Genomic DNA, 56,251 nt, shown 5'->3' on the forward strand with positions numbered 1-56,251 from the left:
CAGCTACCGATCCGCGGCGGCCGTCGCCGTTTCCGGGTCAGGCCGCGGCGCCGGGGAGCACCCCGCGCAGGACGTCGTCGAGTGTGGAGGCGGTGACGCCGAAGGTGGTGCGCAGCGCGGCGTCATCGGCGATGAATTCGCGGTGCGACATGTGCTTGGTCTCGAACAGTTCCGCCCAGAACGGGTCGTCCTTGGCCAGCGCGGTGATCTCGGCGTCGGACAGCACGGCCAGCTCGGGCTCGGGCGCACCGGCCAGTGCCGCGAGCCTGCTCGCGACCGCGCGCACGGTGGTGGTGATGACCGGCGCGTGCCAGGCGCGGCCCCACGCGCGGTCGTCGCGGGCCACGGCGACCAGGGCAGCCGCCGCGTCGTCGATGGCGGTGAACGAATGCGCCAGGTCCAGTTCCTGCGGCACCTTCGCCCGCGCGCCCGCCAGTACCGCGGGCTGCACCAGCAGGGAGAAGATCGACACCGCGCCCGCGCCGAGGAACTGCCCGGCGCGCACCTCGGTGACGCGCAACCGGCCCGCCTCGTGCGCGGCCAGTGCCTCGGTCCACATCCTGGCCCTGACCTCGCCCTTGCCGCCGGTGGCTGCCAGCGGGGTCGTCTCGGTGACGACGCTGTCGACGGGTCCGTAGCCGTAGAGGTTGCCCATCATCACCAGGTTCGCGCCGACGGCTTCGGTGGCTGTCAGGATCGAACCGAACAGTGGCGGAACGGTTTCCGGCCATGTGTGGTACGGCGGCATGGCCAGGTTGAAGACGGTCGCCGCCCCGGTGGCGTGCCCGATCAGGGCGTCGGTGTCGAGGGCGTCGAGCGCGACCAGGTCGACGCCGGAGTGTTCGGGGCCGAGTCCGCTGCGGCTGATCACCGTCACGTGGTCGCCGGACTCGGCCAGTGCCAGTGCGGTGGCGGACGCGGTGCCGCCGCGACCGATCACGACATGCTTGGTCATGCGAATTACCTTTCCCAGCAACATATTTCATGCTCCCTCCGGCGACCTCGCCGGGCACACAGGAAACAATGCCGCGCGGGCGGGGGCTAGACTAGTGGCCGGAATGCCAGCTATCCCAAGGATCAGGCCATGAAGACTGTTGCCGTCGTCGCCGTGCCGCCGGTGAAGTCGTTCGATCTGGCGATGCCGGGCTCGCTGATGGAGTCGGTGCTGGTCGACGGCGAACCCGCCTACCGGGTGCTCGTATGCACCGCCGACCCCGGTGTGGTGCTTGCCAATTCGGGTGGCTTCGATGTGGTGATCCCGCACGGGCTCGACGTGCTCGAGTCGGCCGACACCGTGATCGTGCCAAGCACCGGCAGCCGGACGGGCGCCGACCCGGTGATCCTGGCCGCCCTGCGCGCGGCGGTCGAGCGCGGCACCCTGGTCACCTCGATCTGCAGCGGCGCGTTCGTCCTGGCCCAGGCCGGACTGCTCGACGGGCGGACCGCGACCACGCACTGGGCGCTGGCCGACGAACTGGCACGTGCGCACCCGTCGGTCCGCGTGCGCACCGACGCGCTGTTCGTCGAGGACGGCCCGGTGACCACTTCGGCGGGCGCTGCCGCGGGAATCGACCTGTGCCTGCACCTGATTCGCGTGGACTACGGCGCCACCGTGGCCAACGAGGCGGCGCGGGCCGCCGTGGTCACCCCGGTGCGCCCCGGCGGGCAGGCCCAGTTCGTCGACACCGCACTACCGCCCGACGACGACCTGTCGCTCTCGGCCACCCGCAGCTGGGCGCTGGCCCGGCTCGACACTCCCCTGTCGCTGCGGGAACTCGCCGAGCACGCCAACACCAGCGTGCGCACGCTGACCCGGCGATTCCATGAGGAGACCGGGCTCAGCCCGCAGAAATGGCTGCTGCATCAGCGCATCCACCGGGCCAGGGAACTGCTGGAATCGACATCACTGCCGATCGATCAGGTCGCCAGGCACAGCGGCATCGGGTCGGCGGAATCGTTGCGCCAGCACATGATCCGTCAGCTGGGTGTTCCGCCGAGCGTTTACCGGGCGAACTTCACCACGGCCCGTTAGCCTGCGGGCCGGGATACGGCTGGAAGCCCGGCGGCAGGGCCGGGGCGAAGTAGGCCTTGGACTTGGGGTTCCACAGCAGGATCACCGCGGCCAGGCCGATGACGACGCCAACCACGGTGAAGGCCAGTGACTGCAGGTCGGCCTCGGGCGCGGCGAGCGTGCTGATCACGGCGACGACGGAGAACAACACATTGATGCCGAAGAACACCGTGCCGGTGACGCGGGCCCAGTTCTTGCCCGCACGGCAGGCGAAGGCCAGCCACACCCACAGCCCCGCCGTCACCAGTGAGGTGAGGATCCCGGCCGCGAGACCCGCGTACACGAGGATGTCGAGGTCGTCGCCACGGAACACGCCACCCGATGCTTCGAGCGCGTCCGAGCGGATCTGATCGATCGTGGTCAGCATGTAGGCGGCGCCGAGAACCGTGACCACCGCGCCGGTCAGCATCACGTAAAACGCCATCAGCACGTTCTGGGGCACGACCCGGGGACCGGCCTCGACCGGGACTCCAGGCGCCGCCGGATAAGGACTGCCGAGCGGGTTCGGCTGGGCGCCCGGATAGGCGCCCGCCTGCGGATAGGGCGACGCCCCGCCGGCCGGGCCTGGCATCGCCTGCGACGCCGCCGCATTCGAGTACGGCGCCCCAGCCGCACTCGGGTACGACGGCTGGGACGCGGCCGGATTCGGGTACGGCACTTCGCTCGCCTGCGGGTACGGCGGCTGGGGCGCGGCCGGATTCGCGTACGGCGGCTGGGGCACCACCGCATTCGGGTAGGGCACCGGCACTCCGGCCGCGTGCGGATACGGCGACTGGGGCGCGGCCGGATTCGCGTACGGAGCACCAGCCGCGTTCGGATACGGCGCAGGCCCCCCAGCGGCATTCGGATAGGTCGGTTGCGGCACCGTCGAGCCCGGGTTAGGCGGTGGCTGCGGAACCGCGTCGGGATATGACGTCAGCTCATCATCCTGCTGCCGCGGGATCTCGTGATCTGCGGACGAATCTGGCACGGTGTCTGCCCCCTCCATGTGAAGTCGGGCCAACTCTAGTCGCCGTGACCGAAACCGACCGGTCGACTATCCGAGCGTGCACCGGCCGGACAGCGCGAGCTCAGCGCACCTCGGCGCGCACCAGTTCCTGTGCGGCCGTGCGGTATCGGTCGGCGATCAGCCGGACCACCGCGGGATGCACACCGATCGGCTCGGCGACACCGTCGGCGCCCGCGTCGTGCAGACGCTGGTGGAACAGTCCGTGCGCGAGCAGGTACGAGGCGATGAAGACCCGCCCGGAGCCGGATTCCCGCAGGGACGCGACGACTTCGGGAACCCGCGGGGTACCGGTCGCGACATAGGCGATGCGCACCGGCGCACCGAGCTGTTCGGCCAGCATGCCCGCCGCGCGGCGGACGTCCTGGCGTGCCCGCGCGTCCGAGGAACCCGCGGCGGCGAAGACCACCGCGTCACCGGGCCGCCAGCCCGCGGCGCGCAACCGCACCGCCATGATCCTGGTCAGCGCCGGATCCGGGCCCATGGCCGCGGTGACCGCGACCGAGGGATGGCCGCTCTCTTCGACCTCACGCGGCACATCCTGATAGACGTGATAGCCCGAGGCGAGGAACGCGGGCACGACAACCGCCGGTCCGTCGAGATCGCGCAGTACCTCCGACGGCGACGGCCCGAGCACGTCGACGAACGCGGTGCGCAGGGCCGTATTGGGCGCTGCCCCTTGCGCTTCGGCGCCGGGCTCGGACACCGTGGCGCCGAGTTCGGCCGCCACCGCGTCGGCGAGCGCGGCGATCATCTCGACGCCACGCGCGCTGCGGGTGCCGTGCGCGACGAGCACCAGAGCCGGATCACCCGGCCGGGCGGTGCTCACCACACCCCGAGCGGTTGCGCGGGACGCGGCGAGCGGGCCGGCGTGCCGATGCCTGCCTGGTGCGGCGGCTGCACCGGCGGACGGGCCGGGGTGTCGGCGCAGTCGGCGGCGTCGAGCGCGAGCCGGTAGCCACGCTTGACCACGGTCTGGATCGCCTTGGGCGTGCCGAGACCGGCCCGCAGTCGCGCGATCGCGGTCTCCACCGCGTGGGTGTCGTCACCGCCGCCGGGCAGCGCCGACAGCAGGTCCTCGCGGGAGACGACCCGGCCGGGCTGACGGGCCAGCGAGCGCATCAACGCCATCGGCGCCGGCGCCAGCTGACGCACCTCACCGTCGACGACGACACAGCCACCACGCACGCTGATCAGATGACCGGCGGCGTAGATCCGGCTCGCCCGGCGCGGTAGTTCCTCGGCGACATGGCGGGCCAGCGCACCGAGGCGCGCGCGGCCGGGCATGGTGGTCGGCACGCCGAGTTCTTCCAGCGGCGCCGCGGTGATCGGGCCGACGCAGGCCGCGAGCACCCGCCCGCGCAGTGCGTGCAGCACCGACTCGAGCAGGCCGGTCTCCTTGGCGCGCATCAGCAGCGAGGCAACGGCGGGGGCGCTGGTGAAGGTGACGCAGTCGAGGCTGCCGGAGATGATCGACTCGATCATGGCGTCCATCGGGCCGCGATCGGCGGGCGGCTCCCAGCGGTACACCGGCACCGGGACCACGTCGGCGCCCGCGCAGCGCAGCACCTCGCAGAAGTCGGGAACCGGCTCCCACTCGGTGGTCGCGCCGTGCAGCTGCACGGCGATCCGCACGCCTTCGACGCCCTCGGCGAGCAGGTGATCGAGCACCTCGGCCGAGGACTCCGAGGCGGGCGACCATTCTTCGCGCAGTTCGGCGGCGCGGATCGCGCCCTTGGCCTTGGGGCCACGGGCCAGCATCCGGGTCGAGGCCAGCGTGTCACGCAGCACCTCGGCCAGACCCCAGCCCTCGGCCGCTTCCATCCAGCCGCGGAAACCGATGCCGGTGGTGGCGACGGTGATCTGCGGCGGATCGGCGATCAGCAGCTCGGTGACGCGTTCGAGCTCGGTGTCGTCGGCCAGCGGGATGATGCGGATGGCGGGGGCGGACACCACGTTCGCGCCCTTGCGGGTGAGCAGGGTGCCGAATTCCTCGGCGCGGCGGGCGGCGGTGACGCCGATGGTGAAGCCGGCAAGGCAGGGGCCACTGTCGGTGGGAGCAGTCATGAAATCAGCCGTCCGAGGATTCGAGGGCCGCGACCTGCACGGGCTCGTTGGATACCGCGACGACGCCACCGTCGAGCTGCACGGCGTAGACCGGGATGGACTGCGTCTCGTCGTCCAGACAGCGTCCGTCGATCAGCGAGAAAGCCTGCTTGAGCAGCGGCGACGCGACGACGGGGACACCGCCACGGTCACCGACGATGCCGCGCGACATCACCGCGGCCCGGCCGAACGGATCGATGTTGCCGACGGCGGCCAACGTGCCGTCCGTGAGCAGGAACAGCGCGGCCTGCCGGCCACCCTGGAGTAGGACAGCAACGCCGCGGCCCGGGATCAGGAAGTCGAGTCGGCATGCCTGGGTCCAGGTCGCCGTCTCCGTGGTGATGGTGGGTGTGTCGATAACGGTCATCGTCGGTTCCTCCTCCGAACGCCTTACCTATTGGTACAGGCGCCCTGTTTCCGCAGGGTTAAGCGCTTATTTCCCGGCTGCTGCTGTGTCCGAGGCAACACCAACCGGCATGCCGGGCAGGCCGAGAAGCACGGGAACCTTGCGCTCGCCGCTGTCGTCGAACGAGATGGTCGGGTCGGCTTCGTCAGGGGCATTGACGAAGGAGACGAAGCGCGAGAGCTTGTTCTCGTCCTCGAGCACGGCCGCCCACTCGTCCTTGTAGCCGTCGACATGCTTGGCCATCGCGGCTTCCAGGTCCTCGGCGATGCCGAGGCTGTCGTCGCAGACGACGGCCTTCAGGTAGTCCATGCCACCCTCGAGCGCTTCCTGCCACGGCGCGGTGCGCTGCAGGCGGTCGGCGGTGCGGATGTAGAACATCAGGTAGCGGTCGATGTACTTGATCAGCGTCTCGTCGTCCAGGTCGCCGGCCAGCAGTACCGCGTGCTTGGGGGTCAGACCGCCGTTGCCGCCGACGTAGAGGTTCCAGCCGTGCTCGGTGGCGATCACGCCGACGTCCTTGCCGCGGGCTTCGGCGCACTCACGGGCGCAGCCCGAGACGGCCAGCTTCAGCTTGTGCGGCGAGCGCAGGCCGCGGTAGCGCTTCTCCAGCAGCACGGCCATGCCGACCGAGTCCTGCTGGCCGTAGCGGCACCAGGTGGAACCGACGCAGCTCTTGACGGTGCGCAGCGACTTGCCGTACGCGTGGCCCGACTCCATGCCCGCGTCGACCAGGCGCTTCCAGATCAGCGGCAGCTGCTCCACGGTCGCGCCGAACAGGTCGATGCGCTGGCCACCGGTGACCTTGACGTAGAGGTCGAACTCCTTGGCGACCTCACCGATGACGATCAGCTGCTCGGCGGTGACCTCACCACCGGGCATCCGCGGCACCACCGAGTAGGTGCCGTTCTTCTGCATGTTGGCCAGGAAGTGGTCGTTGGTGTCTTGCAGGGCCGCCTGCTCGCCGTCGAGGATGTGGTCGCTCGAGGTCGAGGCCAGGATCGAGGCGACGGTCGGCTTGCAGATGTCGCAGCCGGTGCCCTTGCCGTGCTTGGCGATCAGCTCGGAGAAGGTGCGGATACCGGTGACAGCGACGACATCGAACAGCTCGGCGCGCGACTGCTCGAAGTGCTCGCAGAGCGCCTTGGACATCGCCACGCCGGACTGCTCGAGCAGCTTCTTGATCATCGGCACACAGCCACCGCAGGAGGTACCGGCGTTGGTGCAGCTCTTGATGCCGGGGATGTCGCAGGCGCCCTCGGCGATCGCGCCGCAGATCGCACCCTTGCTGACGTTGTTGCAGGAGCAGATCTGCGCGTCGTCGGGCAGCGCGTCGGCACCGAGTTCGGCGCCGGCCGGGGAGATCAGCGCGGCGGCGTCGGCGGGCAGCGGGCGACCGACCAGCGGGCGCAGGGCCGCGTACTGGCTGGCGTCACCGACCAGGATGCCGCCGAGCAGGGTCTGCGCGTCGTCGGAGACGACCAGCTTGGCGTAGGTGCCCTTGGCCGCGTCGTGCAGCACGACCTCGAGCGCGCCCTCGGTGGTGCCGTGCGCGTCACCGAAGGACGCCACGTCGACGCCCATCAGCTTCAGCTTGGTGGACATGTCGGCGCCGGGGAACTCCCCCGCGCCGCCGAGCAGGCGATCGGCGACGATCTCGGCGGTGGTGTAACCGGGGGCGACCAGGCCGTAGCAGACGCCCTCGACCGCGGCGCACTCACCGATCGCATAGACGCTGGGGTCCGAGGTCTGCAGGCTGAGGTCGGTCAGGATGCCGCCGCGGGCGCCGATCTCCAGGCCCGCCGCCTTGGCCAGCGCGTCGTGCGGGCGGATACCGGCCGAGAACACCACCAGCGAGGCGTGGATCTCGGACTCGTCCGACAGGTGCAGGGTGACGTTGTTCGCCCCCTCCTCCTCGATCGAGACGATCTTGGCGGTGCCGACGCCGGTGTGCACGTTGAGGCCGATGTCGGTGACCAGCTTCTCCAGGATCGCGCCACCACCGGCGTCGACCTGGGCGGGCATCAGGCGGTCGTTGTACTCGATGACGTGCGGGGTCATGCCCATCAGCCGCAGCGCGTTGGCGGCTTCCAGGCCGAGCAGACCACCACCGACGACGACGCCGTGCGCGCCGGGACCGGCCGCGTCGGCGGCGGCACGGATGCCGTCGAGGTCGTCGATGGTGCGGTAGACGAAGCACTCGGGCAGATCGTGGCCGGGCACCGGCGGGACGAACGGGTACGAGCCGGTGGCCATGACGAGCGCGTCGTAGGCGATGACGTCGCCGGTGGAGCTGGTGACGGTCTTGGCCGCGGTGTCGATGGACTCGCCGCGCTGGCCCAGCCGCAGGTCGACCAGGGCGTCGCCGTCGTAGGTGTTACCGGGCAGCGCCAGCTCCTCGGCCTTCCAGCTGCCGACGTAGTAGGACAGACCGACGCGGTCGTAGGCGGGCAGCTTCTCCTCGGAGAGGATGACGACCTGCCACTGACCGGCCTCGTCGCGCGAGCGCAGGGCCTCGACGAAACGGTGACCGACCATGCCGTGGCCGACCACGACCACTGTCTTGCGAGTGCTGTTCATGAGAGTGACCTCCTTGGTAGTGGTCGGGTAGTCAGCGAGCCGACGTATTGGCCGACGAAGCGTTGGTTTCGGCCTCGAGGACCAGGGACTCGGCCTCGACCACGACATCGGAGTCGGTAGGCACGGTGGACAGGCGGGGACGGCGCAGGAACACCGTCCAAGTGACGGCCGCGCAGACCACGTAGAAGGCGAGGAACACCCAGAACGCGGTGGTGGCCGAGGCGGTGCTCGCGTAGGAACTGCGCAGCACCATGTTGATGCCGACGCCACCCAGGGAGCCGATCGCGCCGACGAAGCCGATCAGGGCGCCTCCGGCGTTCTGCGACCACGCGGCCTGCTCGGTGCGCGAGACCGGCAGGCTCTTGGACTTGGCCTCGAACACCGACGGGATGATCTTGGTGACGGCGCCGTTGCCGAAACCGGAGAGCACGAACAGGGCGATGAAGCCGACGACCAGCAAGGCCATGGTGGCGCCGGAGGCGACCCCGTTGTTGCGGTCGGCCATCGTCGAGGCGGCGATCACGATCAGCGCGGCGGCCATCATGGCGCCGAAGGTGCCGAGCGCGACCCTGCTGCCACCGATCCGGTCGGCCATCTTGCCGCCGTACGGGCGGGCCAGCGAACCGAGCAGCGGGCCGATGAACGCGATCGAGGCGGCGTGCACGGCGGCCTGGGCGGCGGTGTCGCCACCAGCCTTGAAGCTGATCTGCAGGATCTGGCCGAAGGCGAAGCTGTAGCCGATGAACGAACCGAAGGTGCCGATGTAGAGGAAGGCGATCGCCCAGGACTGCGGCACCCGCAGGGCCTTGCCCATGTAGGACAGGTCGGCCTTCTGGTTGGTCAGGTTGTCCATGTACAGCGCCGCGCCGACCGCGGTGAGACCGACGAGGACCAGGTAGATCGCGCAGATGAGGTAGGCGTAGTCGCCGCCGAGGGTGACCAGCACCAGCAGGCCGAGCAGCTGGATCACCGGGACACCGATATTGCCGCCGCCCGCGTTCATGCCCAGCGCCCAGCCCTTGAGCCGCTGCGGGTAGAAGGCGTTGATGTTGGTCATCGACGAGGCGAAGTTGCCGCCACCGACACCGGCGAACGCGGCGACGACCAGGAAGGTCGTGTACGAGGTGCCCGGCTGGGTGACGAAGTACAGCGTCAGCAGCAGCGGGACCACCAGCAGCAGCGCGCTGAAGATCGTCCAGTTGCGACCGCCGAAGCGAGCGGTGGCCACGGTGTAGGGGATCCGCAGGAACCCGCCGACCAGCGTCGGCATGGCGACCAGGAAGAACTTGCCCGCCGGGTCGATGCCGAACTTGTCGGCGGGCATGAACAGCACCATCACCGACCAGATCGACCACACCGAGAACCCGATGTGTTCGGCGAACACCGACCAGATCAGGTTGCGCTTGGCAACATCCTTGCCGCCGGCCTCCCAGGCCGCGACATCTTCCGCATCCCAGTGCTCGATGTCGTGGTTACGCTTCAGCGTGCTCAAGTTGGGCCTCCCAAAAGTGCGATGGCCCAACGGTAGGAAATGGGTATTGCCGAAATGCTGCGGGAAATTGCGCCCGAATCAACGGTTTCTCACCGAGGCCCGGTCAGAGGGGTGAGATTGAGGCCTTTGTTTCCAGCATGTGACGCAGCGATTTCAACAGGTAAGGAACCTGCCAGAAATTGCCAGAAACCCCAGTGAGGTGTGACCTACACAGCATTACTCTCGACGCACACCCGCGCAACTCGAACGGTGAGATTCCGCGATCAATTCCAAGTGTCCTCGAGCATCCGCGGCTTGCAGGCCTGCCAGGCGCCCGCGAGCAGCACGCCCAGCGCAACGAGCAGCATGGCGAACGGGGCCGACCAGCCGCCGGTCCAGGTGTGCAGCATGCCGAACAGCAACGGGCCGGCGCAGGCGACGGCGTAACCGACGCCCTGGGTGAACCCGGACAGCGCGGCCGAGCCCCGGGGGGTGCGGGTGCGCAGGTTGATCAGGGTCAGCGCCATCGGGAAGGTGCTCGGGCCGAGGCCGAGCAGCACCACCCACAGCACCGGCACGCTCATGGGCGCGATCAGCAGACCGGCGAAGGCGATGACGAACAGCACCATGCAGCCGACGACGACGGGGAACGGATTGCGCATCCGCGAGACCACGGTCGGCGCGCCGAGCGCGGGGATCAGGCCCATCAGCGCGAACAGCCCGACCATGCTGCCGCCGAAACCGGCGCTCGCGCCCGCGTCGGACAGGATCTTGGGCAGCCAGGCGAACATCGCGTAGGTGGTCAGCGAGGTCATGCCGAACATCGCGGCCATCCCCCAGGCCACCGGCGAACGCCAGACTTTGCCTGCGGCCGTTGACGATTCGGCGGGCAGCGCGGTGACGTCGACCCGGTCGCGACCCTTGCGGTCACGCAGCACGAACAGCCACGGCACCGCGGCGGCGAAGCCGACCAGCGCCCACACACCCATCGAGATCCGCCACCCATGGTCCTGCGCCAGCGGCACCGCGACGAACGCGGGCACGACGGTGCTCAACTGCACCATCACGATGTAAAGGGAGCTGATCGCCGCCAGCTGATCGGCGAAATACCGCTTCACCAGCGGCGGGATCACGACATTGCCGATACCCATACCGAGCAGCACCACGCCGGAGAAGGCCAGCAGCTCGCCGGTCCCGGCGGCGAACACGCGGGTGAGCGACCCCGTCCCGGCCAGCAGCATCGCGATGAGCACCGTGCGCTCCAGCCCGAAACGGCGCACCAGCAGCGGCGTGACCAGCCCCGCGACAGCGAACATCGCGGTCGGCAGCATGCCGAACACGCCGACGATCGCGGTCCCGTACCCGATATCAGCGCCGATCTCCTCCGCCAGCGGACTGAACGCGGTCACCGCGGACCGCAACGTGAGCGCAGACATAACGATGGCCGCCAACACGAGCAGGCGGCCGCGAATCAGCGCCGACAGTCGACTACTGGTCTCCGGAGCACATGGGGAACTCGCCGGGGACGGGCTGACCTGGCCAACCGCATCCCGCCGGTCGCCCAGCACGGTCGACCCGGAGCTCGAGTCTGGCTTGAATTCGCGGAGAGGCGGCATCAGCAAATCATAGGATGACCCCATGATCGGTGCAATGATTTGTGAGCAGCGGTACCCTTGCTGACGTGCAACCCGTCCGGCGAACCAGCCTCATCGCCCAGGTCACCGAGCAGCTTCGGGCCGAAATCCGTTCCGGCCGTTGGCCTGTCGGTCAACGGATCCCGACCGAACCGGAGCTCACCGAGCTCACCGGGACCGGGCGCAATACCGTGCGCGAAGGCGTCCAGGCCCTCGTGCACGCGGGGATGCTCGAGCGGCGCCAGGGCTCGGGCACCTATGTGATCGCCACCTCCGAGGTGGGCGGCACCCTGGCCAAGTACTTCGCCGACGCCGAGGAGCGCGACATCCTCGAACTCCGCCAAGCCCTCGACACCACCGCCGCGGGCCTGGCCGCCCGCCGCCGCGACGACACCGACATCGCCAACCTGCGCCGTCTGCTCGCCGAACGCAGCAACCGCAACTGGTCCGAACCCGACCCGGTCGCCATCGCCGCCGACGTGGAACTGCACCGGGCGATCGTCGTCGCCAGCCACAACGCGGTGTATCTGGAGTTCTACGATTCGCTGCTGCCGATCATCGAGCACGTGATCCACGCGCGCACCGCCCGCTCCGACGACGCCTACGACACCGAGCACGCCGAGCTCGTGCAGGCCGTCATCGACGGCGACGCCGACAAGGCCATGCAGGCGACCCGCTGCTTCCTCGATTCGCTCATCGCGCAGTACCCGGATCGCTGATGTAACCAGGCAGTCACCAGCACGCGTTTTCGGCGGTGAGGCCGAGTTGGCTGGAACTTCACCTGAGGCCATTGCCACGCAACAACCGGCTTCTACCTTTATCTCGACCCCGCAAGAGGCGCATCGAACACCACGAAAGACGATGCGCCTCTATCGAGCCCGATCGAGAGGAAGCCGATGACCGCAATCGCCGCCACCGGCCAGGAGACGGAAGCCCCGTCCTTCGAATATCAGAAGAAGGGTCGCTGGCTGACCCAGTGGAACCCCGACAATCCGGAGTTCTGGGAAGCCGGCGGCAAGCAGACGGCCCGCAAGAACCTCTGGTTCTCGGTCTTCGCCGAGAACCTCGGCTTCAGCATCTGGGTGATCTGGGGCTCCATCGTCACCACCATGGGTTTGGCCGGCTTCGACTTTCTGGCCGGCCTGGGCAAGGGCAACCCGACCGCTGTCAGCAACGCCCTGCTGCTGACCTCCATCCCGACCCTGGTCGGCGCCGCCCTGCGCATCCCCTACACCTTCGCCGTCCCGAAATTCGGTGGTCGCGCCTTCACCGCGTTCAGCGCGGCGATGCTGTTCATCCCGACCCTCGGCATCCTGTACTTCGTCAACCAGCCGAGCACGCCCATGTGGGTGTTCCTCGTGCTGGCCTCGCTGGCCGGTGTCGGTGGCGGTAACTTCTCGTCGTCGATGGCCAACATCTCGTTCTTCTTCCCGGAGGGCAAGAAGGGCGCCGCACTGGGCCTCAACGCCGCGGGCGGCAACCTCGGTGTCGCGCAGACCCAGCTGATCGTGCCGCTGCTGATCACCTTCGGCACCCACCTGATGGCCAAGGACGCGGGCGGCTACCGCTTCGGTATCACCCTCGCCGTGCTGTTCTGGCTGCCGTTCATCGTCGTCGCCACCGTGGGCGCGCTGTACTTCATGGATTCCATCGCCGAGGCGAAGTCCGACGGCAAGTCCTACAAGCTGGCCCTGACCAACCGGCACACCTGGATCATGGCCTTCCTCTACATCGGCACCTTCGGCTCGTTCATCGGCTTCTCCTTCGCCTTCCCGACGCTGATCAAGGCCACCTTCCCCGACCTGGCCAAGATCGGCTGGATCACCACCCTCGGTAACCTCGCCTTCCTCGGCGCGCTGGTCGGTTCGTTCAGCCGTCCGTTCGGCGGCTGGGTCTCCGACAAGATCGGCGGCGGCGCCAAGATCACCGTCTACGTCTTCGGCGGCATGTCGATCTCGGTCGCGTTCATCGTCCTCGCGGTGGACCTGAAGAGCTTCCCGCTCTACCTGGCCGCCTTCCTGGCACTGTTCGTCCTGGCAGGCATCGGCAACGGCTCCACCTACCGGATGATCCCGTCGATCTTCAACGCCACCGCCAAGAAGTACGCCTCCGAGCACGGCATCGACATCGCCGAGGCCGCCATCTCGGCCAAGCGCCAGGCAGGCGCCGCCATCGGCGTCATCGGCGCCGTCGGTGCGGCGGGCGGCTTCGTCGTCCAGCAGGCGCTGCGCCTGTCCAACGTCCACCTGAAGACCATGGCCCCCGCCTTCTGGGCCTACGCCGTCGTGTTCCTGGTGATGGCCGCGGTCACCTGGTGGTGCTACCTGCGCACCAGCTTCGCCGCCGACCGGGCGCCCTCGCTGGCCTACGCCAGCGTCTGATCCACCCAGCGAAACCCCGAAAGCCACGTTCGGCTCCCCTCACCGAACGTGGCTTTCGGCTGTGTGGCACCACTTTTCGGCCTTGGTTGTGGCCGCGATCACCGATCTGTTTGGCTGGCCGTCTCGGCGCGCTATCAGGGCCGGGGCTCGCGGAGTCGCTACGACTACGCCGAACACGACCGGCGCGCCGACGCTTGATCGCGGATCACCCGCGGAAATGGCTGCGGGTCAACGCGTCGAGTGTCGCCACCGCGACCCGGTCGCGCAGCTGACCGATCCCGGAATTCCACTGCACGGTGAATCCGGGATCGGCTTCCAGGCCCGTCCACAGGCCGCGCAACGGTGCTGGTGTGAAGGCACCGGGCATCCATAGGTGCGCTAGGTGTTCCAGCAGCGGGGAGAGAATCTGAGCCGGCGAGCTGCGTGAGAACTCGGCGCTCTCAGCTTCGTCGATGATCTCGGTGAGCACCGTCAGCAGCCAGTCGTGCATGGCCAGGTCCTCGCAAAAACTCTGCACCCCAGCCAGTTCCGCCTCGTCGCCGACCACCACCGAGGCCAGTCGCGTCTCGTCGTCGAGCAGGACGAATGACATGCTCGGCACCTGCCCGCGGTCCACCCGCGCGGCCCACCGCAACCGCGACGCGCTGGTGTGGATGGGCGGCTTCTGATTCAGCATCGGATCGGCGCGTACCCGCATGTGCAACCGGGCCGCGATCCCGCCAGGGTCCAGCGTGGCCGTCGTCGCGTCACTGGGACCGAGGAAGCCGTCGACCAACTGAGGGCCGATGTCCGGTGGGATCCGGGTGATGATCTCGACAATGCCGATCCGGCCCAGGTAGTGGCTCCAACTGCGCCGCCGCGCACCCTCCCCCGCGGTGACGGTGGCCGTCGCCGAGCTCTGCAGGATCCGCCCGCCCCGCACGACCGCGTGGGCCGCGACCGTTCCGACCGCCCGCACCCGGGTGCGGACCGGGGTGGCGAGCCTGCAGTCGACGCCTTCAGAAGTCACCGGGGACTGTGCCCAGCTGACCGGCCGTTCCCGCGACTGCACGCGTCTGCCCCGAACGAGAGTCAGCAATTCCGCGGCCGACCTACGGTTCAAAGCCGCCGACTCCGGGAGCAGCCCGGTGCGCACTTCACCGAGAAGCGCCAGCGGTCCACTGGGTTGGATTGGTGCAGCGTTGCCCGTATGTGCTGGTATCGGCATCGGATCAGTGACCACTGAGGAAGAAGTAGGAGAGCCGGTCGGTGACGTCGTCGGTCCCTGCGATCCCCTGTTCGCGCGCGTGCCCGGCGATGAGCCGGACGACATCGGGGTCGGGCCGCGTGTGGTCGAGAATCATCCGCACCGCGTGCTCGATGCCCACGTACCGTTGCGGCAGCAGCGACAGTGAGCGGAACGCGGCGAACGGCGCCGCCCGCTCCCGCAGCCGGATGACGCTCGGGAAGTCCGCCCAGCGCGCGGGCCATTCGTGCCCCGGCTGCCAGTACTCGGCGTCGACCACGGCCTTGCCCTCGTAGCGGAGCATGCCCAGGCGCAGCAATTGCCAGACCGCGGCCAGGAACGGAGCCGACCAGAGCACCTCGTGGCCCGTGCCACGATCGCGCCACATCTCGACGTCGAGGAAGATGTTGTGATTGCGCGCGGCGAACTCCACCGGCGGCCGGTAGTCGACCTCCATGGCCTGGCCCGGCTCGTGATCGCTGGACCGCTCGCCGTTGCACAGCCAACCGGACTCCGCCGTCGGCGGCCTGCGCCCGGTACTGCCCGGCGCCGGTTCGGCCACGATCGAGTCGGCGACCATCTGCGCCAGCGGAATCCGCGGCTCGTCGTGCCGACGGCGCAGATACCGGCTGCACCCGGCCTGGCTGGCCAGGTAGTCGATCCGGACGCCGCTCTCCTCGGCGATGCGCAGCAGGGTCGGCACGACCTGGCGCGGATCGGTATCGGGCTGGAAGTAGTCGTCGAGCAGGAAGCAGGTACTCGCCCGCACCCGTGAGGCGCCGCCGGCGGCCTCGGCGAAGTCTTGCCGGGCGATCGCGGTGAACGCATCGAGCAGCCGTGCCACACGCCGGAATTGGGCGGCGATCGGCGCTTCGCCGTTGAGCAGGTCCGCCATGTAGAAGTGCCCGACCTCGACGGACACATGCGACAGCGGTACATCCTCGACACGCACTGACGCCGTCGACTCGGCGTATACGGCGCCACCCACGACCGCAGGCCCCTATCAATCCGGCTGGAACCGTGGCGATTCCAGCGATACCCGATCGGATTTTACACCTGCACCACGCGGAATCTACTGCGCCACCGATCGGGACCAACGATCACCGCCCCTTCCCCGAGACGGGCCTTCACTGTTGTGCTGTGGACCGAGGTAGACGTGAAACGTATTACGGCACAACCGATGACAATGCCGCAATCAAGTCGGCATACTGGCGTTGCCTGGCTGGATCGAGGGGATATCGATGAGAATACGACCGCGGCAACAGCTTCTGGATCTCTGGCGAGCACACCTGCAAACCTCGTTCCGCGCAGGCGAGTGGGTCTGGGGCGGGCGCGACGGCCGGAATTCGGTCAGCGATGCCGAACAGCTGATGTGCCTGCTGTACCCGTCGAGCGAGTTGGCGAATTTCGGCGTCGACCCGGACAGTATCGCGACCGCCGACGACGTAGCCGCGGTCGTTGCGGTGCTGGGCGACGACATCCGAGTCGGCGCCGCCCTGGTAACCAAGATCGAGGAGTTCTTCGACACCTACACCGACGCTGACGGCGAGCCGACATTCGCTGGTGGCAGCTACTTTCGCGACGCGGGCTTCGGGGCACCCACCGACGCGCAGCGGGCGCTCGAGGTCGTCGACTCGTACTCGATGTCACTGAGTTTGTGTATCGCCGCACTGCGAGTGCTTCGGCGTCTCGAGCAGTATCTGGGCAAGGACGTGCGCCGCGAGGCCGAGGAACTCAGCGAACGCGTCACGGCACTGAAGCCTCGGGTCAGCGACCGCCTCACCTCTGCGATGATCGGCTTGGCCCGCAGCTTCGTGATGCACACGCCGCCGTTCACCTCCTCCGCCGGGCAGCAAGTCCTGAACCTGGTCAACCAGACCGGTGCCCCGGCCAAGGACGTCATCGCAGACTTCTCCGCCGCACTCGGCGACCTTCGCTCACGGGCGCTGGCCGATGTGCGCAGCGGCCACACGAAGGATGTCGAGCTACGCGATGACAAACGGGCGTTCGAATGCGGCTGGACGTGGGGAATCGGCTCGGGGATCGACTACGAGTCCGACTCCGACATCACAGCCCGGATCGCCACCCAGCCCGGATACGCGATCAACCAGCCGTACCTCTATTTCACTCTTGTCGCCCTCGACGGCATCAAAGACCTTCATTCCCAACGAACCTCGGAACCAGACCTCTTCCAGCCGCACCAGGCCGAGCTGGTGGATTCGCTGAAGCGCCGCGGCGACTTGGCGCAGCGGTACTGGTCGACGATCGCACGCTTCGGCACCGGGCGCTGGCCGCTCGAGGACCTGCCGTGGCGCACCTCCGACGGCAAACAGTCCTATTACTACAGCCTGGCCGTGACGTCGTTCCTCATCCAGGACCTGCTGGAAAATCGGTCGACGACAGATCTGGGGCGCACGGTCGAGGTGCTGCGCAGGCTAGCCGATCATGGGAACGTCACCAGCCGGCCAGTACCGGACCACGCGGCGGAACTGTTGCACCATCCAGGACTCACATTGACGCTCAGGGGATCCGAGGATCTCCATGCGGGTCCGCTGATCGGCTACTACGTCAGCGACTTCACCACCCTGCTGCTCAAGCGCAGCCTGTTGGCCGCTCAGCTGGCGCGCGACGTGGAAACCCGCGAGCAGCTCCTCAGCTTTGCCAGGTCGGCGTACAAGCACATGCAAGACAGAGCGATAACCAGCGGACGTGCCAAGGATCTCTGGGACAACCTGGGCACCGATGGCGACACCGCCGCGCCGTCCTGGTTCCTCACCGAACGCATGATGGAGTGCTTGGTCGTCGCGCACACCATGTACTCCCAGCCCCCGCTGTCTTCGCGCGAACTGGAAAAGTCGGCGCAGGGCAAGATCAGCGAGGCCGACCACCTCCTCAATCAGGAAATGCTGCAGGTCGGCGACTCGGTGAACTCGCCGCGCTTCAAGGACCTGAAAGAGATAGAACAGTCGCTCAACCGGGCCCGCGAACTCATGAACAAACGTCCGCACACCGCCGAAGCGCTGGCCACCGATGCACTGCGACGGCTCGACGTGCTCGCCTTCGCGCGGGAGGACGCCACCCGATGAGAGCCACCGACCTCGATCCGATCCTGGTCTTCGCGACCTCGGACAAGGGCGGGACGGGGCGCTCGGTCACCAGCTGCAATATCGCCTACCGGCTGTGGATGAGTGGATTGGACGTCGCGTATGTGGACTTCGATTTCGGCTCGCCTACAGCTGGTGCCCTCTTCGAGATCAGCGGGGCCGAACGCGGAGTCACCGAGGGTAGCGGCCTGCATTCGTATCTGAGCGGGGCCATCAATGAGCCTGTACGCCTGAACGTAGTCCGCGAAACCGATCGCACCGAGCTCCGCCGCGACGCCCCCCGGGGGAGGAGCCTGGTCTTGCTGCCCGGGGAAATCGGTGGCGGCGAATTCGGTTATGACGATGTCAGTGTCGTGCGCGCAGCTACCCTTCTCGGGCAGCTGATGACCGAATTCGACGTGGTGATAGTCGATCTCAGCGCCGGACGCTCAGCCGCCCTGGATATCGCGTTGGGCGCGACCGCATCCGCTGTGTTGAGCAACCGCAAGCGGCGCTGGCTGGTATTTCACCGGTGGACGCGTCAGCATGTCTTGGCGGCAAGCGGTCTGGTGCACGGACCACACGGGATACTCGCGACCGCTGCTGCACGGGGCCACAACAAAGCCGCTTTCCAGGCTTCGATGCGCTGTGTACGAACGGCGGTCGCCGAGTCGGATTCGACCCGGGCGGTGGACTCAGCACAGGACACTTGGGTGAAGGTGCAGGCCGAAGCGCTGCAAAAACTAGCCAACAAGGAAGAAATCGGCGCCGCGATGCTACTGGGACAGACTCCGATCGAGCCCATGCTGCAGTGGCGTGAACAGATCATCCTCGACAACGATGTCGGAGCCAGGCTCGCCAATCCCTCGACCGTCGACGCGTACACCAAACTTGCTCGGCACCTTACCGATCCGGCGATCTGGGATTCGAGCAGATGAGTTCACCAATCTATCGGGAGGCCTCGGAGGAAACCGAGGTCACGCCGCTACCCATGGCCCACCTGTCCATCGAGGTCTGCCACTTCCGGCACGAAGAGATCCTCTATGACACCGACATGGTTCGCTCGCAATTCCGACGTGCCGTCCCACTGGTCGCAGCGTTCATCGAATCGGCCCGAATCGAGTTCGGACCGGAGACACGGGTGAGCACCTGTTATCTCACGGACGACTATTTCCAACCCCGCTTCGAGCCGGGCAAGGTGCTCGACCGACTCCTGGGCGCCGCCGCCGAGGCCGGTCTCACCATCGACTACCTGGCCCGCGAATCCAGCTGCCACGAAGCTCCGATGTTCGCCGGTGGGGTCGCCGTCGGCGCGCCGACCCCTGTCGCGGAGATGGTCTCGGCACGGCTCATCGCCCAGCCGGAAGCGGAGGGGGTCACCACCGGAGGACGCCCACCGACGGACGAACTCGGCTGGCTGTGCAACGGCCGCCGGGAGCAAAACGCCACCTCGCGCCAGGCCATGCGGCCGCAACCGTATCGACCGCCGCAGGAGTACGGCCGCGGTGAACACTCGATCTTCCTCGATGTGGAGTTATGGCACGACCGGGACGGGGCGCGGCGGTGGTCGTGCCCGTTCCTGGCCGCCGTGTGGCAACTCCTGAGACTGGGGATGCTGCGCTACCGCGGTGCGCCGGTGGTCGACCCACAACTGTGGCCCGCCGACCAGGAATGGCCCGAGGACTGGAAGGACCTGCCGCCGGTACTGCGACTCAACCCCGACGCGGCGCCCTTCACTGCCTACCGGACGCTGTCGATGCTGCCCAAGCGCTACCTGCTGATCGAGTCGGCTGTGCGGGTCATCCTCGATCACCTCGCTCCCGATTCCGATGTCACCGCCCTGGTCGCCGCCCAGGGCAGCGACGACCAGGTGCCGGTTCCCGCCAGGGTCGTCGAACGCGTCGGCCATCTGCTGCTGGACGGGTCCTGATCGTGGCAGACACGAACGCGGACACCCGCTCGCCTGCTCCTCGTCACACCGCGCCACGCCCGCCTACCCCGCTGGTAGCCCTTGGCGAGATCCGCACATGCCTGCTACCGCATTCGCTGACCCTCGACGGTCCGGCCACCGACGAGGTGCTGTCGACGGTGGCCGGCGCTGCCGTCATCCGCCGTGAACGACCGGGGCCGCTCGCCTTTTCACCGCGGCGCGCAACCGGCGTCGACTGTCATCTGGGCTGGGGTGCGACGGCTCGCTCGACTGCGCGTGCCGTCGGAACCGTATCCTCGACCGTGGTTCTGGTGGGTGGGCGCATCGCGCAGCTGTCCTCGCACACCACCGTGGTGCGGGCTCAGCAGAAGAAGCGCATGCCATGGTCGCACTACATCACTCGAATCGGGGTCACCGAGGTCATCGGCGATCTGCCCGATCACGCTGTCGCCGACAAGGAGCTGGCGGCAGGCTATTTCGCCCCGCGCGACAGCAACACATTGGACCTCGGCTCCATCAGCGCCCTCCATCTCGACGGCCTGCGGTCATCGCCGCTCCTGGATCAGAAACCGCCCCTCCGGGCACCGACGACGCGCCTGCGGTGGAGCGCCGTCATCGGTGGCAGTGCCGGGCCGGCGGTATCGCTACGCGTGGAGGACGACCTCACCAGGACCCTGCGAGTCACGGTGAAGCAGTCGACAGATCTTCCCGATGCCCTGCGGTTTTGTCAGGATGTGGCCGCCCACGACTGGCTCCTCACGGTGATCGACGCGCGAGTGCGCTCGGCCGAGGGGTTCGACGAAGGCCGCCAGGTCGACATCCTCGCTCCGGTGCACGAGCATCTGGCCCACCTGTGGATGCCGGGCGCTCAGGTCCCCGCCTCGATGCGAACCCTGTGGCGGGACCTCCAGACAGCAGCTGGGTACGCCAAGCAGTGGGACGCTCGCGTCGCCCAGATACAACGCCGAATCGATATTGCGACCTACTACGCCGTACGCGCTTATGGCTCGACCCGGAACGGTAGTGAAGGACAGCCATCGCAGAGCGACCGCGTCAGCAGAGCTGTCCGGGATAGCGCCGAGCACTACGCGAAAACTCTGGACTCGTCCGAGATCGCCGGAGCAGACAGCCTGAACGACCTCGACACACGCGTAGAGGCGCTCCTCGGAAGCTATCATCGCGAGCTGCTCACTCATGAACGGCAAAGCAACAAACTGAGATTCGGCACGCTATACGAAGAAGTACCGAACGTCAGCCCCAACGACGAGGAGTGGGTTGGCCTTACGCCACTGTTCGCCGGACTGATTGCCGCCGAGGTCGAGTTACGCGGTCCGGTGCGGCTGAGTCCGACTCAAAATATTCTGCTCGCAGCTCAATTCGAAGTGCTCGCCGCCGAATCGACCCGCCGTAGGTTGCCCGCACACGCGATTCGGGCCTGGGATGGAGCCATGGAGCTGTACCGCCGCGCCCGGAATTCCGAAGCCGAGGACCGGTGTGGGCTCGCGCTGGCCCGTGCCCACCGCCGCACTCTCGCACCTGGCCTGCAGCGCGGCGCGAGCAGGGTCGCCGACCTGCTCTGTGGCTACGGCTACCGGCCGTTTCGGCTACTCGGCTGGGTTGTCCTGCAAATCGCCCTCTGCACAGCCGTTGCGCTGCTGTTGGCGGGAACCAAGCCCTGGAGCGAAGCAGCCTACCTGGGCATACTCACTTTTCTGAATCCGCTCGATCCGAACAATGTCGCGGGGATGGATCCGGGAGCGCGAGTCCTGTTCGCGGTGGAGGCATGGCTCGGTGTCGTCTCGATGTCGGTGTTCTTCGCGCTACTGGTCCGTCGATGGTTTCGGCTGTAGTCACCTCATCATCCGGGACTTCAGCGCCAACTCGGCCGAATCTTTTCCGGAACAGTCGTCGCCGTCGTCGACGAGGTGCATGTCGTCGAGTCGGTGCATCTTGCGGGCCAGCACGTCGCGCGGATGGCCTTTACCGAAGTATTGATCTTCGCCCTCGCGCCGCACGAAACCGAAGGCGCGGAAAAGCCGGTAGGCGGTAGCGTTCTTCGGGTCGACGGTCAAACGGATCTCGTCGGCATCCCCCATGCGCCGGCACGCCGCAATGCTGTGCAAGAGCAACCCATGTCCGTACCCGCGGCCGCGTCGATCGGGCGAGACCGCCAGGCTGAGCAGCCAGGCCGTCCCAGGTTCGCCCATGAGTGTCAGCGCGTATCCCACCACCTCCTCGTCGCCGCCGTTCGGCTCGACGGCGACGACACTGCGGGATCTGCCCACGTCCACGATCAGCTGACGGAGGGCGGTGAACGAGTAGCGGTCGTCCGGAAAGGCCGCGCCGTCGATCAAATGAACGTCAGGCAGATCAGCGTGCGTCGGCGCTCGATATTGCACAGTATCCGCGGTGGTGATCATCTGCTCCCTTGCGATTGCGCACAAGAACACGTATAAGGTCAAGCTTAGCCGCCCGGGCCTGGTCCCTCACATCGAAATCGAGCGAAGTGTACTCAGCATCTCCGCCCTGGATCGGTAGCTGTGGTTACGTGCGTCGCGCCATTTTGTTGTTGCGGGCGTCGGCGGCGACAACGCCGGAAGGCACGCACAGCTCACCACTGGCTATACCCCGTCGGACTTCACACCCGCACCCACGTTGCGGGATCCCACAGCTTTCGCGCCAGTTCCTCGAACGCATCGACTGTGGCGCGATTGGCGATGCCTGCGTTCACATCCGCGTCGAGCACGATCTGCTCCCGCCACTGGAGCACCGGTTCGACCGGGGTCTCCCCCAGCAGCGCGCCCATGCCGAGCCGATACTCGGCCGCGAGCGAGCGCAGGGTGTCGTTCTGCTTGAGCAGCCACGCTGCCTGGGGTCCGCTGCCGGCCGTGTGCTCGCCGGTGACACACGGAACCGCCGTGCGCACGAAGCGGATCCGGGCCGACAGATCATCGGCGGCGTAGCCGAGGTCGACACCGATCTTCAGCAAGCCGTTGGGCCCGTGCACCAGGCCCTGCGCGGCCATCAGATGCGAACGAGTCCAGCGGTGATAGACCAGCCAGTGCACCTCCTTGCCCGGCATATCCCGCGGGCGGGTCGCTTCCAGCGCGATCTGCATGGCCGCCGAGCGGCCCGCGCTCAGGTCGACGATCACCACCTTGAAGGTGCTGTCCAGGTCGAGTAGCAGCTCGCGGCAGCGGCGTACCACCTGCGCGTCGATGACCGGCATGGCCTCGCCGCCGCCCGCGTCACCTGGCAGCAGGACCAGTTTGCCGCTACGAGACCGCTGACTGCGCAAGGCATTCCGATTCGTGGCGGCTAGCACGTCGAGGCGCTGCGGCAGGCTGTTGTAGCCACGCAGATACGAGTGCAGACCGTTGCCGTTCAGAGTGCCTCGTTCGACCGCGCCGATCTCGAATACCGCGCCCGCGCCCGGTGAGCCGAAGTCGAAGTCGAGATATGCCGTGCTGATGCCGCGTAACCCCAGCCGGTAGGCCAGGTTGCAGCTGGTCACCGACCGTCCGGTGCCGCCCTTGTCCGAGGTGGCGAAAACGATCATGCCCTCAGATGCTCCGCATCGCGTCGAGACGAGCGTAGGAGAGCCGGTCGAGTTCGATCAGGGCTGCCGAGGCCAGCGTGAACGCCGTTCCCGGTTGCAGATCCACCACGTCGCGCGCCCTGGCCAGCTGCTGCTCGACGCCGTCGAGCGCGATGCGGTTGGCCGAGGTGTCCTCGACGCCGACATCGAGCATCTCCCGGTTCAGCAGGTGCTCAGCCTCGTTGAGCAGTTCGACCGCGCGCACGACCATGGCGGGCGAGCGCAACGGCGCCTCCCGGTAGGTCCGGTCGGCGGTGACCAGACATTCGATGACGCGTTTGGTCATGTACCACGAGGGCAGGGTCTGCCCGGCCTTCACCGCGGCGCCGAAGGCCGCACCGGGGTCGTCCCACAGGCCCGCGGCGTCACCGTCGGTGATCATGCGCAGGTCGAGATGGTCCATCACCTGCTTGGCCAGTTCCATCAGCCGGTCGCGCGCGATGATGTCGCCCGACACGCGCGCCGCCTGCAGACTGCGCTTCAGCAGGACCGGCGCGAAATCGGAGACGATCCACTCCAGCAGGGGGCCGCCGTCCTCGACGAGTTCGCTGCCGCGCAGGGCTATCCGGACGCCGGGGTGATGCAGGGCGACCGACGGGTCGTCCCTGGTGGGTCTGCGGATGATGCGGCCGCGGCGGGCCAGTTCGTCGAAGATGCCGATCGCGCGGGTCAGGTCGTCGTCGGAGGCGGTGCGGGTCACCAGTTCCCGGATCAGCACCGCGGAGACGATCAGCGAGAAGTAGTCGGACTCCTCGCCGTCGGAGGTGCGCCACGGGATGTCCTCCAGCGGCCAGGTGCCGCTGCCGAACCGGGCGATCGTGGCCCAGTAGCGCTGGGTGATCTCCCAGCGGACGCGCAGCGCCTCGGCCAGGCGGTATTGGGTGTCGTCGAGCAGGTCGAGCTCTCGGGTGCGCGGGGAGAGCACGTCGTCGATGGCGTCGAGCGCGGTGATGGTGAAGTACAGGGAGGGTCTGGGGTCGGCGTAGCCGATGCCGGAGCCGATCGCCGTCGGCACGACGTCCACCGGGCCAGCGCCCTGCACGACGCCCCAGCTCCAGCCGCACTCGAACAGCAAATCCTCGTCGTCGATTTCGGATTCCGGTGCCCGGCCCAGCGTGACGTCGTCGCGCAAGCGGGCGCGGACGCGCTCAAGACTGCGCGAGACCGCGTGCACGACCATCTTCTCCGGCTGGCCCGACTGGTTGAGCATGCCGAGCATCGCCTTACCTGAGGGCGAGCGCGGGGAGGCCGTGCTGACCACGAAACTCCGCACCAGGCCGGTCATCGCGGCCGTCAGCCGGGTGCTCAGGCCGGTATTCAGTTCGGCGATCCTGGCGCTGATGTCGGTGCGCCGCTCGGTGTGCGCCCAGCGGTCGAACACGCGCGCGAAGCCAAGCGCCGCGATGCACAGCCTGACCGACAGCGCGTAGCCGTCCACCACTTCGAGCGTGTGCTGGGCGGGTGTCGGCTCGGTGTCGCCGGTGGCGCGCAGGTAGCTGCCGGCGTCGAAGCGGGGCAGGCCGTCGGGATCGGTGTTGCGGGCCAGGTACTCCTCGACCAGGCCGAGCACCGTGATCCCGATGCCGGCCTGTCCGCCGAACGCTTCGAGGACGACCCTGACGTCGTCGGACATCGCCTCGGGGCGGTCCAGCGCGAAGCTCTCGATCTCGGTGGCCGGATACAGCAGGCACAGCAGCTGTTCGGAATCACTGATCGAATTGGCGCCGAGGACTCCGTCCCAATGCCATTTCTCGTCCCGGTAGCAGGCCGAGAGCATGGCTCTCCAAATATCCAGAATCTGTTGTCTGGGCTGGATTCTCACCCGCAGCAATCCTCACCGCTCATGACGGGCCGCACGGGTCCCCCGGTCCGGCGCAGGACACATGGCGGCGATGCTCGATGAAGATAGCACGGGATATCCCAGGAAACGTTGGGTCTCAACGGATTTGACATCACATCAGACCCATCGGTCACTATCGGCGCAATTCGCTTACAACGCCAACCGAACCATGTCCGCCGTGCGGGCCAGACCCGGAAAGGCCTCCGGGGTGGAACGCGGGTGCAGCGCGTGCACGGCCAGGCGGAATATCAACGCGCGCAACAACATCTGCGGCCATTCCGGCAGACTGGACCAGCGGTCCAGGAGTCCGTCGTCGCCGCCGCCCCAGGCCAGCGCGTCGATGACGACAACGCCGGCGGCCCAGATGGCGGGGCGCCAGTAGGGGGTGATGTCGGTGAGGCCGGGGGTGTGCGCGCCTGCGAACAGGACGGTGCCGAAGAGGTCGCCGTGGACGAGCTGGTCGGGGCTGCGGACCGGCTTGCGCAGGGTCGAGAGCTGGCCGATCAGTTCCAGGCTGCGCTGGGCGTCGGGGGTCGTGGAGATCGGGACGCCGCCGGTGCGCAGGCTGCGCAGTGGTACCGCTTCCCAGGCGGCGCGGTCGGCGGCGACGAACACGTCGACGTCGACCCAGGGCGCGACCGGGGGCTGGACCAGGAAACGGGGGCGGTCCAATTGCGCCGTCGCCTTGTGCAACCGCAGCGACACCGACACCACCTCGTCGTAGCGCGCTTCCGGCGCGCCGTCGACGTAGGTGTCGGCGCGCCAGCCCGAGACCACATACCGGCCGTCGGTGGCCCGCACCGGGCGCGCCACCCGCAGGCCGTCGACCGCGAGCGTCTCGCGTATCTTCGCCGACCACGCGGCCCGCGCGTGATCGGCCACCGGACTCAGCACCACGTCACCCATTCGCCAGCCACCGTCCCAGTCGCCGAGGCAGACCGGTGTCACTTCGCGAAGTCCGAATGTGGCGCGCACATGCTCGGGAGGTTCGACTGAGGTCACGGCCGTACCGTAACCCCGCCGCGGCGCCGCAACCCCGAAGGCACGCTGGCACACTCCACTTTGCGACCTCGCCGCAACCTTGGGCGAGGTCGGCAACAGTGCAGCTACCCGATCAGTAGACCGGCAGCGACGGATCGACCTGCTTGGCCCAGGCGACGACACCGCCCTGCAGGTGCGTGGCGTCGGCGAAACCGGCGCGCTTGAGCGCGGCCAGCGCCTCGGCCGAGCGGATACCTGTCTTGCAGTGCAGCACGATCGGCTTGTTCTGCGGCAGTTCGGCCAGCGCCTCGCCGGAGAGGATGCGGTCCTTGGGGATCAGCGTCGCGCCCTTGATGTGGACGATGTCCCACTCGACCGGCTCACGGACGTCGATCAGTTCGACCTTGTCCGCGTCGAGCAGATCCTTCAGCTCGGCGGCGGTGATCGTCGACCCGGCCGCGGCGGCCATGCCCTCCTCCGACACCACACCGCAGAACGCCTCGTAGTCGATCAGTTCGGTGATCGGCTGACGCTCGGGATCGCGGCGCAGCTTGATGGTGCGGTAGTTCATGTCCAGTGCGTCGTAGACCATCAGACGGCCGAGCAGCGTCTCACCGATGCCGGTGATCAGCTTGATCGCCTCGGTCACCATCACCGAACCGATCGACGCGCACAGCACGCCGAGCACGCCGCCCTCGGCGCAGGACGGGACCATACCCGGCGGCGGGGCCTCCGGGTACAGGTCGCGGTAGTTGATGCCGCGGCCGTCGGGGGCGTCCTCCCAGAACACCGAGACCTGGCCCTCGAAGCGGTAGATCGAGCCCCACACGTAGGGCTTGCCCGCGAGGACGGCGGCGTCGTTGACGAGGTAGCGGGTCGCGAAATTGTCGGTGCCGTCGACGATCAGGTCGTACTCACGGAACAGTTCGACGGCGTTGTCCGGCTCCAGCCGGATCTTGTGCAGCCGCACGTCGATCCCGGAGTTGATCTCCAGGACGGAATCGCGGGCGCTGTCGGCCTTGGGGCGGCCGATGTCGGACTCGCCGTGGATGACCTGGCGCTGCAGGTTCGACATGTCGACCTCGTCGAACTCGACGATGCCGAGCGTGCCGACACCGGCCGCGGCCAGATACAGCAGGGCGGGCGAACCCAGCCCGCCCGCGCCGATCACGAGCACCTTGGCGTTCTTCAACCGCTTCTGACCGTCGACGCCCAGATCGGGGATGATCAGGTGCCTGCTGTAGCGAGCGACCTCGTCCTTGGTCAGTTCCGCGGCCGGCTCGACGAGCGGCGGCAGGGACCCGTTGAATGACACGTCAGAGCTCCTGTGTTTATCGGCGGTATTCCTGGTACATGCAACGTGGGAAGCCGCGCTGTTCTTCCCACCCATGGTCCCGCATGGGCCACCGCACTATCCGCGCGGGTACGGCCAGGGGTTGAAGCGGCAGGTCTTGCCGTCGGCGGGCACCACACCGTCCGGATCGAGCAACGCGATGTCGTTGTTCTTGGTGCCGAAGGTCTGCTGCATCATGATCGGCGCGAGCCCGCCGTCGGTCTCGCACGGCTGATGCCCGTGGTAGCCGATGGCGTGACCGACCTCGTGGTTGATCTGGTACTGCCGGTAGGAGCCGATGTCGCCGTCGAAGGCGAGCGCGCCACGCACCCAGCGCACCTCGGAGAGCACGACGCGGTCGATGTCGGCGTTGTAGCAGGACGAGTCGATCGGGATCTCGAATCCGCAGGCGGCGCGGGTGCTCTCACGCGACGTGAGCGAGAGGCGGAAATCGGGTTCGCCGGTGTCGATGCGCTGGAAGCCGAAGCGGGGGTCGTGGGTCCAGCTCTTCGGGTTGGCCAGGGTCGTCTCGACCATCTTGGCCACGGCGACGTCACCGCCGAACGGTGCGGTGTCGATGCCGTCCTCCACCTCGACGGTGTAGCGGAAGACGCGTTCGGTGCCGGTGCCGACCTGGGCGCTGGTGCCCGGCACCACATGCCAGGTGCCCGCCGCGCGGTCGACGTAGTCGCCGCCCTCCGGCAGCGCGCCGAGCGGCAGGTCGGGCGGGAACTTCCCGTCGCCGGGTGGTGCGCCGATGATGCCGGACTGGGCCACCTTGGGGCTGAGCGCGCCGAAACCGGGATCGTTCGCGGCGGGCATCGGGTTCGCGCGCAGGGCGTCGACGACCACCAGCACGGTGACGGCCAGCAACACCGGCAGCGCGTAGGCCCGCCAGCCGTAGCGGCGGACGAACCGGCCGATCGCGCTCTGCTTCTTCGCGTCGCGCTGCGGGCTGCGCGGCCTGCCGTTGTCGGTGTCGGCGGGGTTCCAGTGGGCGCGCAACGGCTGCCGGGATCGGTCGGCGGGCTGATACAGCCCGAGCGGGTCGTAGACCTGCAGTTCTCGCCCTTCTGGCGCCGACGTCACAGAACCGGACTCGGTGGGTTGCGTGGGGCGAGCGACATCGCGCCCGCCGCCGGATGGTCGTTCCGGTCGGTCGGTCACCCCACCAGATTCTCACAGTGCGCAACCCCGCCCTCGCGGCGGCCGCAGCAGATCGCACGGTTACGGCCCGGCGAACCCTGAGGCCTGGTACTACATTTCCAGGGCGAAACTTCATGGGAACACCGTGCGGGTATCGTTCGTGGGATACCGGACCGAACACCCCTGGGCCGGGGTAATCGACAAAGAGAGCCGAGATGACAGACCTCGTGGACCGCATGACCTCGCGCCGATCGGTGCCGGAAACGGTCCCGGCCAAGCGCGGCACCCGGCTGCCCCGTGACGAGCGGCGCCAGCAGCTGCTCCTCGCGGCCAGCGAAGTGTTCGTGCAGCGCGGCTACCACGCCGCGGGCATGGACGAGATCTCCCAGGTGGCAGGCGTCAGCAAGCCGGTGCTCTACCAGCACTTCGCGAGCAAGCTGGAGCTGTACCTGGCGGTGCTGCAGAACTATGTCGACATCCTGGTGTCGAGCGTGCGCCAGGCGCTGCGCTCCACCACCGACAACAAGCAGCGTGTGCGCGCCGCCGTCAACGCCTACTTCGATTTCGTCGACAACGAGATGCAGGGCTTCCGCCTCGTCTTCGAATCCGACCTGACCAGCGAGCCGCAGGTGCAGCGCCGGGTCGAGCAGGCCACCGAGGCCTGCGTCGACGCGGTCTTCGACCTCGTCGCCCACGACTCCGGCCTCGATCCCTACCGCGCCCGCATCCTGGCCGTCGGCCTGGTCGGCGCGAGCCAGTTCACCGCCCGCTACTGGCTCGAGGCCGACCGCCCGATCCCCAAGGACGAAGCGGTCGACACCACCGTCGCCCTCGCCTGGGGCGGCCTCAAGCACGTCCCGCTGCACCCCATCGGCTGACAGACCACAGGAAAAGCCCCGCACCGGATGCCGGTGCGGGGCTTTTCGCTGTCAGGACTCAGACCGTGGCGAAGCCGACGCGGCCGGTGGCGGTCGAGCCGATCTCCACGTAGGCCACCTTGGCCGCCTGGATCAGGAACTTGCGGCCCTTCTCATCGGTCAGCGAGACGACGCCACTCGCGCCGCCCAGCGCCTCGGTCACCAGCGCCTCGATCTCCTCAGGGCTCTGCGCGCTGTTGATCACGAGCTCACGCGGGCTATCCGAAATACCGATCTTGACCTCCACGGCCAACCTCCGAACGTAAGAGTCCTGTGTTGTCGCCTCCAGGCTAGTCGAGCGGGAACACCGCCGTCCCCGTGCCCAGCTGCGCTGTGAGCGAACGCCTCAGGCGGGCTCGACCAGCTCGATGTCGAGCTCGATCTTGACGGCATCCGACAGCATGCCCGGCATGGGGACACCGACGCCGAAGTCGGTGCGCTTGATGGTGCCGGTCGCGGAGAAACCGGCGTGGCGGGTGCCGTCCATGTAGTCGGCGACCCCACCCCATTCGACGTCGAGCGTCACCGGCTTGGTGACGGTACCGAGGGTGGCCTCGCCGGTGACGGTGAACGACTCGGCGACCCGGACCGACCCGGTGGCACGGAAGCTCAGGGTCGGGCGGTTGGCGACGTCGAGGAAATCGGCATTGCGGACGTGGGCGTCACGGTCGGCGTTGCCGGTGTCGAAGGAGTCGAGGTCGATGGTGGCGCCGATGGTCGCGGCGCCGGTCTCGTCGACGACGAATTCGGTCTCGAAGCGGGTGAAACCGCCGCGGACCTTGGCGATGCCCAGGTGGCGCACGGTGAAGGCGACCGTGGAGTGGCTGGCGTCGAGCGCCCAGGATCCGGTCTTGAGCTGCTGGGTCTGTGTCGAGGAAGTCATGACTCCACCCTGACCGGACCGTGGTCCGCTAGCCAGACCGCGGTTATCCTGGACCCGGCAGGGCGTGGCTGCGGGAACCAGGACCGGGCACTATCGAGACATGGCAGGCGAAGACATGGCAGATCGACCGGGTGCCCGTTCGGCATTCGCGGAGCTTCTCGTCGCCCGCCGCGCCGAGCTTCGTCCCGAGGACGTCGGCCTGCCCGGCGGCGGCAGGCGCCGCACTCCCGGCCTGCGCCGCGAGGAGGTCGCGGTACTCGCCGGTGTCAGCGCCGACTATCTGGCCAGGCTCGAACAGGGCCGCGACACCAATCCGTCGATGGCGGTGGTCGACGCGCTCGCCACCGCGCTGCGGTTCAACGACACCGAACGCGCCCACTTCGGCTGGCTGGCCTTGACCACGAGCAGCGAATCCCGTTGCCCGAGTACGGCTTTCGATCCGGTCCTGGATCAGGTGCCCGCCGCGTTGCGCAGCGTCATCGACGCGCTCGCGCCGACGCCCGCGTTCGCGCTCGGCCCGCGCGCCAATGTGCTGGCCTGGAACTCCGCGTGGGAAGACCTGGTCGGCCCGCTCGGCCTGCTCGACGACCCGGATCAGGTCAACCTGGCCGTCTGGACCTTCCGTCATCCACTGGCCCGCACCACGGTCACCGACTGGGCCCAGTTCGCCGATCACCTCGCCGACCAGCTCGCCAGGACCCGGCTGCGCAGACCCGACGACGAACGCATCGCGTCGATCATCGCGTTCTTGTGCACCGAACCGGAATTCGCCCGTCGCTGGCAACCACACCGCCTGGCCGAGGACATCCCCAGCCTCCTCGGCTTCGAACACCCGAGCCGGGGCACGCTCACGTTCACCGTGCAGACCCTGTCCGCCGATCGCGATCAGCAGGTCGTGATCTGGCTACCGCGCCAGGCTGCCGCCCGCGCACCGGAACTGCGCCTGGTGCCGGGCCGCGTGGTCGGCGGGTAATTTACAAGCCGAGTTCGGCCATGCGGGCGGCGTGACGCTGCTGCATGCGGTCGAACAGGGTCGCGATGCCGTTGAGGTCGCCGGTCGCGGCGAGGACCAGTTCGGCCAGCTCGTCACGCTGGGCCATCACGTACTGCGCCTGGGTGATCGCCTCGCCGAGGAGCCTGCGGCCCCACAGGGTGAGCCGGTCGCGCTCGGAGCGGCTGGCCGCCACCGCGCTGCGGACCTCGTCGACCACGAACTGCGAATGGTCCGTCTCGGCGAGCACATCGCGCACGACATCGGCGACCTCGGCGGGAAGCACGCCGACGATCTCGGAGTAGAAGTCGGCGGCCAGACCGTCGCCGACATAGAACTTCACCATCGACTCGAGCCAGGTCGAGGGGTCGGTGGAGGCATGGTAGGAGTCCAGCGCGCCCTGGTATTGCGCCATCGACATCTCGGGATCGGCGCCCCGCGCGGACAGGGCGGCCTCGAGGGTCTCGAAGTGCGCCAGCTCGGCGGCGGCCATCTTGGCGACCGCCACCCGGCCGCGCAGCGACGGCGCCAGCTTGGCCTCTTCGGCAAGTCGATAGAACGCGGAGATCTCACCGTAGGCGACGACGGCGAACAGCTCGGTCACCCCCGGGTGATCCGCGGCGAGCGGTTCGGTCGAGACAACATCCGGCGCGGCAGAGGTCTGTGCTCCCATGGGTATCAACCTTAGTCCCGATCGATGATCAGTCGCGCTCCGCCAGGAACTTGTCGAGGTAGGTCCATGTCGTGTCGCGCGCGTCCGGCCCGGCGAGGATGCCGAGATGGCTGCCGGGGGCGATCTCGTAGGTGACCGACGGGGAGCCGGTGAGGGTGCGCAGGCCCGCCTCGACGGCGGCCTTCGGCGTGATCACGTCGGCGGTGCCGCCGACCAGCAGCACCGGCACCCGCACGTCGGCGAGTTCGACGGTGCGGTCACGCAGCTGGAGCCTGCCCTGTCCGATGTCGTTGGCCAGAATGAACCGGCCCCAGATCTGGCCGTAGAAGCGGCCGGGGTAACCGGGCATCGCGGACTGGAACCGGTCGATGGATTCCATCTTGGCCAGCGTCTCGGTGCGCGCGATATTGCTCGCGAGGAACATCGGCCGCGCCAGTTCCCGCTCGAAGGCGGCGAGCCGGTAGCCGATCTTGACCAGCGGCGCGGGGATGCCGCCCGCGGCCCGCACCAGCGCGGTGGTGGCCTGGCCGCCGGTGAGGCTCGCGACCGCGCGCAGCTGCGGCATGCCGAGCATCTTGTTGTAGTCCAGCGGCGAGCCGACGCCGGTCACCGAGCGGATCGGCAGTTCCGGGTTGGCTGCCGCGGTGAGCAAGGAGAACACGCCGCCGATCGACCAGCCGACCAGGTCGACGGGCGCGCCGCCGCGATCGGCGCTGGTGCGCAGGATCGCCTCCGGCAGGATGTCGGTGACCCAGTCCTCGAAGCCCATCCGGCGATCGGCGAAGGAGATGTCGCCGTAGTCGACGAGGTAGGTCGAACGGCCGGTCGAGACCAGGTGCCGCGCCAGGCTCTGGTCGGGACGCAGGTCGAAGCAGGTCGCGGGCGCGGCCAGCGGCGGCACCAGCAGCACCGCGGAATCCGTTGTGGTGGAAGCGGATTCGGATTCGTAGCGACGCAGCAAGCGATGCGGCTCGTCCCACAGCACGGTCGAGGGGGCCGGGTTCGGCGGTTCGATGCCCGCGCCGAAGCTCAGCGCCCACGCGTTGCGCGCGGCGGTGGTGACGGTGTCGGTGATGCTCACGACAAGAATGTCTCACACCCGGTACCGGCGGTACCAAGTGAGTTCTGTTACACGCGACAGACACGCGCGAAATCAGGGCCGTCGAATTGTGCTGTGCCACACGGCCGGACCACGGGAATGTGCTGCCGAACAGGTATTCGTGGCGATGTGCGCCGCGCCGAAATTCGGGTTGCGAACAATATCACGCTACAATCACCGTGGACAACGCTAGTTTCCTCGCCCCGGCAGACCCTGCGGGCGCGACTCTCCCGCTCTCGCGGGCGCTGCGCTCCACCGGCGTTCAGCGCGGGCGGACGGCGGCGATGTCCACGGAAAATGTGCGCGCACCGAATCCGCATCACCGATGTGCCGCGCCGATGACGCGATAGCGATCGGTGCAGGCCCGGTGAATATCACAGGCGGATATGTGGTCGTCGCGGGCCGACCGGCCCGCCCCACCTCGTGCGTGCGAGATGCAATGACGAGGAAGGCACGAACCCTGAGCAAGATCACTGTCGAACAGGAACCCGGTTTGACCGACACCCTCCTGACGGCCGAACTGGACAACACCCATATCCCGCCGAGTTTCGCCGAATTGGGCGTGCGCGAAGAAATCGTGCGCGCGCTCGGCGAGATCGGGATCGAACGCACCTTCGCGATTCAGGAACTGACCCTGCCGCTGGCACTGGCAGGCGAGGATCTCATCGGTCAGGCCCGCACCGGCATGGGCAAGACCTTCGGTTTCGGCGTGCCGCTGCTGCACCGCATCGCCACCGCCGACACCGGAACCACCCCGCTCGACGGCACCCCGCGCGCGCTGGTCATCGTGCCGACGCGAGAGCTGTGCATCCAGGTCACCAAGGACCTGGAGAACGCGAGCAAGTACCTGACCAATCACCAGGGTTCGCTGAAGGTCGCCGCCATCTACGGTGGCCGCCCCTACGACACCCAGATCGCCGCGCTGCGCGACGGCGTCGATGTGGTCGTCGGCACCCCCGGCCGTCTTCTCGACCTGGCCAACCAGAACCACCTGATCCTCGGCAAGATCGGCGTGCTGGTCCTGGACGAGGCCGACGAGATGCTCGACCTCGGCTTCCTGCCCGATATCGAGCGCATCCTGTCGATGGTCCCCGACGCGCGGCAGACGATGCTGTTCTCGGCGACCATGCCCGGTCCGATCATCACCCTGGCCCGCACCTTCCTGAGCCGCCCGACCCACATCAGGGCCGAGGAGCCCAGCGATTCGGCGGTGCACGATCGCACCGCGCAGTTCGTCTACCGCGCGCACGCGCTGGACAAGAGCGAGCTGGTCGCCCGCGTGCTGCAGGCCGAGAGCCGGGGCGCCACGATGATCTTCACCCGCACCAAGCGGACCGCGCAGAAGGTGGCCGACGACCTGGCCGAGCGCGGTTTCGCGGTCGGCGCCGTGCACGGCGACCTCGGCCAGATCGCCCGCGAGAAGGCGCTGACCAAGTTCCGCAAGGGCACCATCGACGTGCTCGTCGCCACCGATGTCGCCGCGCGCGGTATCGACATCGACGACGTCACCCACGTCATCAACTACCAGTGCCCCGAGGACGAGAAGACCTACGTGCACCGGATCGGCCGCACCGGCCGCGCCGGGCGCACCGGCGTCGCGATCACCCTGATCGACTGGGACGAGCTGCACCGCTGGGCCTCCATCGACAAGGCGCTCGGCCTCGGCATCCCCGATCCGGCCGAGACCTACTCGCGCTCGCCGCACCTGTACTCCGATCTCGGCATCCCGGAGGGCATCACCGGCGTCGTCCGCAAGCCGAAGCCGGTGCGCGAGGAAGGCGATGTGGTCGAGGAGCGCGCCGAGCGTCCCAAGTCGACCCGCAGCCGTCGCCGCACCCGTGGTGGCAAGGCCGACAGCGCCGCGGGCACCGAATCGGGCACGACCGAAGCGGGCGCCGAGGACGCGGTCCAGGCCGAGGACACCACCGAGGGCGACAAGCCGGCTCGCCGCAGGCGCCGTCGCCGCAAGCCCGCCGAGTCGGGCGAGGCAGGCGAGGCGACCGCGACCGAGTCCGCAACCGAATCGGCACCGGCGGATCCGGCACCGGCCGCGGCGGACGACACGTCCGCGGAGGCGAAGCCCGCCCGCCGTCGCCGTCGGCGCAAGCCCGCCGATGCCGCGGCCACCGACAGCCCGGTGACGGTCGACGCTTAGTCGGCCACAACCCGGCACTGCGTACACTCCTTCTCGTGCTCGCACCCGAACGGCGGACGCGCGCCGATATCTTTGCCGCAGTAGCGATCGCCGTCACCCTCGTGGTGGCGGCGATCGTGGTGTGGGCGCGGGCCGATGTCACCGGGACCGATTCGGTCACCGCGTCCTCGCCCGCGCCGACGGTGACCGCGGCGACGCAGCTGCCCGCCACGCTCAGCGAGCTGTGGCATGCGGCCGACGGGGCGAGCAGCCGGGCGCTCACGTCCGGCAATGTCGCGGTGACCGGCGACGACGGCACCGTCAGCGGCCGGGATCCGGTCACCGGCAAGCAGCTGTGGTGGTATCGCCGCGATATGCCGCTGTGCGCGGTGGAATCCCAGTTCGGCGCCGTGATCGCCACCTACCGCGATCAGCGCGGGTGCAGCCAGACCACGATGCTCGAAGCCGATACCGGGGAGCGCAGGGTCGCCCGCAGCAGCTACATGGACGACGAGATCCGGGTCTCCGGCGACGGCACCTACCTGCTCGCCCTCGGCTCCGACCGGCTGGAGATGTGGCGTTCCGACTTGGTGCGCACCCTCGAATACGGCTACGTCGACGCCCCGGTCAACCCGAACACCCAGCCGCGCACCTGGTGCACGCTGTACTCGGCCGCGTCGAGTTCGTCCCGGCTGGCGGTGCTCGAGCGCTGCCCGTCCGACCCGTCCGCCCGGCTGACCGTGCTCAACCCCGCGCCCAAGGAGTCGACCAATCCCGAGGAGCACGGCTCGCGCGTGCTCACCGCGCCGGGCGCCGACTCCCCCGAGGTCCGCGTGATCGCGGTGTCGGACACCAAGATCGCGGTCTACTACCCGCCCACCCCGGCCACCGCCACCGGCCTCGGCCAACCGGCCAGGATCGCCGTGCACGACGGCACCGGCAACGAGATCGCGGTGCATCAGCTGACCGCGCCGTGGAACGAGCGCACCACGACGGTGACCCGGCTCGGTTCGGCGATCTACGTCTTCACCGGCGACAGCCTGATCGCGTTGAGCGCGGGCTCATTGCAGCCGGTGTGGACGGTCCGTGACGCGCTGGGCACCCCCGCGCTGATGGCGGGCAGGCTGCTCGTCCCGGTTGCCGACGGCCTGCTCGCGGTGGATACCGCCAACGGCGGGACCATCGCCCGGATTCCGCTCCAGCGCAGCGACTACGACGGCGGCACCATCTCCACCGCGGTCCTCGGCCCGACGGTGTTCGAGCGCCGGGGCGGCCAGCTCTACGCCCTCGGCTGACGTCGACCCCGCCTGCCATGATGGACCCATGTCCACACCCGACGCCCGAGTGGTCCTGCTGCGCCACGGCGAAACCACCTGGTCCAGTCAGCGACGGCACACCAGCCACACCGACCTGCCGCTGACGCCGCTCGGCGAGACACAGGCCCGCTCGGCCGGGCTGGTGCTGAAGTCGCTCGACCTGCGCGATCCGCTCGTCTTCACCAGCCCGCGCCTGCGCGCCAGGCAGACCGCCGAACTGGCCGGCCTCGCGCACGCCGAGATCGACGACGACCTCACCGAGTGGGACTACGGCGACTACGAGGGCCTGACCACCGCGCAGATCCGCGAATCCGTCCCCGGCTGGACGGTGTGGACCGCGCCGGTGCCCGGCGGCGAGACGGCCGAGCAGGTCGGCGCCAGAGCCGACCGGGTACTGAGCCGGGTCGAACCGGCGCTGTCCGAGCGCGATGTGGTGCTGGTCGGCCACGGGCACTTCTCCCGGGTGCTGATCGCGCGCTGGGCGCAATTCGCGGTGACCGAGGGCCGCCGGTTCGCGATGTCGACCGGCGCGATCAGCGAACTCGGCTACGACCACGACGCCCGCACCATCTGGGGCCACAACCTGACCACCCGCACCGAACCGATCGAGGGAGCCACCCGATGAGCGCGCTGGTCCGCCGCGCCACGCCCGCCGACGTCCCCGCGCTGGTCGGGCTCGTGCACGATCTGGCCGAATACGAGAAGGCGCCCGAGGAGTGCACCCTCACCACCGAGCAGCTGGACTCGGCCCTGTTCGGCACCGCGCCCGCGCTGTTCGCCCATGTCGCCGAGAACGACGGTGTCGTCGTCGGTTGCGCGATCTGGTTCCTGAACTACTCCACCTGGGACGGCGTGCACGGGATCTACCTGGAAGACCTGTACGTGCGCCCGGAGACCCGCGGCACCGGCCTCGGCCGGGCACTGGTCGCCGCGCTGGCGGCCGAGGCGGTCGAACACGGCTACAGCAGGGTGTCCTGGTCGGTGCTCACCTGGAACACCCCGTCCATCGCGTTCTACGAGTCCCTCGGCGCCGCACCGCAGGACGAGTGGGTCGGCTACCGGCTCGCCGGCGCCGAACTGACGGCGCTGGCGGCGACCGCGAGCTGAGCCGATGCGCATCGCATTACCGCACGAGTGGCCGCGCACGCCGGACGAGGCGATCGCCCTGCAGGACGAACTGCGCCCGCTGGTGCGCGCGGAAAACCCTGGGCCACCGCAATTCTCGACGGTGGCGGGAATTGATTCGGCCTATGCCGAGGACGGCACCGTCGCTACCGCGGCGGTAATTCTCGACATCGCCACGCTCGAAACCGTGGAATCGACAGTGGCACAAGGAATTTCGACTTTTCCTTATGTGCCTGGCCTGCTCGCGTTCCGGGAGCTTCCCGCCACGGTCGCGGCATTGGAAATGCTCACCCACACACCGGATCTGCTCGTCTGCGACGCCCAGGGCATCGCGCATCCGCGCCGATTCGGGCTGGCCTGTCATGTCGGGTTGCTGACCGGAATTCCCACCATCGGTGTCGCCAAATCGGTGTGGGGTGAATTCGCGGAACCGGGGCCGCGGCGCGGTGACGCCGGTGACGTCACCATCGACGGCGAGGTCGTCGGCCGGGCACTGCGCACCCGCGACGAAGTGAAGCCACTGTTCGTCTCGGTCGGACATCTGATCGACCTCGACACCGCCTGCGCGCAGATACTCGCCCTCACCCGGGGCTTCCGGCAACCGGAGACCACCCGCAGAGCCGACCACCTGTGCCGCGAGGCGCTGCGCGCGGCGACTGCCTGACTACGCCTTGTGCTCGGCGTCGGGGAGCTCGCCGTAGTCCAATGCCATGAACCGGCTCGTCGCCGGCGCGAACAACGCACCGAGCCCGCCGAGCACCACGATCGCCAGCAAGCTACCCCACAGCGGCTGGTGCGAATCGGTCAGCAGCGACCACGCCACCGGCAGCAGCAGCACCTGGGCGATGACCGCGATGGCGCGGCCCCAGCGCTTGCCGCGCAGCAGGGCGATGCCCGCGGCGAGCACGCCGCCGAACAGCACGCCGAACCAGATCGCGGTGCCGACGCCGCTGGCCACCGACTGGTCGTGACCGGTCAGCGCCCGCACCACCAGCACGATCGCGGTGACGACACCGGCCAGGCCCTCCAGCATCACCACCGCGCCAGCCACCCGCACCGTCGCCGGAACGCCGGTCGTCACCGGTTCGTCCTCGCGCTGTTCGCCACCGTCAGTCACGTCGTGCTCCGCCACGCGCCCCAGCCTACGACGACCTGTCGTGGCGACCCGGCGCGCGCCGTGTGTTCACGGTCTCCCATTACCCTCGACACCGTGCGGACGCTGCTCATCGTCAATCCGAATGCCACCTCGACCACCCCGGCGACCCGGGATCTGCTCGCCCACGCCCTGGAGAGCCGAACGCAGCTGACCGTTGCGCACACCCAGCATCGCGGCCACGCGGCCGAACTCGCCCAGTGGGCATCCACGCAGGAGATGGACCTGATCGTCGTGCACGGTGGCGATGGGACGGTCAACGAGACGATCAACGGCTTCCTGCCGCTGCCGCAGGTCGGCGACGACCAGGTCTGGCGACCACGTCTCGGCATCATCCCCGGCGGCTCCGCCAACGTCTTCGCCCGCGCCCTCGGCATCTCCCCCGATCCGGTCACAGCAACCAACCAGCTCATCGATCTGCTCGCCCGCGACGCCGACCGCAGAATCGGGCTCGGGCTGGCCGATGACCGATGGTTCACTTTCAGCGCAGGCGTCGGCCTCGACGCCGATGTGTGCGAGGCGATCGACGCCGCCCGCGCCAAAGGTCGCAAGGCCACTCCGACGCGCTATCTGCGGACAACGGTGCGCCAGTTCTTCCGCGCCCGGCGGCGAGAACCGAGCGTCACCGTCGAGGTTCAAGGACACGATCCGGTGGAGGCCGTTCATTACGCCTTTGTCACGAATTCGAGCCCGTGGACCTATCTCGAGGACCGCCCGATTCGCACCAATCCGGGAACGACCTTCGAAGCCGGACTCGGGGTGTTCGCGGTCCGTTCGATGAGCGTGACCCGCACACTGCTGCTTGCCAGGCAGTTGCTGGCCGAGAATGGAAACCCCAAGGCCGACGCACTTTTTCGAGTCGACGACGTGCCGTCGGTGCACATCGAGACGGCCGAGGAGATCGGCCTGCAAATCGATGGCGACTTCATCGGAAAACGCAAGATGGTGCATTTCACATCGGTGCCCGGCATCCTCGATGTTGTCGCTCCGAAACCTTCCTGAGCTCCGGACACGCGGAAGAATCTCCTTGTTGCGCTGCGAAAACCAGGAGACGCGAGTACAAAGGACCGGGCAGGTTCCCCTTGCGGGGCCGCTAGAGCGTGATCTCCCCCACGGTGCGCCGGACACCTATTGACATCTACGGTGTTCGTGAAAGCATTCACAAGCAACCGTGCGGAAACATTCGAGTCGCACAAGTGAACGATCCACTAACCAGAGGTGCCCTTTGTGGCGCCCGCGCAAAGGAGCAGAGGAATGGACTGGCGCCACAAGGCCATCTGTCGCGATGAGGACCCCGAGCTGTTCTTCCCGGTGGGTAACAGTGGTCCTGCGCTCGCGCAGATTGCCGATGCCAAGCTGGTCTGCGCCCGCTGCCCCGTCACTGCCGATTGCCTGTCATGGGCCCTGAAGTCCGGACAGGATGCCGGCGTGTGGGGTGGAATGAGCGAAGACGAGCGTCGCGCGCTGAAGCGGCGCAACGCGCGCACCCGTACGCGTACCTCCGTCTAGTCGACGAAGGAGGCGTTACCGGGCCATTCAGCCCGGCCCGGTAACGCATGTGAGAACCCGGCACCTCGCGGTGCCGGGTTTATTGTTGCCTACCTGCGGTTTCGAAGGTTCTCAGCGTCCGGCGCGACGGCCGAGCGGGACCCGGAGCACCGCGTCGGTGCCCACGTCGGCGCCGGGGTGCAGGCCGATCGAACCACCCAGTTCCGAGGTCACCAGGGTCCGCACGATCTGCAGGCCGAGGCGGTCGGAACCCTCCAGACTGAACCCGGACGGCAGGCCACGACCGTCGTCACTGATGATCACGTCGAGCCAGCGGGCCGACCGTTCCGACCGAATCGTCACGGTACCGTTCTGCCCCGCGTCGAAGGCGTGCTCGATCGCGTTCTGCACCAGCTCGGTCAGCACCATCACCAGCGGCGTCGCCCGCTCCGCGGAGAACACCCCGAGCGAGCCCGCCCGGCGGACCTTGATCCGCGCGGTGTGCACCGTGGCCACATCGGCCATGATCGGCAGCAGCCGGTCGACGACCTCGTCGAGGTCGACCTCTTCGTCCACCGACATCGACAGCATCTCGTGCACCGAGGCGATCGAGGTCACCCGGCGCACCGATTCCGTCAGTGCCACTTGGGCTTCCGGGTTCTCGGTGCGGCGGGCCTGCAGGCGCAGCAGCGCCGCGACGGTCTGCAGATTGTTCTTCACCCGGTGGTGGATCTCGCGGATCGTCGCGTCCTTGCTCAGCAGCGCGCGGTCGCGCCGCTTCACCTCGGTGACGTCGCGCACCAGCACCGCGGGCCCGGCCAGTTCACCGCCGGGCCGCATCACCAGCGTGCGCAGCAGCACGGTCGCGCCGCGCGCCTCGACCTCCATCCGGCGGCCGGTGCGCCCGGCCAGCGCGGCCTGGATGTCGGCGACGACTTCCTGCGCGTCGAACGGATCGGTGATCAGCGAGCGGGTCGTCACCGCGAGATCCTGGCCGACCAGATCGGCCTGCATCCCCATCCGGTGATAGGCCGACAGCGCGTTCGGGCTCGCGTAGACCACGATGCCCTCGGTGTCGAGCCGGATGAAACCGTCACCCGCGCGCGGGCTGGAGTGCGTCGCCGCGCGATCCTCCGGTGTCGGGAAACTGCCGTCGGCGATCATCTGGCACAGATCGTCGGCACACGCGACGTAGGCCCGCTCCAGCGTGCTGCGCACCCGGGACCGCTGCAGATCGGAGTCGCGGCTGAGCACCGCGATCACGTCCTCGCCGCAGCGCACCGGAATCGCCTCGCGCACGGCGTGGGCGGGTGTCGGATGGTAGACCCCGCTGACCTCCACCTCGGTGTCGGTGCGCACCGTCTGCCCGCTCAGCAGGGCGTCGAACACCTGCGGGAAGTCCGCGCGCGACGCGGTGGTGTCCACCTTGTCGTCCAGGTGGACGGTGGGCGCTGTGGTCGGGCGGATCTGGGCGACACACACGACATCGGCGCCCTCGGAGACCGGGCCCGCCCCCACCCACAGCAGCAGATCCGAGAACGAGAGGTCGGCGAGCAACTGCCAATCGCCCACCACCCGTTGCAGATGGTCCACGGCGGTGCCGGGAAGGTCGGTGTGTTCGGCCAGGAGCTCGCTCAGTGTTGCCACGTTGGATCTACCGCTTCGCTTCCCCGTGCGCCCTAGGCGATGGTGGCGATCAGGTCGCCTGCCTGGAGGACCTGGCCGGGCGCCACGTCGATCGAGGTGACATCGCCCTCGACTTCGGTGAGCACCGGGATCTCCATCTTCATCGACTCGAGCAGCACCAGGGTCTGGTCGACCCGCACATGCTCACCGACAGCGACCTCGACAGCGAGCACGGTCGAGACCATCTCCGCGCGCACTTCTTCAGACATGGCACCTCGTTCAATAGTCGTATCCGGCGAAGCTACAGCCAACCACACATGAAACAATGGCTCTCGATCAGATCGTGCTCCGCGCTGCGGCGGGGAGGACCCACAGAAGGGAGCTACCTATGGGTAAGCGTGGACGTAAGAAGCGCAGCCGTAAGGGCAACGCAGCCAACCACGGCAAGCGGCCCAACGCCTGAGCTCTGCTCGGAACGTGAAAAGGGGCACCCGATCGGGTGCCCCTTTTCTGTGTCCTGACCCAGGCGCTCAGCCCTCGGTGGTCTCGATCCTGGTGACCGAGATCGAGCGATGGATCTCCAGCTTCAGCCGGTCGCGCAGGCCCTCCGGAGCGTGCTCACCACCGCATTTGCGGCTGAGCAGGCCCTTCAGCTTCTCCTCGATGCCGTAGGCCTCGATGCACGGACTGCAGTGGTCCATGTGCTCTTGGAGCCGGTCGCGAGTGGCCTCATCACATTCGCCGTCGAGCATGAGCCACACATCCGCAAGTACAGCGGTGCAGTCCATCTCCATATCGGGGTCGCTCACTTCGTAACCTCCTGGCGTTCCCCACGGTCGAATCCACGTTCGCGCGCCACACCGGCGAGCAAACCCTTGAGTTGCTTGCGGCCGCGATGCAGCCGGGACATCACGGTACCGATCGGGGTGCCCATGATGTCGGCGATTTCCTTGTACGGGAAACCTTCGACGTCCGCGTAGTACACCGCCATCCGGAATTCCTCCGGCAGCTGCTGCAGCGCGGCCTTGATCTCGTCGTCGGGCAGCGCGTCCAGTGCCTCCACCTCGGCCGAGCGCAGGCCCGTCGAGGAATGCTCGGCGGTGGCCGCCAGCTGCCAGTCGGTGATCTCGTCGGTCGGGTACTGCGCGGGCTGGCGCTGCTTCTTGCGGTAGGAGTTGATGTAGGTGTTGGTCAGGATCCGGTACAGCCAGGCACGCAGATTGGTGCCCTCCTTGAAGGACTTGAATCCCTGGAACGCCTTCACATACGTCTCCTGCACCAGGTCCTCGGCATCGGCCGGGTTCCTGGTCATCCGCAGGGCGGCGCCGTAGAGCTGGTCGAGCATCGGGAGCGCATCGCGCTCGAACCGCGCAGCCAGCTCGGCTTCGTCGACTCCTGAGCCGGATGCCTCGGCAGGCACCACGTCATCGTCGCTCGTCACACCAATCCCTTCGATCGCCGTAGTTACCGAATCTACCGGCACCACGGATTCGAAAGGCAATCGCGCACCCTGCGGCGAGATGGGACGCTCCTCGAGCAGCAGTGTCACTATCTCTCCTTCACGGCAATCGGGCGGGTGGCTTGTCACTTGTGTGCAACATGCACCCGCGGATCCGTGTTCCCGCACCGCCGGAAATATGTTTGCCGACCGGGGACCCGACATGGTTAGGGTGACGCCCATGGCAGCCGCGTCGACGCCCGCGATCAAAGTCCTCACCGGTGCGGGGATCGCGCACCGTGTGCACGCCTACGCCCACGACCCCCGCGCGGAGTCCTACGGCGACGAGGCCGTGGACGCGCTCGGCGCGGAACTCGGCGTGCGGGCGGCGCAGATCTTCAAGACGCTGGTGATCGAACTCTCGACCGGCGCGCTGGCGGTCGCGGTGCTGCCGGTGCCGGCCAAGTTGTCGTTGAAGGCGGCCGCCGCCGCGCTGGGCGCGCCGAAGGCGACCATGGCCGACAAGACCAAGGCCGAACGCACCACCGGATATGTCCTGGGCGGGGTCTCCCCGCTCGGCCAGCGCAAGAAGCTGCCGACGGTTCTCGACGCGTCCGCGCTGGACTGGGACCGGGTGCTGTGCAGTGCGGGCAAGCGCGGCCTGGAAATCGAGCTCGCACCGGCTGATCTGGCTCGTGCGGCGAATGCCGTGACGGCGCCGATCACCGCCTGAACCGGCGGGTAGCCATCCGATCGGGGTCTCGTTCCGAATTCACTGCGACGCATTCCGCGCCCGGTACGACCTATTCGACCCGAGGATGTGATGCGAGAAATGTCCGCTCGTTCGACGATCGCCACCCTGTCCGGTGCTCTAGTCCTGACCTTCGGCGCCCTCGCCGTCGCCGCGCCCGCCACCGCCATTCCGCCGGTTGCCCCGTCGGCGCCGACCGACTCGAGCGACTTCCCGCTCAACGGCCAAGGCACCAAGAAGAACTCACCGAAGGCCGCGCCCGAGAAGAGCGAAAAGGCCGAGAAGATGGAGAAGCTCGGCGGCGGGGTCGCCACCGTGCTGATCGACCTGACCTCCGGAATCATCAAGTGCAGCTTGAACATCGTCACCGATTCGGTGAAGTGCAAATTCTGACGACAACTCCGGGGCCGGGCACGATCACAGCAAGCTGATCTGCCCGGCTCCGCCGTCGGAGGCCTCGGCGGGCGCCAGCAGTTCCGGTCCGTTGTTGCGGACACTGTTCACCAGCGTCGACACCGGCCGCGCGACGATCGCGGACACTTCCGCCGGCGACACCCCGGCCAGCAGCTCCGTCGGCGCGGGATGATCGGGGTCGAGCCAGGCGTCCCAGTGCTCGCGCGGCAGCGGCAGCGGCATCCGGTCGTGGATGCGCGCCAGATCGCCGATGGCGTCGGTGGTGAGGATCGTGCACGACAGCAGCGGCTCGGCGCCGGGCACCTCGCGATCGCGCCACACCGACCACAGCCCGGCCATGTACAGCCGCGAACCGTCCGCGTGCGACATGTAGAACGGCCGCTTGACGGCCTTGCCCTTGCCGGTCGGCGCCGACTCGACCAGCCATTCGTACCAGCCGTCCATCGGCACAAGGCAGCGCTTGTGCTTGGCGGAGTCGCGGAACGACGGCGCGGTGACCGCCTTGTCGGCGCGGGCGTTGAACAGCGGCTTGCCCTTCGCGGGCAGCCCCGGCTCACCCGCCTTCGTCCAGGACGGGATCAGCCCCCAGCGCATGCGCCGCACCCGCAGTTTCGGGTCGTCGCCGGGCTCGCCGTGCTCGTGCCGTTCCACCACGGTCAGCACCTGGGTGGTCGGCGCCACGTTGTAGCTCACCGTCGATTCCTGCTGGTCCGCGTCGAGGTCGGTCTCGTCGATCGCGTCGAGTTCGGCCGCCAGCCGACCCGGATTCGTGGTCGTCGCATATCGTCCGCACATAGGGCCATCGTCTCACCGGAGTCCGACACCCGGCGGCGACGCGACCACACCTAATTCCACACCACCCGTGTGTCCGGACCGCACATGCGCGAAGATGGGCGGGTGAGTTTCTGGCCAGCGCCCCATATCGAGGTCCCCGTCCACGCGACCGTGACCCTGCCCGGTTCGAAATCCATCACCAATCGCGCGCTCATCCTCGCCGCACTGGCCGATGGCCCGTCCACCCTCACCGGTGCGCTGCGCAGCCGTGACACCGACCTGATGATCAAGGCACTGCAGGGCCTCGGCACCGAGATCCTCGGTGACGCCGAGACCCTCGAGGTCACCCCGGCGCCGCTGCGCAGCACGGCGGTCGACTGCGGCCTGGCAGGCACCATCATGCGGTTCCTGCCGCCCGCCGCCGCGCTGGCGACCGGCGATGTGGCGTTCTTCGGTGACGAGCAGGCCAAGCTCCGCCCGCTGACCACCATCCTGGACGCGCTGCGCAAGCTCGGCCTCGACGTCGACGGCGACGCGCTGCCGTTCGTCGTGCACGGCACCGGCCGCCTGCGCGGCGGCGCGGTCACCATCGACGCGTCGGGTTCCTCGCAGTTCGTCTCCGGGCTGCTGCTCTCGGCCGCCCGCTTCGACGAGGGCATCACCGTGCAGCACGACGGCAAGCCGCTGCCGTCCATGCCGCACATCGAGATGACGGTGGAGATGCTGCGCCGCGCCGACGTGGTGGTGCACACCCCCGCCGACTCGCGCAGCCCCCAGACCTGGACCGTGGAGCCCGGCCCGATCCGCGCGGTCGACTGGGAGATCGAACCCGACCTGTCCAATGCCACGCCGTTCCTGGCGGCGGCCGCCGTCACCGGTGGCGAGGTGAGCATCCCGATGTGGCCGCGCGGCACCACCCAGCCCGGTGACGTGATCCGCGAGATCCTGGTCAGGATGGGCGCCGAGGCGCGCATCTTCGACGGCGTGCTCACCGTGCGCGGCCCGGAGCGCCTGGCGGGCATCGACATCGACCTGCACGACGTCGGCGAGCTCACCCCCACCGTCGCCGCGCTGGCCGCCCTGGCCGACTCGCCCTCGGTTCTGCGCGGCATCGCGCACCTGCGCGGGCACGAAACCGACCGGCTCGCAGCGCTTTCCGCCGAGATCAACCGGCTGGGCGGCAATGTCACCGAGACCGAGGACGGTCTCGAGATCGTGCCTGCCCCGCTGCACGGCGGCCGGTGGCACTCCTACGCCGATCACCGGATGGCCACCGCCGGTGCGATTCTCGGCCTGCGGGTGCCCGGGGTGGAGATCGAGGACATCGGCACGACGGCCAAGACGCTGCCGACCTTCGTCGCCCTGTGGGAGCAGATGCTGGCCCCCGCCTTATCGGGTGAGGGAGCGTCGCACTGAGCCGCCGAGGCCGCTCCACGGGCAGCTACGACGAATCCGATGTCCGGGTCCGCCCTGGCAAGGCCTCGCGTCCGCGCACCAAGACCCGGCCCCAGCACAACGACGCCGAGGCCGCGATGGTGGTCTCGGTGGACCGCGGCCGCTGGGGGTGTGTGCTCGACGGTGACGCCGACCGGCGCATCGTCGCCATGCGGGCCAGGGAACTGGGCCGCACGCCGATCGTGGTCGGCGACCAGGTCGACGTCGTCGGTGACCTGACCGGCAAGCCCGACACGCTCGCCAGGATCGTGCGGGTCGCCGAGCGCGGCACCGTGCTGCGCCGCACCGCCGACGACACCGATCCGTTCGAACGCATCGTCGTCGCCAATGCCGAACAGCTGTTCATCGTGGTCGCGCTGGCCGATCCGCCGCCGCGCACCGGTTTCGTCGAGCGGGCCATGGTGGCCGCGTATGCCGGTGGGCTGGAACCGATTCTGGTACTCACCAAACGCGATCTCGTCGCGGAATCCGAATTCGCCGCCGCCTTCGAGGGTTTGGACCTGAAGATCCTCTACGCGGGGATCGACGATCCGATGGAGCCGGTGCTCGAGCTGCTCGACGACCGGCTCACCGCGCTGATCGGGCACTCCGGTGTCGGTAAGTCGACGATGGTGAATCGTCTTGTGCCCGATGCGTATCGGGCCGTAGGCGAGGTGTCCGGCGTCGGCAAGGGCAAGCACACCTCCACCCAGTCGGTCGCGTTACCGCTGCCCGAGGGCGGCTGGGTGATCGACACCCCCGGCGTGCGCTCGTTCGGTCTGGCCCACATCACGCCCGACGACGTGATCGCCTCGTTCACCGACCTCGCCGACGCCATCGAGGACTGCCCACGCGGCTGCACCCACCTGGGTCCGCCCGCCGACCCCGAGTGCGCGCTGGACCAGCTCCCCGGCACGGAACGGCGGGTCGCCGCGATTCGTCAGCTGCTGACCGCGCTGATCTCCAACGAGACCTGGTAGCAACCGATTCCGTGCCGGGAAGGGTGATCAGAACCCGAAGGATCCGGTGCCGGTGCCGCCGCCGTCACCCGGGCCGGGATCGGTCGGCACGTCGGCCACGGTGACCACCTTGGTGGTCGACGAGCTGGCCACGCCGCTGCGGCCGGAGAACGTCGCGCCGATGGTGTACGCGCCCGCGGCGCCCGGCGTCCACACGATGGAGGCCTTGCCGTTCGCGGCGACGGGGATGTCGCCGAGGACATTGTCGCCCGCCTTGAACTGGACCGTGCCGCCCGCCGCCGCCGGGGACACGGTCGCCTCCAGGGTGACGGCCTTGCCGACCTGCGCGCCGGTCACGTCGGTGATGACGGTGCTCGACACCGCGTCGCTGGACACCGTGATGTTCGGGCCCTTGCCCTGGTAGGTGCCGTCGCCGAGCGAACCGCCGTAGTGCATCGAGGTCGGCAGCGGGGTGTCGCGGGCGCAGTTGACGCCCACCTTGTACTGCACCTCGAAGGTCTGCGATTTCGGCTCGATATTCGGGTACACCGGGTACTTGGTGATGCCGAACTCGGCGCGGACCCAATCCGAGGACGACGTGTCGAGCTGGACCGGGTCACCGCCCATCTTCGCCGAGCCCGCGACCGGGGTCAGGCAGGCGGGGTGCAGGTCCTTGATGTTGTAGATGTACTCCACCGGAATGCCGGTCCGCTCGAACTTCGTCGTCACGGTCACCGTGTCGCCGACGACCGGGTTGGTGTTCGACACCGTCCTGGTGAACTTGCTGTTCCCGTCGTTCCAGGTGATCGTTCCCGGTGCCGCCGCCGCCGTGCCGGGAACCGCGGCCACCGCGAAACCCGCTGCCACCGCGAACGCGGCCATCGAACCGGCCACCCGCTGCATTCTTCTGTCCACCATCGTTGTCTCCTGCGTACACCGGGCGCCGCTCGACATCGTCGTCAAGACCTCGTTCCACCCGAGTTGGCGAGCAGTAGATCACGGCGGCGCACCCCCGCGGACGAGATTCCGAAATGATCATCAGTCAGATTGCGAATTCGACTCACGTTCGTCCGCGTTCACGGCAACGGACACCCTGCGCCGGTAGCGTCTCCCCCATGAAGCCACCGGCGATCGGATACCTGCGCCGCGACATCTCGGGTGTCGCCCAGTCCTGGGACGAAACGCAGATCCGCTCGCTAGCCGAGCGCCTCGGCTACCGCTTCACCAAGACCGTCGTCTTCAGCGACCGCACCACCGACCCCATCGGCCGCCTCCTCGGCGTGGTCACCACTACCCAGGCCGCCGCCGTAGTCACCCCCAGCCTCACCCACCTCGGCCCCGACCTCCCCGACGCCCTCCTCGCCGCCTGCGACGTCATCACGGTCTCCCCCGAGATCACCAACGCCCGCACCATCCCCGCCTTACCCGCCTGAGCCCCGTTCCAACTTGTTGCACTTATATGTGTAACGCATTAGCCTTGACTTGACCCGCCGGGAAGAGTCAACAGCGCCAGAGGGAGCGATCGATGGACACCGTGCTGCGCGACGACCGCGCCAACATCTCGGTGACCCCACGCGAGGCCGAGCAGGCCAGGACCGTCAGCACATTCCTGAGCGGCGCGAATCCGCCCACCTCGACGACTACGGTCGTTGTGGATTCCGGCAGCGGTCAGTTGCCGCTGCCGCCCGAGCTGACCGCTTTGGTGCTCGAGTTGGTCGATCTCGTCGGCCGTGGCTGTGCCGTGTCCGTCGGCAGCATCCCCAACGAAGTGACGACGACAGTGGCAGCGCGGATGCTGAACATGTCGCGCCCGTCATTGATGAAACTGGTTCGCGACCAGCAACTTCCGGCACACAAGGTCGGTTCACACACCCGCCTCTTCAGCCGGGATGTGCTGGCCTACCGTCGCGCTCGTTTCGACGAGCAGAGTGCGGCATTCGACGAATTGCGGGCCATCGAAGAAGAGTGGGACGTGCGCGACTGAACGGTTGCCACAACCAGGTTCGACCCTCGTGCCCCACCCGCTACCATGTGCCGCATGGCAGGTGGGTGGGCAACGAAAGTCCTTGCAGACGCGAACATTCTGTACTCCCGAACCCTGCGGGACTGGTTGAGCCTGCTGTATTTGCGTGGCGGTAACGGGATGTTCCAGGTCTACTGGACCGAGGACATCATGGCCGAAACCCTCTACAACAGACGCAAGCACAATCCTCACCTGCCGGAAGCCCAGATCGGGGGTATCCGACGGACGATGGTCAGCACCTTCGGGCCGAACAGTCTGATCACCGGCTACCGCATCGACACGAGCATCGAGTATTCCGACGTGTTCGACGCTCATGTCCACTCGGCGGCCATCCATGGCGACGTCGGTATCGTGCTGACCGCGAACGCCGGGGACTTCGCAGATCTCGATCAACTCACCTACGAGATCTACAGCGCCGACGACTTCTTCATGCTGATCGATGACGCACGGCCCGCCATCGTGCGTGCTGTCATGCTCGAACAGCTTGCCTATTGGCTGCCGAGAAATGGCCGGTCGCTGCCCGACGCACTACGCCGCGCCGATGCGCCCCTGTTCGCTGAGCGCATCAGGGCGTATCTGCAAGTCACCGTTGTCAGTCGCCTGAGCGGCAGCCTTCCCGTCAGGGAAGACGGAGGCGCCTGATAGCCAGAAGTCACCGGCGGACCGTGGACGTTCCTATCGTCTGATCGACGTGGGCATTCCCGGGCGTTCAGGGAGTGGTGGGGGCGCAACGATGGGGTTCGCAGAACGCCCATTGTTTGCGCACCTCGGAGGCTGTGCCATGTGTTCCGACATACTCGATCTGGACGCTGTCGACGTCGATCCCGACGACTACGTCCGGGCGTTGATGAGCTGGCATTTCGGTGCCGAGACGGGGAGCCCGTACTGGTTGCGGCGGGCGGAGCGGCTCGACTTCGATCCGGTCGCCGACGTGCGGACCTTCGACGATCTGCGGTTGTTCCCCAACGTGATCGACGAGTTCAGGGATGTCGCGGTGGAGGATCTGATTCCGCGGGGATTGCGTGGGACGGATCGGGAGATCGCGGGGATCTACGAGAGCGGCGGGACGACGGGGGCGCCGAAGCGGTTCGTGATGTTCGAGCGGTGGATGGAATTCGCGCTGTCGTGGGACGAGCACCACTACGCGGATCTGGGGACCATGAACACCCTCGCCATCGCGCCCAGCGGCCCGCATATGTTCGGCGAGTTCGCTTCCCGGCGCGCGCGCAGGCACAACGGGGTGAAGTTCACCGTCGATCTGGACCCGCGGTGGATCAAGCAGCTCATCGGCTCCGGTGATACCGAGGGCGCCGATCGCTACGCCGAGCACCTGATCGACCAGGCGGCCGCGATCCTGACGACCCAGTCGGTCGGCATCATCATCGCCACCCCGCCGCTGCTCGAGCGGCTGGCCCGGCGTGAGGAACTGGTCGACGCGGTGCGCAAGCAGGTGAAGTTCCTGTGCTGGAGCGGCGCGCACATGGACGCCGACACCCGGGACATCTTGCGCCAGGAGGTCTTTCCCGGCATTCCGCTCAAAGGCCTCTACGGCAGCACCACCATCCTCGGCATGTCGCGCGAGCGGGACTCCGAGCGCGAGGACGGACTCGCCGTGTTCGACACCCCGAGCCCCTACATCGCGTTCCGGGTGGTCGACCCGGCCACCGGCGACGATGTCGCGGTCGGCGAACGCGGGCAGGTGGTGATGAACCACCTCACCAAATACGCGCTGCTGCCGAACAATCTGGAGCGCGACACCGCGCTGCGGGCCGAGCCAGCGCCGGGCACGCTGGGCTGCGCGGTCGCCGATGTTCGCCCGGTGTCGACCTTCGCCGACAAGTCCGTCATCGAGGGTGTGTACTGATGATCGAGATCGACGCCCTCGGCCCCGCCGGCTCCTACCACGCCAGGCAGCGCATCCCGATCACCGCGCTCGACGGCACGGAAGTCGGCGAGCTGGGCCAGGTTCCGGCGCTGTTCGTGCGACGCGCCATCGCGGCGATGCGGTCGGCGCCGACCGTCCCCGCCGAGGAACGCCTCGCCCTGATGAAGAAGGCCGCCGAGCTGTTCACCACCGCGACGATCGGCGGGCTCGACCCCGAGGAGTACATCCGGATCGTCTCGACGGTGTCGGGCGTGCCGCAGCAGGTGGTGCGCCAGTCGGTCGAGTGGGTGGCCGAGGTCCTGCGATCCCAGTGCGACACACTGGCTTTGGCAATGCCGCACGGCGCCGTCGCCGAATGGTCCGACGAGCGCACCCGCGACGGCGCGGCCGTGTGGGTCCGCAAGGGCGACGTCTTCGCGGTACACGCGGCGGGCAACACCCCCGCGGTCCACGGACTCTGGCCGGAGGCGCTGGCCCTGGGCTACAAAGTCGTGGTGCGGCCGTCGGCGCGCGAGCCCTTCACCGCCTTCCGGCTGGTGAGCGCCCTGCGGATGGCGGGCTTCCCGCCCGAGACGATCACCCTGCTGCCCACCGACTACGCCGCCGCCGATGTGATCATCGCCGAGGCCGATTACGCGATCGTCTACGGCGGTCAGGACGTCGTCGACAAGTACGGCGCGAGCCCGCGCGTGCTCACCCAGGGTCCCGGCCGGTCGAAGATCCTGATCACCGCCGACGTCGACTGGCGTGACCACATCGACGTGATCGCCGACTCGGTGAGCCACCTGGGCGGCACCGCGTGCACCTGCACCACCGCGGTGCTGGTCGAAGGCGATCCGGAGCCGGTGGCGCTGGCGCTGGCCGAGCACCTCGCCCGCATCCCGAGCCTGCCCGCCGATCACCCCGACGCCATCCTCACCGTGCAACCGGTGCCGACGGTGACCGCGATCGACGAGTACCTGCACGAGGTCGCTGGCACGGCGAAGCCCCTGCTCGGCGGCGACACCATCGTCGACGAACTCCCCTCCGGCGGCGCGGTACTGCGCCCGGCCGTACACCTGGTCGACTCCGCGACCGCACCGCAGCTCGGCGTCGAACTGGCCTTCCCTTGCGTCTGGGTCGGCCCCTGGCGCCCCACCGATGGCATTGTGCCCCTGCGGAATTCACTCGTCCTCACCGCGATGACCACACGCGGCGAACTGGTCGAGGCCCTCCTGAACGACCCTACGATCACCAACCTCTACCTCGGCGACAACCCGACCACCTGGCTGCGCCCCGGCGTACCGCACGACGGCTACCTGGCCGAATTCCTCATGCGCTGCAAGGGCATGATCCGCTCCGGCATCTGATCCGGCGCGCCCGCGCCCGGCCTGTCATCGCCGGGCGCGGGCGCATGCGGGAAAATGGCTCGGTGACCACCGAGAATCCCCGCCCCCGGCCGCCGGCGATGAGCCCGACCATCCTGGTGATCACGCTGTCGCGGCGGGTCGAGGCGGAGTTGAGCGCGGGGCTGGCGCCGCTGGATCTCACGGTGGCGCGGCTCGGGTTGCTCGGGCATATCAACGGGGTGCCGGGGGCGTCGTTCAGCGAGCTGGCGCGGATGTCGGGGACCAGCGTGCAGAGCGTGCATACGGCGGTGAAGTCTCTCGTCGCGGCGGGGCTGGTGCAGGATCGCACCGCGCGGGCCGGGTCCGCGTCGGCGATCGAGCTCACCGAGGCGGGGAAGCAGCTGCTCGGCGAGGCGCGAAAAGTGGTGACACAGGTGGACACTCAGCTTTTCGGGCCGGCGGCCGACCCGATTCAGCGGCGGGTCGGCGCGGCCATCGTCGCCGCGTTCACCGGCGCGTCGCCGCCCTGACCTGCGCCGTCCGCGGACGTGACACATCCAACCTTCAATGTTGTTGAAACTCGCGCTAAGCTTCAGCCACATTGAAGGTCGGAGGGAGTCGGTAGGTGGAACATCTGTTGTTGTCCGTGCATGTGGTCGCGGGCATCGTCTTCGTCGGGGGTTCGGCGGTCGCGACCAGCCTGTTCCCCCGCTATGCCCCGGTCACTGCGGACGGGCCGGATCCTGAGTCGGTGCGCAGCAGGTCCGTGGCCGTCGCCATGCACCGGATCACCGGCAACTACGCCAAACTCGCGATCATCGTCCCGGTGATCGGCATCGTGCTGGCCACGATCCAGGGCCGGATGAACGAAATCTGGATCACCACCGCCATGGTGACCACGGCTATCGCGGGCGGCCTGCTCGCCGTGCAGATCCACCCGATGCAGCGCCAAGCGCTCGACGAACCCGACGACGGCAAGCGCCTGCGCGTGCTGTCGATGCTGGCAGGCATCTACAACCTGCTCTGGACGGCCGTTGTCGTCCTCATGATCGTCCGTCCCGGATCCGCGAGCTGAAGGAGTTTCGACATGACCGACCAGGGTGTCACTTTCATCAACGTCATCGAGGTATCCGCCGACGAGGTCGACGGTTTCGTCGAGCAGTGGCGCGAGCGGGTCGCGCTGATGCGCACCGCGCCCGGCTTCCGCGATGTCCGCCTGCACCGCGCACTGCTCCCCGATTCCCGCTTCCAGCTGGTGAACGTCGCGCACTGGGACAGCGCGGAGGCCTGCGAGGCCGCCGGGCTCAACCCGACGGTCGTCGCGTCCGTCGACCAGGCGCGCCAGGTCGCACGCGCCAACCCCGCGCTCTACCAGGTGGTCGCCGAATTCCCCTGAGCCACGACCGTTCAGACCGGCACGTCGAACCCCGCCCCGGCCGAGGCGGGGTTCGCGGCGTCAGGCGTGTTTGGCGCCGATGGTGTGGAGTATTTCGTGGATGATCGGGTCGGTCAGGCGGTTGGTGACCGTGCGGCCCTCGCGGGTCGAGGTGACGCAGCCCTCGTAGCGCAGGACGCGCAGGGCTTGGGAGATCGCGTTCTCGGTGCGGCCGATCGCGGCGGCCAGTTCGCCGACGCTGATACCGGGGGTGCGGTGCAGGCAGAGCAGGATTTCCAGGCGGTTCGGATCCGAGAGCAGGTCGAATCGCTGGGCCCATGCGGCGATCTCGACGTCGCCGATCGCGCGCCGGCCGAGTTCGACAGGCGACCCTTCCAGTGTGCGTGGCTCTCCCATGACGATCCTCAGCTTAATCGCCGACTGGACGACCCCGCTATTACCTGGCCAGGGTGGTACTCAGTCCGCGAGGCGGATGCGCAGGGTCTCGTAGGTGGGGATGAAGACCTTGCGGCGGTAGCGGCGCTCGACGATCTCCCACGGCCTGCCCGCCGCGGTGAGCGCCGCGAGCAACGCGGTGAGCTCGGAGTGGACGAGCTGCGCGCCCAGGCACAGATGACGGCCCCCGCCGAACCAGAGCTGCCGGGTCTCGGGCACGTAGTCGCGGTGCACGCTGAACTCGCCGACCGCGTTGTTGATCGTCCAGGTGAGGATCTTGACGTGCTCGCCGGCGCGTAGCTCGCGCCCGGCGATGTTCACGTCGGCGGTGACCGAGCGTCCGACCAGATAGGCCGGACTGGTCACCCGCAGCGTCTCGCGGATCGCGTCGGGCAGCCGCTCGGGCGCGGCGAGCAGCGCCCGGTGCTGACCGGTGTCGTGCATGATCGCGACCATCCTGGTCATGGCGCTGGCCAAAGTGTCGGTGCCGGCCACGGCCATGAGAATCGCCAGCCCCGCCGCGTGCTCGACATCCAGACCCAGCTCCCGGCAGCGCCCGAGGGTGGTGTCGGGATCCGCGCGTGCGTAGGCGCTAGGGACATTGACAGCCAATTGCCCCGCCAGTTCCTTCGCGCGGGCCACCGCGACCGGGTCGAGGGTGGTCGAGGCCATGGTGCCGAAGCCGAGGTTGACCAGCTCCTCGACATGGTGGAACAGCCGCAGGAACAGCGCGTCCAGGTCGTCGGTGTGGTCGCCGCCGATGGCCGCGGCGATGTCCTCGGGACGCATGCCGACCAGGTCGGACACGCTGCGCCCGACCAGGATCTGGGCGCGGGCGGCGATGTCGACGGTCTCGCCCGCGGCGAGCCGATCTCGCAGATCCCGCAGGTCGGGGCCGATGACACGCTCGACGAGGGCATCGGTGTGGGTGAGTGTGAACAGGTCACGCACCGTGGTCCGCAACTCGGTGTGGCCGGGTCCTTCGAACAGGTCCTCGACCCAGTCGCCGATGACCTGCGCCCACCAGTGCCCGGCGGCGCCCTCGGCGACGATGCTGAAATGCGTACTGTCGTTGTAGATCTGGCGCGCGACCAGCGGATCGGCAACGAACCAGCCGAGTTTGGGGACCTTGCGAATCGGCCGCGCGATCCTGCCCAACAGCAGAACGCCAGGCAACCAGGGCTGACCTGCGGCTAGTAGGGTGAGTTCATGGCGTCGGGC

Annotated in this window: 58 protein-coding genes; 29 read left to right on the forward strand and 29 right to left on the reverse strand. The window is 68.2% G+C overall.

Annotated features, from left to right (window positions below; genetic code table 11):
* Positions 1–37: 37 nt before the first annotated feature.
* Positions 38–955, reverse strand: a complete 918-nt coding sequence (locus ACFWF2_RS14015) for an NAD-dependent epimerase (RefSeq protein ID WP_379307849.1) — start codon at positions 953–955, stop codon at positions 38–40.
* A 129-nt stretch (positions 956–1,084) separates the two neighbouring features.
* Here ACFWF2_RS14015 and ACFWF2_RS14020 point away from each other — a divergent pair, with 129 nt between their 5' ends.
* On the forward strand, positions 1,085–2,032 hold the full coding sequence (locus ACFWF2_RS14020; RefSeq protein WP_379307850.1) for a GlxA family transcriptional regulator: 948 nt from the start codon (positions 1,085–1,087) through the stop codon (positions 2,030–2,032).
* On the opposite strand, the gene ACFWF2_RS14025 is transcribed toward ACFWF2_RS14020, so the two are convergent.
* The 7 genes from ACFWF2_RS14025 to ACFWF2_RS14055 form a co-directional block, all read right to left on the reverse strand.
* Positions 2,016–2,813, reverse strand: coding sequence for a hypothetical protein (locus ACFWF2_RS14025; protein WP_379307851.1), 798 nt, complete (start codon positions 2,811–2,813; stop codon positions 2,016–2,018). The genes ACFWF2_RS14020 and ACFWF2_RS14025 overlap by 17 nt on opposite strands.
* A gap of 328 nt (positions 2,814–3,141) precedes the next feature.
* Positions 3,142–3,831: a sirohydrochlorin chelatase gene (locus ACFWF2_RS14030; protein WP_379307906.1), complete on the reverse strand. Its 690-nt coding sequence runs from the start codon at positions 3,829–3,831 to the stop codon at positions 3,142–3,144.
* 71 nt (positions 3,832–3,902) lie between these two features.
* Positions 3,903–5,144 carry a uroporphyrinogen-III synthase gene (locus tag ACFWF2_RS14035; RefSeq protein WP_379307852.1) on the reverse strand — a complete coding sequence of 414 codons (1,242 nt, stop codon included), beginning with the start codon at positions 5,142–5,144 and terminating at the stop codon, positions 3,903–3,905.
* 4 nt (positions 5,145–5,148) lie between these two features.
* Complete coding sequence (gene nirD, locus ACFWF2_RS14040) at positions 5,149–5,550, reverse strand: nitrite reductase small subunit NirD (RefSeq protein WP_379307853.1); 402 nt, start codon at positions 5,548–5,550, stop codon at positions 5,149–5,151.
* Between the two features lie 66 nt (positions 5,551–5,616).
* Positions 5,617–8,166, reverse strand: a complete 2,550-nt coding sequence (gene nirB / locus ACFWF2_RS14045; RefSeq protein ID WP_379307854.1) for a nitrite reductase large subunit NirB — start codon at positions 8,164–8,166, stop codon at positions 5,617–5,619.
* Between the two features lie 31 nt (positions 8,167–8,197).
* Entirely contained in the window at positions 8,198–9,658 is a 1,461-nt protein-coding gene (locus ACFWF2_RS14050) for a nitrate/nitrite transporter (protein ID WP_379307855.1), read from the reverse strand.
* A gap of 263 nt (positions 9,659–9,921) precedes the next feature.
* On the reverse strand, positions 9,922–11,073 hold the full coding sequence (locus tag ACFWF2_RS14055) for an MFS transporter (RefSeq protein WP_379307856.1): 1,152 nt from the start codon (positions 11,071–11,073) through the stop codon (positions 9,922–9,924).
* Between the two features lie 245 nt (positions 11,074–11,318).
* Between ACFWF2_RS14055 and ACFWF2_RS14060 the strand changes: the two genes are divergently transcribed.
* Both ACFWF2_RS14060 and ACFWF2_RS14065 read left to right on the forward strand, forming a co-directional pair.
* A complete protein-coding gene (locus ACFWF2_RS14060; RefSeq protein ID WP_379038097.1) occupies positions 11,319–11,990 on the forward strand; it encodes a FadR/GntR family transcriptional regulator in 672 nt (223 codons plus the stop codon).
* Positions 11,991–12,167: 177 nt separating this feature from the next.
* Positions 12,168–13,652 (forward strand): MFS transporter, encoded by a 1,485-nt coding sequence (locus ACFWF2_RS14065; protein WP_379307857.1) that lies wholly within the window; start codon positions 12,168–12,170, stop codon positions 13,650–13,652.
* Positions 13,653–13,857: 205 nt separating this feature from the next.
* On the opposite strand, the gene ACFWF2_RS14070 is transcribed toward ACFWF2_RS14065, so the two are convergent.
* Together ACFWF2_RS14070 and ACFWF2_RS14075 are read right to left on the reverse strand one after the other, a co-directional pair.
* Entirely contained in the window at positions 13,858–14,964 is a 1,107-nt protein-coding gene (locus ACFWF2_RS14070; protein ID WP_379307858.1) for an SCO2521 family protein, read from the reverse strand.
* On the reverse strand, positions 14,864–15,865 hold the full coding sequence (locus tag ACFWF2_RS14075; RefSeq protein ID WP_379307859.1) for an SCO2522 family protein: 1,002 nt from the start codon (positions 15,863–15,865) through the stop codon (positions 14,864–14,866). The genes ACFWF2_RS14070 and ACFWF2_RS14075 overlap by 101 nt, the downstream gene beginning before the upstream one ends.
* Positions 15,866–16,118: 253 nt before the next feature.
* Between ACFWF2_RS14075 and ACFWF2_RS14080 the strand changes: the two genes are divergently transcribed.
* From ACFWF2_RS14080 to ACFWF2_RS14095, 4 genes are read left to right on the forward strand one after another with little or no spacing between them, the layout of a single operon-like run.
* Complete coding sequence (locus ACFWF2_RS14080) at positions 16,119–17,963, forward strand: SCO2524 family protein (protein ID WP_379307860.1); 1,845 nt, start codon at positions 16,119–16,121, stop codon at positions 17,961–17,963.
* Positions 17,960–18,898: an SCO2523 family variant P-loop protein gene (locus ACFWF2_RS14085; protein WP_379307861.1), complete on the forward strand. Its 939-nt coding sequence runs from the start codon at positions 17,960–17,962 to the stop codon at positions 18,896–18,898. The genes ACFWF2_RS14080 and ACFWF2_RS14085 overlap by 4 nt, the downstream gene beginning before the upstream one ends.
* Positions 18,895–19,890 (forward strand): SCO2522 family protein, encoded by a 996-nt coding sequence (locus ACFWF2_RS14090; protein ID WP_379307862.1) that lies wholly within the window; start codon positions 18,895–18,897, stop codon positions 19,888–19,890. Before ACFWF2_RS14085 ends, ACFWF2_RS14090 begins: the two co-directional genes overlap by 4 nt.
* 2 nt (positions 19,891–19,892) lie before the next feature.
* A complete protein-coding gene (locus ACFWF2_RS14095) occupies positions 19,893–21,740 on the forward strand; it encodes an SCO2521 family protein (protein WP_379307863.1) in 1,848 nt (615 codons plus the stop codon).
* Here ACFWF2_RS14095 and ACFWF2_RS14100 read toward each other — a convergent pair whose 3' ends face one another.
* From ACFWF2_RS14100 to ACFWF2_RS14125, 6 genes are all read right to left on the reverse strand, one after another.
* Complete coding sequence (locus ACFWF2_RS14100; RefSeq protein ID WP_379307864.1) at positions 21,741–22,310, reverse strand: GNAT family N-acetyltransferase; 570 nt, start codon at positions 22,308–22,310, stop codon at positions 21,741–21,743.
* Positions 22,311–22,528: 218 nt separating this feature from the next.
* Complete coding sequence (locus ACFWF2_RS14105) at positions 22,529–23,449, reverse strand: SCO2523 family variant P-loop protein (RefSeq protein WP_379307865.1); 921 nt, start codon at positions 23,447–23,449, stop codon at positions 22,529–22,531.
* 4 nt (positions 23,450–23,453) lie between these two features.
* Positions 23,454–25,310: an SCO2524 family protein gene (locus ACFWF2_RS14110; protein ID WP_379307866.1), complete on the reverse strand. Its 1,857-nt coding sequence runs from the start codon at positions 25,308–25,310 to the stop codon at positions 23,454–23,456.
* Between the two features lie 168 nt (positions 25,311–25,478).
* A complete protein-coding gene (locus ACFWF2_RS14115; RefSeq protein ID WP_379307867.1) occupies positions 25,479–26,330 on the reverse strand; it encodes a TIGR02569 family protein in 852 nt (283 codons plus the stop codon).
* Positions 26,331–26,442: 112 nt separating this feature from the next.
* Positions 26,443–27,624 carry an adenylyltransferase/sulfurtransferase MoeZ gene (gene moeZ / locus ACFWF2_RS14120; RefSeq protein ID WP_378855626.1) on the reverse strand — a complete coding sequence of 394 codons (1,182 nt, stop codon included), beginning with the start codon at positions 27,622–27,624 and terminating at the stop codon, positions 26,443–26,445.
* A gap of 96 nt (positions 27,625–27,720) precedes the next feature.
* The gene (locus tag ACFWF2_RS14125) at positions 27,721–28,704 is read right to left on the reverse strand and encodes a DUF3152 domain-containing protein (RefSeq protein WP_379307907.1); all 984 of its coding nucleotides are present in this window, start codon (positions 28,702–28,704) and stop codon (positions 27,721–27,723) included.
* 299 nt (positions 28,705–29,003) lie between these two features.
* Here ACFWF2_RS14125 and ACFWF2_RS14130 point away from each other — a divergent pair, with 299 nt between their 5' ends.
* Positions 29,004–29,666: a TetR/AcrR family transcriptional regulator gene (locus ACFWF2_RS14130; RefSeq protein WP_379038081.1), complete on the forward strand. Its 663-nt coding sequence runs from the start codon at positions 29,004–29,006 to the stop codon at positions 29,664–29,666.
* Between the two features lie 58 nt (positions 29,667–29,724).
* Here the strand turns inward: ACFWF2_RS14130 and ACFWF2_RS14135 are convergent, their stop codons facing one another.
* Entirely contained in the window at positions 29,725–29,952 is a 228-nt protein-coding gene (locus ACFWF2_RS14135) for a DUF3107 domain-containing protein (protein ID WP_379307868.1), read from the reverse strand.
* Between the two features lie 99 nt (positions 29,953–30,051).
* A complete protein-coding gene (locus ACFWF2_RS14140) occupies positions 30,052–30,588 on the reverse strand; it encodes a YceI family protein (protein WP_379307869.1) in 537 nt (178 codons plus the stop codon).
* Between the two features lie 100 nt (positions 30,589–30,688).
* On the opposite strand from ACFWF2_RS14140, the gene ACFWF2_RS14145 reads away from it, so the two are divergent.
* A complete protein-coding gene (locus tag ACFWF2_RS14145) occupies positions 30,689–31,561 on the forward strand; it encodes a helix-turn-helix transcriptional regulator (RefSeq protein WP_379307870.1) in 873 nt (290 codons plus the stop codon).
* A gap of 1 nt (position 31,562) precedes the next feature.
* On the opposite strand, the gene ACFWF2_RS14150 is transcribed toward ACFWF2_RS14145, so the two are convergent.
* Positions 31,563–32,252: a ferritin-like fold-containing protein gene (locus ACFWF2_RS14150; protein ID WP_379307871.1), complete on the reverse strand. Its 690-nt coding sequence runs from the start codon at positions 32,250–32,252 to the stop codon at positions 31,563–31,565.
* Between the two features lie 28 nt (positions 32,253–32,280).
* Entirely contained in the window at positions 32,281–33,333 is a 1,053-nt protein-coding gene (locus ACFWF2_RS14155; RefSeq protein ID WP_379307872.1) for an alpha/beta fold hydrolase, read from the reverse strand.
* 457 nt (positions 33,334–33,790) lie between these two features.
* On the opposite strand from ACFWF2_RS14155, the gene ACFWF2_RS14160 reads away from it, so the two are divergent.
* Genes ACFWF2_RS14160 through ACFWF2_RS14180 form a run of 5 tightly spaced genes read left to right on the forward strand, consistent with a single transcriptional unit; the run spans position 33,791 to position 38,590 of the window.
* Positions 33,791–35,506 (forward strand): DEAD/DEAH box helicase, encoded by a 1,716-nt coding sequence (locus ACFWF2_RS14160; RefSeq protein WP_379307873.1) that lies wholly within the window; start codon positions 33,791–33,793, stop codon positions 35,504–35,506.
* A gap of 35 nt (positions 35,507–35,541) precedes the next feature.
* The gene (locus ACFWF2_RS14165) at positions 35,542–36,780 is read left to right on the forward strand and encodes a hypothetical protein (protein ID WP_379307874.1); all 1,239 of its coding nucleotides are present in this window, start codon (positions 35,542–35,544) and stop codon (positions 36,778–36,780) included.
* Between the two features lie 28 nt (positions 36,781–36,808).
* Positions 36,809–37,426, forward strand: a complete 618-nt coding sequence (locus ACFWF2_RS14170) for an acid phosphatase (protein WP_379307875.1) — start codon at positions 36,809–36,811, stop codon at positions 37,424–37,426.
* Positions 37,423–37,908, forward strand: coding sequence for a GNAT family N-acetyltransferase (locus tag ACFWF2_RS14175; protein WP_379307876.1), 486 nt, complete (start codon positions 37,423–37,425; stop codon positions 37,906–37,908). Before ACFWF2_RS14170 ends, ACFWF2_RS14175 begins: the two co-directional genes overlap by 4 nt.
* A 4-nt stretch (positions 37,909–37,912) precedes the next feature.
* Positions 37,913–38,590, forward strand: a complete 678-nt coding sequence (locus ACFWF2_RS14180) for an endonuclease V (RefSeq protein ID WP_379307877.1) — start codon at positions 37,913–37,915, stop codon at positions 38,588–38,590.
* On the opposite strand, the gene ACFWF2_RS14185 is transcribed toward ACFWF2_RS14180, so the two are convergent.
* Positions 38,591–38,959, reverse strand: a complete 369-nt coding sequence (locus ACFWF2_RS14185) for a hypothetical protein (RefSeq protein WP_379307908.1) — start codon at positions 38,957–38,959, stop codon at positions 38,591–38,593.
* A 177-nt stretch (positions 38,960–39,136) separates the two neighbouring features.
* Between ACFWF2_RS14185 and ACFWF2_RS14190 the strand changes: the two genes are divergently transcribed.
* Complete coding sequence (locus ACFWF2_RS14190; RefSeq protein WP_379307878.1) at positions 39,137–40,081, forward strand: diacylglycerol/lipid kinase family protein; 945 nt, start codon at positions 39,137–39,139, stop codon at positions 40,079–40,081.
* Between the two features lie 252 nt (positions 40,082–40,333).
* Positions 40,334–40,588, forward strand: coding sequence for a WhiB family transcriptional regulator (locus tag ACFWF2_RS14195; RefSeq protein ID WP_022567051.1), 255 nt, complete (start codon positions 40,334–40,336; stop codon positions 40,586–40,588).
* Positions 40,589–40,699: 111 nt separating this feature from the next.
* Here the strand turns inward: ACFWF2_RS14195 and ACFWF2_RS14200 are convergent, their stop codons facing one another.
* Together ACFWF2_RS14200 and ACFWF2_RS14205 are read right to left on the reverse strand one after the other, a co-directional pair.
* The gene (locus ACFWF2_RS14200; RefSeq protein WP_379307879.1) at positions 40,700–42,214 is read right to left on the reverse strand and encodes a sensor histidine kinase; all 1,515 of its coding nucleotides are present in this window, start codon (positions 42,212–42,214) and stop codon (positions 40,700–40,702) included.
* Positions 42,215–42,246: 32 nt separating this feature from the next.
* Positions 42,247–42,462 carry a biotin/lipoyl-binding carrier protein gene (locus tag ACFWF2_RS14205; RefSeq protein WP_378855473.1) on the reverse strand — a complete coding sequence of 72 codons (216 nt, stop codon included), beginning with the start codon at positions 42,460–42,462 and terminating at the stop codon, positions 42,247–42,249.
* 119 nt (positions 42,463–42,581) lie between these two features.
* Between ACFWF2_RS14205 and ACFWF2_RS14210 the strand changes: the two genes are divergently transcribed.
* On the forward strand, positions 42,582–42,656 hold the full coding sequence (locus tag ACFWF2_RS14210; RefSeq protein ID WP_022597109.1) for a 50S ribosomal protein bL37: 75 nt from the start codon (positions 42,582–42,584) through the stop codon (positions 42,654–42,656).
* A 67-nt stretch (positions 42,657–42,723) separates the two neighbouring features.
* Here ACFWF2_RS14210 and rsrA read toward each other — a convergent pair whose 3' ends face one another.
* Positions 42,724–42,987 carry a mycothiol system anti-sigma-R factor gene (rsrA, locus tag ACFWF2_RS14215; protein WP_379307909.1) on the reverse strand — a complete coding sequence of 88 codons (264 nt, stop codon included), beginning with the start codon at positions 42,985–42,987 and terminating at the stop codon, positions 42,724–42,726.
* An 11-nt stretch (positions 42,988–42,998) separates the two neighbouring features.
* A complete protein-coding gene (locus ACFWF2_RS14220; RefSeq protein ID WP_379038060.1) occupies positions 42,999–43,634 on the reverse strand; it encodes a sigma-70 family RNA polymerase sigma factor in 636 nt (211 codons plus the stop codon).
* Positions 43,635–43,872: 238 nt separating this feature from the next.
* Between ACFWF2_RS14220 and ybaK the strand changes: the two genes are divergently transcribed.
* Both ybaK and ACFWF2_RS14230 read left to right on the forward strand, forming a co-directional pair.
* The gene (gene ybaK, locus ACFWF2_RS14225) at positions 43,873–44,364 is read left to right on the forward strand and encodes a Cys-tRNA(Pro) deacylase (protein ID WP_379307880.1); all 492 of its coding nucleotides are present in this window, start codon (positions 43,873–43,875) and stop codon (positions 44,362–44,364) included.
* Positions 44,365–44,463: 99 nt separating this feature from the next.
* Positions 44,464–44,775, forward strand: a complete 312-nt coding sequence (locus tag ACFWF2_RS14230) for a hypothetical protein (RefSeq protein ID WP_379307881.1) — start codon at positions 44,464–44,466, stop codon at positions 44,773–44,775.
* A gap of 24 nt (positions 44,776–44,799) precedes the next feature.
* On the opposite strand, the gene ACFWF2_RS14235 is transcribed toward ACFWF2_RS14230, so the two are convergent.
* Positions 44,800–45,591, reverse strand: coding sequence for an SOS response-associated peptidase (locus ACFWF2_RS14235; RefSeq protein ID WP_379307882.1), 792 nt, complete (start codon positions 45,589–45,591; stop codon positions 44,800–44,802).
* A gap of 84 nt (positions 45,592–45,675) precedes the next feature.
* Here ACFWF2_RS14235 and aroA point away from each other — a divergent pair, with 84 nt between their 5' ends.
* Together aroA and rsgA are read left to right on the forward strand one after the other, a co-directional pair.
* Positions 45,676–46,986 (forward strand): 3-phosphoshikimate 1-carboxyvinyltransferase, encoded by a 1,311-nt coding sequence (aroA, locus tag ACFWF2_RS14240; protein ID WP_379307883.1) that lies wholly within the window; start codon positions 45,676–45,678, stop codon positions 46,984–46,986.
* 116 nt (positions 46,987–47,102) lie between these two features.
* The gene (gene rsgA / locus ACFWF2_RS14245; protein WP_379307884.1) at positions 47,103–47,984 is read left to right on the forward strand and encodes a ribosome small subunit-dependent GTPase A; all 882 of its coding nucleotides are present in this window, start codon (positions 47,103–47,105) and stop codon (positions 47,982–47,984) included.
* Positions 47,985–48,011: 27 nt separating this feature from the next.
* Here the strand turns inward: rsgA and ACFWF2_RS14250 are convergent, their stop codons facing one another.
* Complete coding sequence (locus ACFWF2_RS14250; RefSeq protein ID WP_379307885.1) at positions 48,012–48,881, reverse strand: Ig-like domain-containing protein; 870 nt, start codon at positions 48,879–48,881, stop codon at positions 48,012–48,014.
* Between the two features lie 197 nt (positions 48,882–49,078).
* Between ACFWF2_RS14250 and ACFWF2_RS14255 the strand changes: the two genes are divergently transcribed.
* From ACFWF2_RS14255 to ACFWF2_RS14290, 8 genes are all read left to right on the forward strand, one after another.
* On the forward strand, positions 49,079–49,396 hold the full coding sequence (locus ACFWF2_RS14255) for a hypothetical protein (protein ID WP_379307886.1): 318 nt from the start codon (positions 49,079–49,081) through the stop codon (positions 49,394–49,396).
* Positions 49,397–49,488: 92 nt separating this feature from the next.
* Positions 49,489–49,947 (forward strand): helix-turn-helix domain-containing protein, encoded by a 459-nt coding sequence (locus tag ACFWF2_RS14260; protein ID WP_379307887.1) that lies wholly within the window; start codon positions 49,489–49,491, stop codon positions 49,945–49,947.
* 54 nt (positions 49,948–50,001) lie between these two features.
* On the forward strand, positions 50,002–50,628 hold the full coding sequence (locus ACFWF2_RS14265) for a PIN domain-containing protein (protein WP_379307888.1): 627 nt from the start codon (positions 50,002–50,004) through the stop codon (positions 50,626–50,628).
* Between the two features lie 139 nt (positions 50,629–50,767).
* The gene (locus tag ACFWF2_RS14270) at positions 50,768–51,850 is read left to right on the forward strand and encodes an AMP-binding protein (protein ID WP_379307889.1); all 1,083 of its coding nucleotides are present in this window, start codon (positions 50,768–50,770) and stop codon (positions 51,848–51,850) included.
* Positions 51,850–53,220 carry an aldehyde dehydrogenase family protein gene (locus ACFWF2_RS14275; RefSeq protein WP_379307890.1) on the forward strand — a complete coding sequence of 457 codons (1,371 nt, stop codon included), beginning with the start codon at positions 51,850–51,852 and terminating at the stop codon, positions 53,218–53,220. Before ACFWF2_RS14270 ends, ACFWF2_RS14275 begins: the two co-directional genes overlap by 1 nt.
* Positions 53,221–53,282: 62 nt before the next feature.
* Positions 53,283–53,729 (forward strand): MarR family winged helix-turn-helix transcriptional regulator, encoded by a 447-nt coding sequence (locus ACFWF2_RS14280; protein ID WP_379307891.1) that lies wholly within the window; start codon positions 53,283–53,285, stop codon positions 53,727–53,729.
* Between the two features lie 95 nt (positions 53,730–53,824).
* On the forward strand, positions 53,825–54,274 hold the full coding sequence (locus ACFWF2_RS14285; protein ID WP_379307892.1) for a hypothetical protein: 450 nt from the start codon (positions 53,825–53,827) through the stop codon (positions 54,272–54,274).
* A gap of 12 nt (positions 54,275–54,286) precedes the next feature.
* The gene (locus tag ACFWF2_RS14290; protein WP_379307893.1) at positions 54,287–54,595 is read left to right on the forward strand and encodes an antibiotic biosynthesis monooxygenase family protein; all 309 of its coding nucleotides are present in this window, start codon (positions 54,287–54,289) and stop codon (positions 54,593–54,595) included.
* 60 nt (positions 54,596–54,655) lie between these two features.
* Here the strand turns inward: ACFWF2_RS14290 and ACFWF2_RS14295 are convergent, their stop codons facing one another.
* Together ACFWF2_RS14295 and ACFWF2_RS14300 are read right to left on the reverse strand one after the other, a co-directional pair.
* Positions 54,656–54,991: an ArsR/SmtB family transcription factor gene (locus tag ACFWF2_RS14295; RefSeq protein WP_379307894.1), complete on the reverse strand. Its 336-nt coding sequence runs from the start codon at positions 54,989–54,991 to the stop codon at positions 54,656–54,658.
* A gap of 60 nt (positions 54,992–55,051) precedes the next feature.
* Positions 55,052–56,188: a cytochrome P450 gene (locus ACFWF2_RS14300; RefSeq protein WP_379307895.1), complete on the reverse strand. Its 1,137-nt coding sequence runs from the start codon at positions 56,186–56,188 to the stop codon at positions 55,052–55,054.
* Between the last annotated feature and the right edge of the window lie 63 nt (positions 56,189–56,251).

Origin of the sequence: Nocardia sp. NPDC060259, from assembly GCF_042728775.1 — a bacterium.
Classification (GTDB): Bacteria; Actinomycetota; Actinomycetes; order Mycobacteriales; family Mycobacteriaceae; genus Nocardia.

Coding starts and splice junctions, on each gene's coding strand:
- ACFWF2_RS14015 (WP_379307849.1), bottom strand. CDS start 955: ATGACCAAGCATGTCGTGATCGGTCGCGGCGGCACCGCGTCCGCCACC.
- ACFWF2_RS14020 (WP_379307850.1), top strand. CDS start 1,085: ATGAAGACTGTTGCCGTCGTCGCCGTGCCGCCGGTGAAGTCGTTCGAT.
- ACFWF2_RS14030 (WP_379307906.1), bottom strand. CDS start 3,831: ATGATCGCCGCGCTCGCCGACGCGGTGGCGGCCGAACTCGGCGCCACG.
- ACFWF2_RS14035 (WP_379307852.1), bottom strand. CDS start 5,144: ATGACTGCTCCCACCGACAGTGGCCCCTGCCTTGCCGGCTTCACCATC.
- nirD (WP_379307853.1), bottom strand. CDS start 5,550: ATGACCGTTATCGACACACCCACCATCACCACGGAGACGGCGACCTGG.
- nirB (WP_379307854.1), bottom strand. CDS start 8,166: ATGAACAGCACTCGCAAGACAGTGGTCGTGGTCGGCCACGGCATGGTC.
- ACFWF2_RS14055 (WP_379307856.1), bottom strand. CDS start 11,073: ATGTCTGCGCTCACGTTGCGGTCCGCGGTGACCGCGTTCAGTCCGCTG.
- ACFWF2_RS14065 (WP_379307857.1), top strand. CDS start 12,168: ATGACCGCAATCGCCGCCACCGGCCAGGAGACGGAAGCCCCGTCCTTC.
- ACFWF2_RS14070 (WP_379307858.1), bottom strand. CDS start 14,964: ATGTCGTCCGGCTCATCGCCGGGCACGCGCGCGAACAGGGGATCGCAG.
- ACFWF2_RS14080 (WP_379307860.1), top strand. CDS start 16,119: ATGAGAATACGACCGCGGCAACAGCTTCTGGATCTCTGGCGAGCACAC.
- ACFWF2_RS14085 (WP_379307861.1), top strand. CDS start 17,960: ATGAGAGCCACCGACCTCGATCCGATCCTGGTCTTCGCGACCTCGGAC.
- ACFWF2_RS14090 (WP_379307862.1), top strand. CDS start 18,895: ATGAGTTCACCAATCTATCGGGAGGCCTCGGAGGAAACCGAGGTCACG.
- ACFWF2_RS14100 (WP_379307864.1), bottom strand. CDS start 22,310: ATGATCACCACCGCGGATACTGTGCAATATCGAGCGCCGACGCACGCT.
- ACFWF2_RS14105 (WP_379307865.1), bottom strand. CDS start 23,449: ATGATCGTTTTCGCCACCTCGGACAAGGGCGGCACCGGACGGTCGGTG.
- ACFWF2_RS14130 (WP_379038081.1), top strand. CDS start 29,004: ATGACAGACCTCGTGGACCGCATGACCTCGCGCCGATCGGTGCCGGAA.
- ACFWF2_RS14140 (WP_379307869.1), bottom strand. CDS start 30,588: ATGACTTCCTCGACACAGACCCAGCAGCTCAAGACCGGATCCTGGGCG.
- ACFWF2_RS14145 (WP_379307870.1), top strand. CDS start 30,689: ATGGCAGGCGAAGACATGGCAGATCGACCGGGTGCCCGTTCGGCATTC.
- ACFWF2_RS14150 (WP_379307871.1), bottom strand. CDS start 32,252: ATGGGAGCACAGACCTCTGCCGCGCCGGATGTTGTCTCGACCGAACCG.
- ACFWF2_RS14160 (WP_379307873.1), top strand. CDS start 33,791: ATGACGAGGAAGGCACGAACCCTGAGCAAGATCACTGTCGAACAGGAA.
- ACFWF2_RS14170 (WP_379307875.1), top strand. CDS start 36,809: ATGTCCACACCCGACGCCCGAGTGGTCCTGCTGCGCCACGGCGAAACC.
- ACFWF2_RS14175 (WP_379307876.1), top strand. CDS start 37,423: ATGAGCGCGCTGGTCCGCCGCGCCACGCCCGCCGACGTCCCCGCGCTG.
- ACFWF2_RS14180 (WP_379307877.1), top strand. CDS start 37,913: ATGCGCATCGCATTACCGCACGAGTGGCCGCGCACGCCGGACGAGGCG.
- ACFWF2_RS14185 (WP_379307908.1), bottom strand. CDS start 38,959: ATGCTGGAGGGCCTGGCCGGTGTCGTCACCGCGATCGTGCTGGTGGTG.
- ACFWF2_RS14195 (WP_022567051.1), top strand. CDS start 40,334: ATGGACTGGCGCCACAAGGCCATCTGTCGCGATGAGGACCCCGAGCTG.
- ACFWF2_RS14205 (WP_378855473.1), bottom strand. CDS start 42,462: ATGTCTGAAGAAGTGCGCGCGGAGATGGTCTCGACCGTGCTCGCTGTC.
- rsrA (WP_379307909.1), bottom strand. CDS start 42,987: ATGGAGATGGACTGCACCGCTGTACTTGCGGATGTGTGGCTCATGCTC.
- ybaK (WP_379307880.1), top strand. CDS start 43,873: ATGGCAGCCGCGTCGACGCCCGCGATCAAAGTCCTCACCGGTGCGGGG.
- ACFWF2_RS14230 (WP_379307881.1), top strand. CDS start 44,464: ATGTCCGCTCGTTCGACGATCGCCACCCTGTCCGGTGCTCTAGTCCTG.
- ACFWF2_RS14235 (WP_379307882.1), bottom strand. CDS start 45,591: ATGTGCGGACGATATGCGACGACCACGAATCCGGGTCGGCTGGCGGCC.
- aroA (WP_379307883.1), top strand. CDS start 45,676: ATGCGCGAAGATGGGCGGGTGAGTTTCTGGCCAGCGCCCCATATCGAG.
- rsgA (WP_379307884.1), top strand. CDS start 47,103: ATGGTGGTCTCGGTGGACCGCGGCCGCTGGGGGTGTGTGCTCGACGGT.
- ACFWF2_RS14250 (WP_379307885.1), bottom strand. CDS start 48,881: ATGGTGGACAGAAGAATGCAGCGGGTGGCCGGTTCGATGGCCGCGTTC.
- ACFWF2_RS14255 (WP_379307886.1), top strand. CDS start 49,079: ATGAAGCCACCGGCGATCGGATACCTGCGCCGCGACATCTCGGGTGTC.
- ACFWF2_RS14260 (WP_379307887.1), top strand. CDS start 49,489: ATGGACACCGTGCTGCGCGACGACCGCGCCAACATCTCGGTGACCCCA.
- ACFWF2_RS14265 (WP_379307888.1), top strand. CDS start 50,002: ATGGCAGGTGGGTGGGCAACGAAAGTCCTTGCAGACGCGAACATTCTG.
- ACFWF2_RS14270 (WP_379307889.1), top strand. CDS start 50,768: ATGTGTTCCGACATACTCGATCTGGACGCTGTCGACGTCGATCCCGAC.
- ACFWF2_RS14275 (WP_379307890.1), top strand. CDS start 51,850: ATGATCGAGATCGACGCCCTCGGCCCCGCCGGCTCCTACCACGCCAGG.
- ACFWF2_RS14290 (WP_379307893.1), top strand. CDS start 54,287: ATGACCGACCAGGGTGTCACTTTCATCAACGTCATCGAGGTATCCGCC.
- ACFWF2_RS14295 (WP_379307894.1), bottom strand. CDS start 54,991: ATGGGAGAGCCACGCACACTGGAAGGGTCGCCTGTCGAACTCGGCCGG.